Source organism: Sphaerisporangium sp. NPDC088356, from assembly GCF_040685555.1.
Lineage (GTDB): Bacteria > Actinomycetota > Actinomycetes > Streptosporangiales > Streptosporangiaceae > Sphaerisporangium.
Genome location: NZ_JBFBIK010000067.1, coordinates 1 through 40,784, shown reverse-complemented (window position 1 = coordinate 40,784; position 40,784 = coordinate 1). Strand labels below are relative to the sequence as shown.

Genomic DNA, 40,784 nt, shown 5'->3' with positions numbered 1-40,784 from the left:
CTTCCAGGTGGTGGTGGTCTGCCAGCTCACCCCACCCTTGCGCAGGATCCGCCGCAGGTGCTCACGGCTGATCGCGGCCACGACGCCACGGGCGATCAGGTGCTCGGCCAGCGTTTTCAGACTCCACGTCGACATCCCGGTGATGCCCCACTCGGCGGGGACCGTCTTGGCGATCAGGCAGATGTGTTCACGCACCTGGTTACTGATCGCTCGTGGACGGCCCCCGCTCCATTTTGGGTCCAGCGCGTCAAACCCCCGCTGGTTGAAGGCATGGATGACATCACGTACGTAGTCGTCGCTGACCTGCATCAACGAGGTGATGTCCGGGACGCTTTGGCCCTGGCCGGACATCATCACCACGATCGCCCGCCGCAACTTGATCGGATCCTTCGCAGTCCGCGTGATCCGCTGTAGCTTGCGGCCTTCCTCCATCGTCAACGCACGGACGAACACTTCCGGTCGGCGAGCCACGACCACCTCCCACCATCGAAGAAGCAGCCAGCCTGACCGGTTCACCGCCGGAGATCAATTACCTGGCCGAGGTTCAGTGACGGGCCACTAGTCCGTGGCGGTACGAGCGTTCCGTGACCACCTGCGAAGTGAACTCGCCGCGTGAGGCCGTACCTTCCGCGCGTCCGGGATCTGCACGCAACTCGGTGTCGCCAGAGATGTTGATGCCGACGGTGGAGTCTGCTACTCCCACACGAATACTTCCAACGCCGTCGAGCACGGCGGGCACGCTGGTGGAGCGCAAGAGCCGATTAGCCCCTGATTGTTCCGCTAGATTAGCGGGCAGTACCTCCGAGGTCGTGGAGTAGTTGGACGGCTTGTGAATACCGTTCTCCGTGCTTCGCCGGAGAGTGCCTCATGAGGGCAGAGTAAATATCTACTGCCTCGTCGATTACCTGCCGTGCGTCGCCTGATCGTCCAGCGTCCCTCAGGGACGCGGCGAGGCATTCCAGACTGAAAGCCAAGGCAGGCCCGTGGGCTTCTGAGTCGTGTCTCGCGAGGATGCGGAAATGTGCGACGGATTCATCGTGTGCGAGCACGGCATCTTGGAGGCGGCCGATCGAACTAAGGCTGATTCCGTACGTACGCAGGGTGAAGGCCAAGTCGCCCAGATGCTTCTCCGGATCAGTGAGGCAGAGCTCCCGGAGGTGTGTCGCCGCCTCGTGGGCAGCCGTCACCGCTTCGAATCCGCGGTTACAGGAGTTCAGCGTGCTCGCCAGGCTGGAGAGTGCATCTGCCAGACCAGACAACCACTGTGTGTCTCCCTGTGCTAGTGCACGGTAGTGTGCGACCGCCTCTTGCACGAAGGGAGCGGCCTCGTAAAAGCGATCGACAAAATTCAAGATCCGGGACAGGTTTGTTAGGGCTTCGGCTAGACTTGAGCGATACTTCGGACTCTGCCGGAACAGGTCGCGGTAGAGCTCGACTACTTCCTGGCAGACAGGAATGCTTTCATCGGGACGGCCACTCAACTGGAGGTCTCTTCCAAGACTGGTGAGGGTTTCTGCCAGGGAAGGAAGATGGGCCACGAGCTGGGACTTCCCTAGCGCCCGGTAATGGTCGATGCTTTCCTGCCGAGTAAGGATCGCCTCATGATGGTGATTGTTTAGTCGCAGGAGATGCGCGTAATAGTCGAGCGCTTCGGCCAGCAGCTCGGAGTCGTCGCTTGGACCTTCAGCCGCGAATGAGCGGTGTAGGGACACCGATTCCGCAATCGCGTCGAGGGCATCGCGTGTCAACCCCTGACGCGCGAGGATGACGGCCAGAATGTACAGTTTCGCGGCGAGGCCGACACCATACTGATCGTGGTCGGAGCTAGCCAAAGTCCTATAGTAGGCGACCGCCTCGCGCTGGAAGGTTAGAGCATCTGCGCTTCGACCGGTGTCGGAGAGATGGTTCGCGAGACACGTCAGGAGGTCGGCAAGGGCGGAATCATACGTCGTCCCCGTTTCGGCGACGAGGCCCCGATGGAGGTCGATGGCCTCGATGAGCGTGGGTATCGCGTCCTCATCGGCTGCGGTGAGCCGGTGGTAGAGCCGAGCAAGCTTCTTCGCCAGGAGCGACACATAGGTGTTCGGGTCCGATCCCAGGAGAATCCGGTAGTGGGCAACCGCTTCCTGCTGACACTCGACGGCGCGATCGAATTGTTCGATTCTCTGGAGGTGTACTGCGAGGTCGTCGAGAACATCAGCAAGCGCTGGCCGAAAGGCCTCGATGTCAGCTCGCGCGAGTTCTCTGTATAGGGTGACCGCTTCCTCGGCTGAGCGCACCGCATCCGCGTTGCGCCCAACGTCCCCGAGATGCACGGCCAGATGCTTGAGAGAGATCGCAAGCGACTCAAGCCACCCGTCAGGGTCATGCTTCACCTGTTCGCGCAGTGCCTGGGTCAGATCGGTCTGCACGATGACCGCAAGCTCGTCAAGGTACGGCACGCTGTAGGGGATGGACTGCGACAAGGTAGTAAGCAAGTTGAGCGATAGGTTCCATGAGTTCAACAACTTGGTAAGCCCGGCGGCCAACGCTTCCGGTTCTGCACAGTGGAGTGCGGCGGTCACAGCCACTGGTGCCAATTCGGGATGCTCATCGAGGATGTCGGCGATGTGATCGTGCGCTTCGCGCCAGGTTGCCGAAGAGGCGGCAAGATCGATAAAAGCATGGAAGGCCGCGATGTCTTGGTCGTCTTCCAGGTGGGGTGGCGTCTCGACGGTCGCGTGACATCGAGGAGCCGGGATCTCGCGCACCGCGGTGGACAGCCGGCTCCACACATCGTCGCTCATCCGTCCACGTTTTCTCGGCCCGACGCCTGCGCATGCTGATACGCCTCGATGATGTTCCCGGAGAGGCGTCCACGCTCACCGACGGCGTAGCCTTGGTCACGCGCCCAGGCGCGGACCTGTGTCACCTCGGCTCCGTCTGCAGGCGAACGCGTGACCCGAGGCGCGGCCACTGACTTAACAGGCCATTCCTCCATGTCAGAGCCATTGCTGCCTTCGAGCCCGTCCCAGCCCTCGGCGGTCGACAGGGTCAGGGCACTCCACGACGACGCCGTGCTGTTCTCTTCTTCGGACTCGACCTCGCCGGGAGAGATGCCCCTGCGGGCGAGGGCGTCCCAGAGGGATTCCAGTGCGGAGGACGGGTCGAAGTAGAACTCGCTCTCGCGGACCCGCCAGAATCGCCAGCCGGCCCGCTTCAGCTCACGTTCGCGATCGAGGTCGGCCTCGCGCTGTTCAGGTGTGCCGTGCCAGAAGTCGCCGTCGCACTCGACGGCCAGGCGGCCCTTGGCGCCGCTCACCACCAGGTCGATGCGGCGGCCGTTGACCTCGACCTGCGGGACCACGTGGTAGCCCCGCTCGCGGATCCGGAGGAAGACCCGCTGCTCGAAAAGCGAGTCGAAGCCCGGATGCGGGTCATCCGGCGTGACGTCGGTCAGCGTGCCCGACAGCAGCGGCGGAGGCGGGTTCGTCATGTACGTGACCAGTGAGCGGCGTAGGCAGAGCGGCGACAGCAGGTCCGGGCTGACCGAATGGAATAGCCACATCTGGTCCTTCGCCCGGGAGGCCGCCACGTTGAACCTGCGCTGCCACTCCAGGCTGGTCAGAGCGGAACGCTTCTCGGCGACCACCATCGAGAGGAAGACGACGTCGCGCTCGTCGCCCTGGAAGTCAGGGGGCGTGCCCACGCGGAGCCGTCGCCTGCTCCACTCCTTGGTGTCCATGCGTTCGAGCAGCATCGTGTGAATGAGTTGCACCTGCCCCGTGCCCTGCAGCACGACGACGCCGAAGGTCTTGCCGTCGTAGGCGGGATCCTCCACGCATTCGAGGATCTTCGCCACGATGGCCTCGGCCTCGACGCGGTTGCGCAGCCGGGTGTCCGAGCCCTCGCTGTACGCCTCGGTGACCCGGACCACTTCGAGAGGTGGCAGCCGGTCGGCGCCGAACTGGCGCAGCGGCACCAGCGGCTCGCCCGCGTAGAACTGGCGAGACGAGAAGTCGATGATCTCCGGCATGCACCTGAAGTGCTCTTTCAGTCGGAGACTCGACGGAAATCTCGTCATCAAGAGGTCGAACAGGCTCGACTTCGGGGTGAACGCGCCCCGCAGGTAGGCGGGCATGTCGGGGAGGTACGTCGACAGCTTGGCGAAGATGGGTTCCAGCTCGCCGTGGCTGACGACGGAGGGCGCGCACTGCTTGTCGTCGCCCACTACGATGACCCGGGGCGCGAGCCAGAGAAGGAACAGCGCGTCGATGCTCGCCTGGCTGGCCTCGTCCACGATTATCACATCGAAGGAGTCACGATTCGGCGGGATCGTCTCCAGCACCTGCTGTAACGGCATGATCCAGGCGGGTACCGCGTCCCGCGCTTCGGCCATGGCCTCGCGGGCGAAGGCCAGGTACTTTCCGGCGTACTTCCCGGTGCCCTTGCCGAGCTTGGTGATGTGGTCCTGGTACGCCTTCAGCGCCGTCGTCTGCCGCGAGTTCATCCTGCTCAGCGCCGCCTCCCAGGCCTGCTCGGCCGCGAGCTCGGCGGTGGTGCGCATGACCTGGGTGGTGGAGACCTCCAGCTCGGACTCCAGCCGTTGCTCCAGCCCGGGCCTCCGGTGCTCGGTGAAGAACGTCTGTGCTTTGGCCCACGCCCACGCGCGGCCCCAGGTGGAGAACTCCGACCGCCACTTCCCCTCCGCCAGCACGCCGGGCAGCGCGGGGTGCGCGGCCCGGAGGCGGTCGGCCAGCTCGTCGCAGCGCCGCTGCTCGGCCAGTTCCCGGTGGGCGCTTGCGAGCGCGTTGAGGCACAGCTGGTAGGTGATCCCGTCGCGGACCGCCACGGCACCGGCCGCCTCGGTCAGCTCCGGCGCGGGGCTGCCGAGCGCGGCCTGGTGCGCCAGCGCTGTGTGCAGGTCGTTCAACTCGGCGGTGGCTTCCTCGGCCTCAACGCGAAGCCGTACGGCACGCAGCGCCCCGGCGTAGACCGTCCACTGGTCGGGTGTACGGAATGTGAGATGCACGCCCGCGCGGGTGAGCTGCCTGGCCGTCTCGGAAACCGCCGCGGTGATCTGGCGTACCCGGCCGAGCCGGTCGTAGGCGTCGCCGAGCTGGGCCACCGTACGCTGGAGCGGGAGGCCGGAGGGGAAGTCCACTCCGACCAGCGCCCAGCCGCGTAGCAGTTCCTCGGCGGCGGCCCGGCCCTCCAGGTCGGCGACGACCAGCGATAGCTGGTCGGCGTTGGACGGGCTGATCCCGTCGACCAGCGTGCCGGCCAGCCACGGCTCGGCCTGCCTCTGCACAGCGGGCTTGAACATGCCACGCTTGAGCTGGTTACCCGCGGCGAAGTGGTCGCGAAGGGCGCGGGCGGAGCGCAGGATGGCCGGGGGCCCGCCGGGCACGCCGCCCGAGGGGTACTCGATCGTGCGGAAGCCGACCAACTCCACCGCGCGCTGGGCATCCGCGAGCCGGGTCGCGTGTGCGGCGAGCTGTTCCCAGACAGCCACCTCTCGCCCGGCCATCGCGTCGGTCAGCGCGCGGACTACCCAGTCGTCCCCGCTCCGCTCCGCGACGTTGTCCGGCAGGCCGAGTTCTCGTAGCAGGCGGTTCGCGTCGGCCGCCACGCGCTCGAGATGGGCGAGCAACGGGACGTCGAGATGCTCGATCCGCTCCGAGACCTCGGTCTGGGCCTGCCTGGCGAGGTCCTGCGCCGCCGCCTCCGCGGCGATCAGGCCCTTGACGCGCTCCGGCGTGGGCAGGCTTGTGACGTCGGGAATGCGCTGCGCCGGACGCGCCCGGCGCAGCGGCGTCTCGGCGGCGAACAGCTCGACCAGCTCGGCGGCCTCGCCGACCGTGATGGGAGGTACGGTCGGCGCTCCCGCGGGCATCGGTACCGGCATCCACGAACACGCCGGCGCCTCCTGCCCGAGACGTCGCACGATCGCGGCCAGGGTGCCCGCGTAGCCGGGGGCGATCTCTGGGTGAGTGTAGGTCTCCGACTCTCGCAACGAGCGCACCCGCTCGGTCAGCTCGGCGGTCTTGCGGCGCGCGGAGTCCAGCTGGTGCCGCTTCTCGGCTATGACCTTCGCCTGCCGTTCAGGATCGAAGGTCGAGAAACGGGTGGACAGTGCCTTGATGCCGCTTTCGAGCTCGGCCGAGCCTCCGCGGCCGAGGTCGGTCATCGAGACGCACAGCTTGGCGATCTCGTCGGGGAGCTTGTCGCGGAGCACCCGCAGTGCCTGCGCCTTTTGGCTGGTGACCAGCACTCGCTGCCCTTGGGCGAGGAGTGCGGACAGGAGGTTGGCGATGCTGTGGGTCTTGCCCGTACCAGGCGGGCCTTGGACGACGACGCCGTTGTCGCCGCGCAGCCGCGTCATAATTGTGCGCTGCTCGGGGTTGGCGGGGAGCGGGAACAGCGGGTCCTCACCGATGGAGCCTCTGGTCGCGACTCCGCGCTCCCGCAGAAAGGCCATGCGCTCCGCGGGTTCCAGCGCGCTGACGAGCTGCGCGAATCCGAGGGGCGCCTGCGGGTCCGGGCCGGTCAACGTGTCGATCATCGCGTCGTAGTACGAGATCAGCGACCCGCGGTCACGTTTGCGCAGTACCAGCGCCGGGGCCTGCCGTACCTCCGCCTGCCTGGTGACGGCATCGGTAGCCACCCAGCCGGGCACGTACTGGGCGGCTATGCCCAGTCCACGATCGCACCACGACTTCAGCAGATCGGTGATCGAGCCCTGCAGCCCGACGCCCTCGCCCTCTCGGGCGCGCTGCCGGAGGCGGTCGGTGCGCTGGGGAGTCACCCCGGGGAGGTCGGCCAGTAACTCGCGGTCCTGAAGGGCGGGCGCCGTCTCACCCAGCGCGACGTCGATGCGCTCGGTGTCCTGGTCCACCTGAAGATGGACACGGGTGCTGACCAGGTGGTTGCGGACCCGGGTGCCGTCTGGAGCGACCCAGGACAGCAGGCCGGTGGCCAGCACCAGCTCCCACTCGTCGTCCAGTTGGGAAAGCCGGGTGGAAATGGAGTAAAGCTCCCGATGCCAGCGTTGCCGCAGCCGCCGCGGACGCTCCTCATCGGCCCACGTTCGCCACCGTGGCAGCCACGTGTCGTACGCCTCGACGACGTCTGGCCGGTCCTCCTGGGCCTCCTGCCGAAGCCTCGGCTCCCCGTCCTCGCCAACCCCCTCGACCTTTCCTGGACCGTTCCCGGCGAGCTCCGGCGCCTCTAGGTCCGGGTCTACGACCTGGCTTTGCCGCAGCCAGCCGGCGAGCACCGCGGGGGACGTGGGAGGCGGCTCGCTACGTACGTGCTCGACGCTGAGGATCACCTCGCCGAGTTCGGCGCTCTGGCGCGGCTCCATGGTGTCCGGCAGGTCGGCCAGCCAGAGGACCTGGCCGTGGTTCCGCAGGTCGCGTACCGGAGGCCGACGTGCCGTGGCCAGGTCGCGCAGGAATTCCACCAGCCGGGTCGTGGCATCGACCAAAAGGGGATCACGGGCGCGAGACGTGGGCGTGCTCATGCGGTTTCTCCTTCAGGTCGGTACTGCGCATGCCTTCGAGCTGAGATCACCAAGGCCGGAGCCCGGCTCCCGTAGGGACGGGGGCATCGGTCGGGGGAGGGGGTGCGGCGGACGGCGATGGCATCCGGCACGCGGCGCCTGACGGCGAGGTGTGGAACCCACCTGGTCATCTCGCTAACTCTCGGCAATCATGAAGTCGCAGCGAGGAAGATCGTAGCCATTGCGTGGTCGTAAAAAAATGGAACGGTGTAACAGTTGAATCTCGTACTAATGGCTGCCTGCACCGACCTCGCCGGCGCGGTGCTTCAGCGGCGCACTAGCGTCCGTCCTGTCAAGGGCAGATGGACGGCTGGTTACCGTCATCACGAGGCTCCTGGTAGGGACCGCGTCCTTGGGATGCGTGGCAGTTGGCTGGCTTCCTCGAAGGCCGAACGCCTAGGCGGCGACGCCAAGAGTCGAGCACATGTGAACTCGATGCACAAGCTGGAGATCTCCTCGCATTGTCTCAAAGTTTGGCGGCGTGCTTGTAATGGACCAGGTCGGTGGAGGCGATGACCTGCTGGTACCCCTTGGCGTCTTCGGGATGGGCTCCGAGCACGTAGAACGACACCTTCGAATTCGGCAAGTACCAGATCTTGGTCGTGTAGACCAGATTGACCTCGCAGGCCACCTGCCAATTCCGGTAGTACGCCTTCCTGCCGTCCGCCATCTTCGCCAGGCCGGAGTAGACAAGCCGGGAGGCGTAAGGATCGATCCCGTAGTAGAGGCCTGCCCTACCTGAAGTGCTTGAGTATGAGCCACTGGGATTCCGAGTGACGGTGCCCCCTGCCAGGCAGGGCATGTTCTGACCCCACATGAAGCCGAATCGGTTGTCCTCGATCCCATAGCCGGGCCAGTCGCGCTTCGTCGACTTGAGCTGCAAGACCATCGCATCGGGACGGTAGACGAAATCCCACGCCCCTTCGACTCCGAAGGAGTGCGGCGACTGGATGCAGGCGGAGTCGTCATCGACCTTGTTCATCCGCCACCCCCTGGGCATTGTCACGGTGATGCCCTTTGAACGACACGACCTTGCCTTTGAACAGAGGCTTCCGTACCGCTGTCTTCGTCGGAGCAGGGCTGGACGCCGTCGCCGTGCTCGCCGGTATGGAAGGAAGGGCCGCCGCCGACGGGGCCGACGTGGGGATGGTCGGTAAGGAGGCGGCGGCCATGGTTGAACGTCCCGAAGAGGAGTTCGCGATGATCGCGGTCACGGCTATAAGGGTCACCGCCACGGCGGTGACCACGTACGCGTGCAGCCAGGACGGGCCATGCTTCACCGCCTGGCCAATGCTCGGCAGCTGCGGCATTCCCGAGGCTAGGAGCGTTCCCGCGCCCTGCGGTACCGCCGGGTCGACGCCAGAGGCCGGCTTCGTCGGATCGGCCACAGGTCTACCGGATCTGAGGGCAGCCGGGCCGGTCGCCGGGACCGCGGATGCGAGCAACGTAGGCGGTACCGCCGGCGGGAGTGTGGACAAGGCAGGGGTGGGCGGCTCCGGCCAGTCAGACATCTCGTGCTTCGGCATCACCCAGGTGCGCTGGATCAGTGAGGTGATGTCCGGCGCCACCTGCTCCTTCTCCTTCGCGCGCCATGTGCGGGTCACCGCCGCGAGCACGTCATCAGCCGCAGGCCGGCTGTCCGGGTCCTTGTCCAGAGCGCGGCCCACAAGCGCGCTCAGCCCCTCGGGGACGCCCGTCAGGTCCGGGGTTTCCTCCCGTACTCGGTAGGCCAGCACTTCCGGTCGGCCGGCGCCATAGGGAGGCTCGCCGGTCGCCGCGAAGAGTACGAGCAGGGCCCAGCCGTACACGTCGACCGGGGTGCCCACCGGGTCGTCGCCGTACTCCTCGGGGCTGATCCAGCCGGGAGAGCCGATCAGCATCCCGGTGTGGGTCATCGCGGTGTCGTCCAGCACCTTGGCGATGCCGAAGTCGATCAGACGCGGTCCCCGCGGGGAAAGGATCACGTTGGACGGCTTCAGGTCCCGGTGGACGACGTCTACGGCATGCATGGCCACCAGCGCCTCCGCCAGCCCGGCGGCAAGTCCGTACAGCGCGTCGCCGGTCAGCGGCCCCTCGGCCCGCACGTGCTGTTCCAGCGTGGGGCCGGCGATGAACTCGGTGGCCAGCCACGGGCGCTCCGTGCCGGAGTCAGAGCCGAGTACGCGCGCGACGCAGGCCCCGTCGACTTCGGTCAGCACCGAGATCTCCCTGCTGAACCGGCGCCGGAACTCCAGGTCGGTCGACAGTGCCTCGTGTACGAGCTTGATCGCCACCCGCCGCCCCGCGCGGTCCACACCGGCGTAGACCATACCCATGCCGCCTGCTCCAAGGCGGCCGACGACCCGATAGGGACCTATTTCATGCGGATCGGCCGCTGACAGCGACTGCACGCGCCCTCCGGGAGATTTCATACGACTTGAGCGAAATCCAGCCCGAGGCGCAGATCATAGGACTAAACCATCTGCCACAGGTTGGAAGTTTGTGCATGCCATTCACGCAGTGTCAGTGGCCATGCTGAACTGCCCTCTGGTGCGGGGTATGCAAGCGAAGCCCCAAAAGGCAGGGGGTTGGCGTGCATTCTGGCGATAACGCGATCAGGGGAGTTGGAGGTCAGGACATTCGATGTAAACCTCCCCTCTCTGGTGGACGTCATCAGAAGGTCGGCGAGTCTCCTGGAGGACTGCTGTGGGCTGCTCCGGCGTTCGCCGAACGGGCCACAGACGACCAGGAGGTACGAGTTGCGCTGCATGCCCGGACCGGTCATTAGAGCGTATGTGAATGCTAAACACAAGTGTTTACTAGTATCTAGACAAAACAGCGAAGACTGCCTATCGTCGCGTTTACATCCCGTGGCGGGCTCTGGGGGCCTAGCGGCGGTTCGTTCGATGTCCATAGAGACCGAGCGGCGGCTGTCTCGTTCGTGACGGATGCGCACCGGCCTGCTGTGACCGGTGCTGACCCGTTGGCGAGGAGCGGAGCGGCATGGGCATAGGTCTGGAGAGGAAACTCGTCAAGGTCGTCGAGAACGCGTTGTCCAGCGGGCCGATGCCGCAAGAGGCCTTGCTCGCAACCGTCCAGCAGGCCGGCCTGCGCGTTGATGCGGGCGTCCTGTGGGAGACGTGTAAGACGCATGGGATCGCCGACCTTCGGGGTGAGTCGTGGGTTCTTCGCTCATCCGCCGTGCCGGACCGCGGAGCGATCGTGCCGGACGGTGTGTCGAGGGAACGCTCCAATCCCGATCCCATAGCCGTTCCTCATCAGCGCAGCCAGGAGGAGCAGGATGCCGCCGCCGAGGTGGGACGTCTCGGCAGCTCGCTGGGAATTCCCGCGGTCGAACCGGTCCCGCCGCCAGGCCCCGTGCCTGGAGCATGGGCTGACGCGGCAGAAGGCGCTTCCCGGGCTTTCGGCGATGAACTGCAGGCGGTCTCCAAGCGTCGCACCCAGACAGATGTGCCGCTCACCATGGGGACTGAAGCCGGGCGGGCGGGAAGCCGGAGGATGATGCGTTTCGAGGCGCAGGGCGAGGTGGGTGTGGCCGAAGGCACGCCGGCGACCCTCATCGTCACAGACGCTCAGTTCGAGGTCGAAGTGGTCTCGGTGTTCGGCAACGTCGTCACCCTGTCGACGCCCCCGGACACTCCGGCGGCGAGCGAGGCGACGCTACGCCTTGACCTGTCATGGCTGCTGATAGCTCAGAGTCGGCGACTGCACGAACTGGCCCACGGCGGGCCAGGATTCGACGGCAGCGCGGCGCTGGCCGTCGTGACCCATCAGCATCAATGGGGTTCGGCGGCTCCGGTCGAGCTGCCGGAGGGCACACTGGAAGGCCTCAACAACGGACAGCGCAGCGCCGTCGAGCGAGCGCTGGCTCCTGGGCTCACTTGGCTCTGGGGTCCGCCCGGCACCGGCAAGACGACGACGATCTCCGCACTGGTGGCGGAACTGTGTGCCCGCGGGCAGCGGGTCCTGCTCGCCGCTCCGACGAACGCTGCACTCGACGTGGCGATCCAGGCGCTGCTGAAGCGTCTCCCGGACGTCGATGAAGGCCTGCTTGTGCGCCTCGGCCAACCGGCGGATTCTTCGCTGGTCGACCGGAACGCCGGTCGGATCCTGGTCGATGAGATCGCCGCCGCCCGTGGCGAGCCGATCGCGAAACGCCGCGTGGAGGTCGGCCGGGACATTCGACAGCGTCGCCAGGAACTCAGCTCGCTCAAGCGCCGCCTGGGGCAGCTGACGTCCGAGGAGGAGACCAGGCGACTTCGGGTGGAGACACAGATCGCGCACCTACAAGCCCTCCAACGTGAGCTGGACAGAAAACTGCTCGCCGTCCGGCGTCAGGTCTGCAGGGAGGCCACCGTGGTGGCCGCCACCGCGCATCAGGTGGTCCTCGAAACGCTCAAACAGTTGACATTCGACGTGGTCATACTCGACGAGGCCAGCATGACCTCAGCGGCGTTGGCCATGCTGGTGGCCGGTGCCGGACACGGGCATACCGTCATCGCGGGCGACTTCCGCCAGCTGCCACCGATCGCCGTCGCCGCTACTCCGCCGGCCCAGGAGTGGTTGAAGCGCAGCCCGTTCGAGAAGGCAGGCATCTCTACCGCCGTGGCCAAGGGATGTGCGCCCGCTAACCTGGCCGCACTGACCGAGCAGTATCGTATGCGCCGGCCCATCGGGGACGTCGTCAGCACCGCCTTCTACCCCGAGAGCCCGCTCGTCACCGCACGCGGTGTCGCGAGCAGAACAGTGAGAAGCAGGGCGCCGTGGGCGAGCAGCGAACTGGTCTTCATCGACACATCCAGCATGAGAGCCCGCACGGCCCGTAGGCAGGGCATGCTCTCCCGGTACAACCTCATGCATGCCCAGCTGGCCGCCGCGTTGGTCGGCAGTGCGACCAGCGAGCTCCACGATCTCGCCCTCATCACGCCCTTCGCACCTCAGGCACGTCTCCTGGAGTCGCTCCTGCCGGGAACACGCTTTGAAGATTGGGCCGCTTCCACAGTTCACCGATTCCAAGGTGGCGAGCGTGACATCGTCATCTACGACACCGTCGACACCGGGCATGGAGTCTCGCCGTTACACCCGTGGTTCACCGACGGAAGCGCCGGGAGCGAGGGCGCGCGCCTGCTCAACGTCGCGGCGAGCCGCGCCCGCGACAACCTGGTGGTCATCGGCGCCCTCAACAGCCTCCACCGGCCCGGTTCGGCGCGCGACGCGGTGTGGACGTTCTTCGCCCATCTGCTCGACAGGGCGGAATGTCTCCCTTGGGAGAAAGTTCTCACCCTCTCCGCCGGCGTTACTGAGTACGTTCAGAATGCGGTCACCCAGCGACTTAGGAACGACATCGCCCGAGCTGCCACTGTCGAGATGTGGCTGCCTCGGGCACCACTGCACAGTCTTCCAGCGCTTCTCAAGGAACTACGGTGGATGCGCAACGAGGACCCGGACACCGAGGCGGTGACGATCTGGGTCGAGCCGGAACCGGACGGCTACCTGTCCGCCGAGGCCTTGCGGGCACGGCAGGAGGGCATCAACGTACGGCCGCTCATGCCCATCCTGGAGTCCGGCGCCGTGATCGGTGACGTCGTCTGGTCCTCGTCCGCCCCACTGCTCGGACCCGCCCCCGGAGTCGTGCTACGCACCGAGCACCGGGCCTTCGCCGACGCGATCCGCCGCGCTCAGCGACGTCGTCCGGGCGTAGCACCCGGCAGCGGGCAGCTCGGCGATGACTGCGGCCGCTGCCAGCGCATGCTGATTCGCTATGAGACAGGCCGGCGAGGCCAACCGGACCTCAGGTACGAGTGTCATGCCTGTGACCGTCTTGGCAGGACAACCAAGGGCAAGGCATCAGTCCGGCTCAACGGCCGAACTGCCGGCTGAGACGCCGGGCGTACCGGTTCCGGGCATCGGATGGCGCTGAGTCCACTGGCGAAGTCGCTCCAGGCCAGGGCCTAGGTCGGGGAGTGAGAGGAACGTCAAGCGGGTGCCCGACGCAGTCGGAAGAGCGAAGGCGACGGCCTTGCCGGGGGCTTCAGTGGTGATCGTGGTCGTCCGGTAGGCCTGGCAGTGGCCCTGGGACAGCTCGTAGGTCAGCAGCAGGCCGCGTCCGTTCTCGGCGAGCAGCGACAGATCCGGCTCAGGCAGTGTGGAGAGCCGATGCAAGGCGTCGCGGATCTTGTTGGGCTCCGGGTCGCCGTCGACCACCTCGCACCAGGTGGGGATGCCATCGACGTGGTAGACGCGCAGCTCGTACGGCGGGTGGGCATGCTTCTCGGCGTTGGCTGCGAGTTCCGAGCCGATGATCTCGGCGTCGGTGATGGCGTCGTCGTCCAAGCCGGCTTGCCGGAGCACCTCACGGATCACGGTGCGAGCGCGCCGCGCGGCCGAGCCGTGCGGAAGGAGCTTGACCAGCACGCGTATATCGCGGTTCTGCACTGTGGCGGCAGGCTCCTGGCCGGGGTGTGTGAGCCGGCTGGGGACTTCAAGGGAGCGGTCGTCGGACTCCTGGGGGGTGCTGTCGGCGGGCAGCATGATGACGCTCCGTTCGCTGTCGATGACGTTTGACAGCAGGAAAGGTCAAGGGGCGGGAGAAGTGAACGGCGCCGCCTGTTCGTTGGCCCGTGGCCGGGGAGTGGCGGGGGCGGGACTGGTCGATCTCTGGTCGTTTGCCGTGAAGGGCTGGCCCCCGGGTGCCCGGAGGTGTAATCGTCATCACATTAAGTGGTCAGGTGATTACTAAGGGGGAGTCGTCATGGGCGTACCGCAGCGCCACACGGGCCGTCCCGAGCTGGTCAGGGCGCGCAGGCGGCAGGGGATGAGTCAGGAGGCGGCGGCGGAGGCGATCGGGGTGTCGTCGACGACCTGGGCGCGGTGGGAACGAGGTGAGCAGGGGATCCGTGCTCGTCACCGGGCGCGGATGGCCGTCGTGTTCCAGGTGGAGGCGGGGGAGGTGGAGCGGTGGATAGAAGGGTGGGCCTTCGGGGAGACATCATCATTGCCGGTCGCGGACTTCGGAGGCGCCTCGCTGGCGGCTACGGTGAAGTCGGCCGAGCATTTGTGGAGGTTCGAGATGGATCCGTCCCGTCGCCATCTGCTGGCCACCTTGCCGTTCGTCCCCACGGCGCTGGGGGAGTGGCTGGTCTCCTGGAACTACGGTCTTCCGGTCGAGTCGGCCGCGCAGCACGGGTCCGGGCCCGTGGTGGGTATGGCCGATGTCAACCGGATCAACGAAGCCCGCAAGGCCTTCAGCCAGATGGACCACCAGTTCGGAGCGGGGTTGGTCCGACCCGTGGTCTTGAGGTACTTGAACGGCAACGTCGCGCCGCTGCTGCGTGGCCGCTACGACGACAAGGTCGGGGCCGAGCTGATGAGCGCGGCGGCGGGCATGAGCCGGATGGCGGGCTGGACCGCCTTTGACCTGCATCGTCATGGCCAGGCCCAGCACCACTTCGGTCAGGCATTGAAATTCGCCAAGGTAGCCGACGACCCACTCACAGGCGCGTGGGTGTTGTCGACATTGACACAGCAGGCGATACACATCGGCCAGCCCACCTGGGCGGTATGGCTGGCCCGTGCTGCGGCGGACGCCGCGCGCAGGGCCCAAGCACCTCCGCGGGTCATGTCCTTGATGTTGGTCAGGGAGGCTTGGGCGACGGCCTCGCAGGCGAAGCCGTCGGAGACCGGCGACCAGCACAGCGTCAAGCAGGTCGAGCGGCTACTTGTCGAGGCGGAGCGAACCCATTCACAGGGAGCCGCTGACCGTGATCCAGCGTGGGTCGCCGTGCTGGAGCCAGTGGAGTTGAACGCTGAGGCAGGCAATTGCTGGCGCCTGATCGGCAAGCACCAGCGGGCCGTCGACTGTGCGGAAGCTGCCGTGACCGCGTTCAGGCAACACAGTCCTCGATCTGCTCAGTTCAATCGGGTGCACGCCGCCGAGGCGTACCTCGGGATGGGCGAGCTGGAGCAGGCACTGGACTCAGCGCGAGCCGCGATCCCCATGACGAAGGCGGTGAGTTCTGTTCGCTCGGTCGAATGCCTTCGGAACTTCGCGGGTCGGCTTGAGCCGTACGGCAGCAGCATGATGGTCCGCGAATTCCGCGACCACCTGAACCGCGAACTCGCCGCCTGACCACGTTGTCCGCTAGTCGACGGGCCGGAAGCCGAGCACACCTGGAGTCGTCCAAAGTGGATGTTGTGCGTTGATGCCGCGGCCGAAGTCGGTCAGGTGCAACGACCGCCAATCCTAGGCAATCGGTGCCTGATAGTAGGACAGCCGTACTTCGACTCCTGAGGCATGCCCGGCTTCGGAGAGGGCCGTTCCCGTGCTGCTGGGCGTCCATACCCATGGTCGTACGTGGTTGATGGCGGTGTCCCCGTTGGTGGCTCGGTGGACGAGTTCCTCGCGGAGTGCGGAGCGGAAGTCCTCTGCGTCTGTCTTGGTGGCGAATTCATACGGCAGGGCGCGTTGTTTGTGATCGGCCTGTACGAGCTCGGCGTACTCCAAGGCTTCTGCCAGCTCATCGGCCTGGCTCTGGGCTTTCGCGGGTGGCGTGGCCCTCGACGGCGCTTCTGTCTTCCAGGGGTGGCCCGTCAAGAGTTCGGCGCGGAGCCAGGTGGCGAACTGTAACGCGTGCAGGCGATCGTCGCCGTCGGCGCCGGTCCACGCGGAATCGATCGCCTCCGCGACGTGCTCCCAGGTCGTGGTGCTGTAGTGGGCCCGGTCGGGAAGCCCAGAGGGTTCCGATGGAACCCGATCACGGGTTATGTACAGGAAGTCGACCGGGATGTCTGGGTAGTGATGTAGACCTAGCTCGATGTATTCGTCTACTTGGCGTTCGCGGACGCTTCCCGCCTCGGTCTTGAGTTCCACGAGCAGAAGCCGATCCGGCCAGTGTAACGCCAGGTCAGGCCAGCGATTCTCCTGTCCAGGGTGGAGAGCCTCCAACTTGAATTCCCAGTAAACGGCCGGCCGGGGGGCACCACCGCGTGCTTGCGGGTCGAGGAGATAGAGCAGAAGCCGCCCCTGGGGGCAGAGTTCGTAAGCAGTGTTGATTCTCTTCGGCCGGTCGCCGATCAGGAGGCTGGTCAACATGAGCTGGGCGAACCACTCACGGCCGGCACGGGCAAGATTGATCCGCTCGACAGCGGGATCAGGGATGGCCATGGGATTCCTCTCCGCTGATCGAGGTGAAGCTGCTTTCCGCCGGGTGACCTCGTGAAATGCGGTTGCTTCTGTGCGGAGTGGCATGGCCTGCCTCGTAGGGCAGTCGAGGTCTGCCTGCGGGGCGGGTACGAAGACGTGGCGCTGCACCATTTATTACCACGTCATCACGGTATTTGTGAAGTGAGCGCACAAGTGGTTTCGCTCTAGACAGGCCTCTTTGGAACGTCATAAGGTTCAGTTCACGTCTACAAGAAGAACTTTGTGCACTAAAAGTGATATTTGTCCGGAATGCCCGTCGAGACTGATTCGGGGCTGTCTCGCTCGTGCCGGAAGGTAGCTGGCCACATTACGGCCGGTACTCAGCCGTTGACGAGGAGAAATAGTGACCATTGCGACGTCGGAGCCGCCGGACACCGGTGCCCTGGTCGCGGTTCGTGGACAACGTTGGGTGGTCAGCGAATCCCAGGCCGGTGAGTCCAGCACTCTGGTGAGGTTGCAGAGCGTCGAGGACGGTCGCTACGGCGACACGCTCGACGTGGTCTGGGAGATCGAACCCGGCCGTCGCATCCTGCCGAGCGGCTCGTTGCCCGACGTCACTCCCGACGGTTTCGATTCGCCTGAGCGTCTGGCCGCGTTCCTGGACGCCATCCGGTGGTCGGCGGTCGCCAGCGCCGACGTGAAGACCTTGCAAGCACCCTTCCGATCCGGCGTGGCAGTCGAGGACTACCAGTTGGAGCCGGTGGCCAGGGCGCTCGACGCGCCGCGCGTCAACCTGCTGCTCGCCGATGACGTCGGTCTGGGTAAGACGATCGAGGCCGGTCTGGTCGCCCAGGAGCTTCTCCTCCGCCACAGAGCCCGCAGGATCATGGTCGTGTGCCCGGCCGGCCTCACGCTCAAGTGGCAGGACGAGATGGCCGAGAAGTTCGGCCTCGACTTCACGATCATTGACACCGAGCGCTGCGCGATCGTGCGACGCACGCACGGCAGCGCCGCCAACCCCTTCGCGGTCTACCCGCTGAGCATCGTCAGCCTGCCCTGGCTGCGTGGCCAGAAGGCACAGCGGCTGCTCGACGAGGTGCTCGACCCGTCAGCCATGGAACGGCGGTTCGACCTGCTGATCCTGGACGAGGCGCACCACGTCGCGCCAGCCGCGCCCAAGCAGGTCTACGCGGTCGACTCCCAGCAGACCAAGCTGATCCGCCGGCTCGCCCCGCACTTCACCCACCGGCTGTTCCTGTCCGCGACCCCGCACAACGGCTACCAGGCGTCCTTCACGGCCCTGCTGGAGATCCTCGACAACCAGCGCTTCGCCAGGGGGGTCGACCCGGACCCTGCCGCCGTCAAGGAGACAGTCGTACGGCGGCTCAAGCGGCACATCGTCAACCCGGACGGGACCAAGCGGTTCCTGGAACGGGAAGCTCGGGCGATCCCGGTGATCTACCCGGCGGACGAGCGGGAGATCCACGGCCTGCTCAAGGAGTTCGCGCGGTTGCGCCGGGCCAGGCTCAACAAGAGCAACAAGGGACGCAAGGCGGCCGACCTGGTCACCCTGTTGCTGAAGAAGCGGCTGTTCTCCAGCCCCAAGGCGTTCGAGCACACCCTCGGGGTCTACCTGGACACGGTCGGCGGTGCCAAGGTCGCCGTTGAGACCGGTGATGACGACGATTCCTGGTTCGACGACTACCTGGAGAGCACGGCCTCGCTCGACGACGAGGCGCTGGCCGACGCCGAGGACGACGCGGTCGGCATCGCGGCTCCCCTCCAGGGAGTGGCCACCGAGGAAGAGATCGCGTTGCTCGACCGGATGCGCGGCTGGGCACTGGACTACGTGTCCGCTCCGGATACCAAGGCGCGTGAGCTGATCACCTACCTGACGGGCGTCTGCCGGCCTGACGGGCGGTGGAACAACGAGCGGGTCGTGGTCTTCACCGAGTACCGGGACACGCAGAAGTGGCTGGCGGAGCTGCTCCGGCAGGAGGACCTCGGTGGTGACGCGCTCGCGCTGCTGCACGGCGGGATGGCGGCGGAGGAGCGGGAGCAGCTCCGGGTCGCCTTCCAGAAGCACCCGAGCGAACACCCGGTGCGCATCCTGCTGGCGACCGACGCCGCGAGCGAGGGCATCGACCTGCAGAACCACTGCCACCGCCTGGTCAACTACGACATCCCGTTCAACCCGAACAAGCTTGAGCAGCGCATCGGCCGTATCGACCGGTGGGGGCAGAAGCAGACGCCTGAGATCCGCCACTTCATGGGTACCGGCTGGGACAGGGCCGTCGACTCCTACGAAGCGGACCTGGAGTTCCTGTCCCGGGTGGCCACCAAGGTCGCGCGGATGGAGGAGGACCTGGGCTCGGTCAACGCCGTCCTGGCGGCGGCCGTCCAGAAGCGGATGCTGAACGACATCTCCGACTACGACGTGGAACGTGCCGGAGGCAAGGGCACCATTCCCGCCGAGACCAATGTCGGCGAGCAGGTGCGCAAGCTACGCACCAACCTGGACGAGACGGTGCGCGAGCTCGGCATCACCCCCGCCCACGTGAAGCGGGTCGTCGACACCGCGCTGGGCCTCGCCCGGCAGCAGCCGCTGAAGCACCACCTGGACGAGAAGCACCTCACCGAGGGCTTGTACGACGTACCCCCGCTCACCGGCTCGTGGGAACGTGCCGGCGCGGGCCTGGTGGAGAAGCTCAAGAAGAAGGACGAGCTGCCGCGCCAGCGTCCCGTGACGTTCGACGCGAACGCGACGCTCGATCCCCAGGGACGGGTCCGGGACGACGTGGTGCTCGGCCACCTGGGCCACCCGCTCGTCGCCATGTCGACCCGGTTGCTCCGGGCCGCGGTCTCCAACAGCGAGATCGGCCTGCACCGGGTCACCGCCGTCATCAGCGACGACCCGGCGCTGGAGACCACGCTGGTCGGCGCGTTCTCCCGCTTCGTGCTGGTCGGCGGGGACGGGATCCGGCTGCACGAGGAGGTTCTGCACGCCGGAGGCTGGGTGCCAGAGACGGGACGGTTCCGGCGGCTGGAGAACCTGACCGTGCTCGGCGACATCCTCGGCCGCGCGCTCACCGAAGGCAAGCCCGCCGCGGCGCCGATACGGAACCGGCTCACCGGCGTATGGCCGAGGATCAGCGGCGCCGTCATGCAGTCGATCGACTGGCGGACCGAGCAGAAGCGCGAGCAGCTCGACCGCAAGCTCGCCCAGCGCATGGAGGCCGAGCAGGCCCGCGTCGTCGCGAACCTGGCCCAGTTCGAGGCCACGCTGCGCGCCCAGCTCGCCGAAGGCGAGAGCGAGGACGCGCTGTTCAGCCGCTTGGACGTGGCGAAGAGCAAGGAAGAGCGGGAGCAGTACCGCAAGGACCGCAGATCCTGGGAAGACCGATTGTCCAGTCTCGCTGAGGAACGGGACCGCGAGTTGAAGGTGATCGCGTCCCGCTACCGCGATCCGCAGCCGCACCGGTTCCCCGTTGCCGTGGTCTTCGTCGTACCGAGGCGAGAGGCGACCCGATGAGATACGCGAGTGACTTCAGCCACCAGAACTGGCTCAGCCTGGTCGAGGTGTCCGGCCCCTTCCTCAGCCTTCCCGTTCTGCGGAGGACCTGGCCGGACCTCGACTCGCTGAACAAGAAGGAGCGCGAACAGCTCCGCATGGCGCACACCGCCTGGCAGCAGAGCGGTGCGCGCCGGGAGTGGATCTCGTACGTGCTGCGCGGCCTCCTCCGCTACGGGGATGCCGTGCAGATCGGCGGGCTCGACCACCTGGCGATGGAGGTGCCCGAGCACGACACGTCGGTCACCCCGGCCTTCGCGCTCGCGGTCCCCGGCGAGGAAGTCAAGGTGGACAACGTCCGCCTGTTCGGGATGATCACTACTGGTCATCCGACCGCGCGTATGAAGCCCTCGGCGTGGGCCGCCACCCCGGTCGACCGGGTCGCGCAGCTCTGCCGTCACCACGGTGTCGAGCTCGGACTCGTTACCAACGGCCGCTGGTGGGCGCTGGTATGGGCGCCGCGCGGCGGGGTCACCACCACGGCTGTGTTCGACGCGATCCCCTGGCCGGAGTCGGCCGAGCGCGAGGTCCTGCGGGCCTTTGTCTCCCTGCTGAACATCGAGCGATTCTTCGACGTGCCGGAGGCGGAGCGGCTGCCCGCGCTGCTGGCCGCGAGCCTGGACAGCCAGGAGGACATCACCGAGGCCCTCGGCGTGCAGGTGCGCCAGGCGGTGGAGCTCCTCGTCACCGCGGTCGGCCGTGCGGGTGTGCCGGACGAGGTGGGCGCGCACGAGGTCTACCGGGGTTCGGTGGCCGTGATGATGCGCATCATCCTGCTGCTCTTCGCCGAAGAGCGCGGCCTGCTGCCGGCGGACAACGAAATCTACGCCGCCTCCTACTCCGCGGGTCGGTTGTGCGCGCAGTTGGAGCAGAGCGCCATCGAGGGCAGTGAGGAAGAGCTGGAGAACAGCCACGCCGCCTGGCATCGGTTGCTCGCCCTGTTCCAGGCGGTGTACTACGGCGTCGATCACCCGCAGCTGCATATGGCCCCGCACGACGGATCGCTGTTCGATCCGGACGTGAACTCCTGGATGCCGCTGACGATCGACGACCGGACCGTGCTCAACATGCTCCGGGCCGTGCAGTACATCGAGGTCGGCACCGGCAGGAACCGCGAACGCCGCAAGCTCAGCTTCCGCACCTTGGATGTCGAGCAGATCGGCTACGTCTACGAGGGACTCCTCTCGTACGAGGGATTCCGCGCCGCTGACACGGTCGTGGGCCTAGTCGGCAAGCCGGGCCGGGAGGAAGAGATCGATCTCGCCGACCTGGAGAAGGTGGCACGGGAGGTAGCCGCCGAGGTCGCCCAGCGGATCTACGCGGCACCCGTTCCTGGGCATGACTCCATCGTTGAGACACTGGCCGAGAAGCTCGCGGAGCGGTTCAAGGACTCCGGCATCGGTTCGCCTGCCGCTCTCCGCAAGCGGCTCGCCCCACTGGACGAGGCCGGTTCGCTGGAGGCGACCCGCAAGCTGCTCGCGGCGACAGATGGTGACGCGGACCTGGCACAGCGGTTGCTGCCGTTCGCCGGGATCATCCGCGAGGACCTGCGCGGCCTGCCCCTGGTCATCCTCCCCGGGACGCTGTATGTCACCGAGTCGGCACTTCGCAAGAACACCGGCACCCACTACACGCCCCGGTTCCTGGCGGAACAGGTCGCCGAGGGCGCTCTGGAGCCGCTGGTCTACTCGCCCGGTCCGCTTCAGACAGCGGATCGGTCGAAGTGGAATCTGCGCAGCTCGTCCGAGATCTTGGGGCTGAAGATCGCCGACATCGCGGTGGGCTCGGCCGCCTTCCTCGTCGCGGCTGCTCGCTACCTGGGGGACAAGCTCGTCGAAGCCTGGTCGCTGGAGGGCCGACAGGAGGCGTCGCTCTATCTTGAGGGCGCCGAGGAGCGCAGGGCCGACGCCGACGCCGACCCGCTGGTCATCGAGGCCCGCCGCCAGATCATCGAGCACTGCTTGTACGGCGTGGACATCAACCCCATGGCCGTGGAAATGGCCAAGCTATCGCTCTGGCTCGTCTCCATGGACACGACACGACCATTTACGTTCGTCGACGACCGCCTGGTCGCCGGGGACGCGCTGCTCGGGATCACCTCGATCGAGCAGCTCGAATACATGCACCTCAAGCCGGAGCGCGGTCGGAAGATCCACACAGACCTACTGAACCTGGCCGGCGACGTGCGACGAGTTGTGGCCGACGCAGCCAAGAAGCGACGCAGCCTCGTCGAGATCCCCCTCGGCAAGGATCCGCTGGCCACGCTGACTATAAAACGGAGCGTCCTCTTCGAGGTTGAGAACGACACCCGCCTGCACCACTTGTTCGCGGACCTTCTGGTTGGGGCATTCCTCACGTATGCGGCCGAGCAGGGCAGGTTGGGGAATGTCGATGTCCCGGAGGTGCAGGAGAAGACGCGCGGTTTCGACCGTGCCTCACTCCAAGCCGCTAACATCGCCGGCGCCGTGGTCAAGGGCGAGCCCGGAAGCATGCCGGAATCGGAAGAGAGGCGCAAGGTGTGGCTGGCCGCGGACCACGTACCAGGCAACTTCGACCGCCAACCCCTGCATTGGCCACTCGTCTTCCCTGAAGTTTTCGAAAAGGGCGGCTTCGACGCCATAATCGGTAACCCGCCCTTTCTCGGCGGTAAGAAGATCAGTGGGGCAATGGGGTCGAATTACCGAGAGTATTTGGTCGAATCCAGCGGCCGTGGCGCGAAGGGCGTGGCCGACCTAGTCGCCTACTTCGCGCTACGGGCACATGACCTGCTGAGCGTCGATGGCCAGAGCGGCCTCATCGCTACTAATACGTTGGCGCAAGGTGATACCAGAGAAGTTGGTCTTGATCAGATCGTTGGAAATGGCACTACGATCAGGCAGTGTATTAAGAGCCGACCATGGCCTTCCAAAAGCGCTGTTCTTGAGTATTGTGCTCTGTGGACGAGCAAGGCGCAGTTGGGTGACAGTGCAGAGCGGCTAGCTGATAACCTCGTTGTTTCTGAGATTTCACCCGCGCTTGAGCGTGCTTCGCGTGCCCTTGGCGGACCATATCGCCTTATAGGGAGTCGTAGAATAGCACATATCGGCTCCTATGTGAATGGCATGGGTTTCACGATGACACCGGAAAATGCGCGGATATTAATCGATGGAGATGAACGCAACCGCGAGGTGCTATTCCCCTACATCAACGGCCAAAATGTGAGCTCGAGGCCGGATTGCTCTGCCAGTCGATGGATCATTGACTTCCGTGATTGGCCGGTGGAGCGGGCAAAAGAATATTCCGAGTGCTACGACCAGGTCCTTCGGCTTGTTAAGCCGGAACGCGATGGAATAAGTCGTAAGGTTTATCGAGAGCGCTGGTGGCAGTACGCCGAGAGTCAAATGACTATGCGAAACGCAATCGCAGGGCTAGAGCGAGTCATTGTTATCACCCTGGTTAGCAAGGCTGTCATGCCGATGATGGTGCGGACCGGGCAGGTGTTCTCGCACGCGCTTGGCGTGTTCGCGACGGATGACACGGCGATGCTGGCGCTGCTCTCCAGCGCTCCGCACTATTGGTGGACGCTTACTCGGGCATCGACACTGGAAACACGTGTCCGGTACACGCCGTCGGACGTGTTCGAGACTTTGCCGCTTCCCGAGCTCAGTCCAGAAATGCGGGAACTGGGCGGTGAGCTGGACACCTACCGGCGGGACCTTATGCTCGCGCGGCAGGCAGGTCTCACCGCGACGTACAACCTGGTCCATGACCCGAAGTGTGAGGACGAGGACATCGTCGAGCTCCGCCGGATCCACAAGGCGATCGACGAGGCGGTCTGCCGGGCCTACGGCTGGGACGACCTGATCGATCAACTTGATCATGGGCACCATGACCTCGGTCGCGAGACCCGCTACACGGTCGGCCCCTTCGCGCGGCGTGAGCTGGTGGACCGCCTCCTGGAACTCAACCACGCGCGCTATGCGGAAGAGGTCAAGCAAGGCCTCCACGACAAGACCAAGAAGAAGGGGTCCAAGCCCAAGGCTTCGCAAGGTCCACAGCAGCTTATAACAGGTATGGAAGAGGGCCAGATCTGATGGGGCGCGGGCAGCGATCCCCGCTCTGTCACTGGGCGGTGACGAAAAGTGATGCATGGGCCGGTGGCAGCCGGGTAAGGTTGGTGATGCCGCCCCCTGCTAGGGGGAGAGGAAGTGAGCCCGGGTTTACTGCCGGAACTGACAGGACCCCGGGCTTCGCGCTGTCCAGGTCAATCGCAGCGCAGGCGATCGATGATCAGCCCGCTTCCGAGGATCTCCAGCAGCTCCGTGTCACCCGTTGCCGCTGCCGCGACGACGCCCGCGACGATGTCAGGAAGCCAGACAAGCTCGTCGCTCAGCGGATCGGCCCACTCAACACGCATCTCATCGGGCAACGCCCGCTGTGCGCGCAGGGCGTTCACCATGTCGAGATCTTCCTTGTTGCCCGCGTGGCCGCGACCCTCCATGATCACGTGTTGCGCACGTCGCTGGGTGAGTCGCCAGTAGAGCCGTTCCATGCACTTGCGGCGGGCACGCTTCTGTTTCGACGACGACATGTCCGTCCCCACAATCGTGATCACTTCGGGCGACAGTTCCGCGAGCGCGTACACGATCTCAAGCCGTCGCTTCGGTCTCTCGTCCCGCCAGTGCAGGCGTGGCTGCTTGGGCAGCAGCAGCGCGCGAAGGGCCGATCGATATGCATCGGTCTCGCGGTCCGGCACGATCACAGCGGCCAGCACGTAGACACCGGCACCGATCCGCATGGACTCGTCGATGTATGCGCATGACTCGCTGTTCACGATCTGTCACCGTAAGGGATCGGTGCAGCGTCCGCCCGCAGTTCGCCGATAGTGAGCAGACCGTTCCTCGGAGCGGCATGGGAACGGCAGAGAGGACACCTCCGTGTTCGACCGGCAGGGAAAGCTGTTCGCGGCGGGAGCCGAGCAGGACGATCTGTTCGGCTCCGAGGGCGGTGACGGGAGCTCGGCCGTGCCCGGTCAGAAGCAGGACGAGCAGGGGCCGCCGATCCACGCGCTCGACGTGCCACAGGACTTCGAGGCGACCACGCCGTTCGAGGTACGGGACGAGTTCCAGGAGCTGGTCAGCCGTGACCTGCTCGGGCCGTGGGACGGCGACAACGAGGTGTTCCCGCCGAGGGCGATGGGGCCTCGCGAGCGGTACCTGGTGGGCATGCTCGGCCCGAAGCCGTCGCCGAAGTCCGTCGAGGCCGACGCCGACGAGGTGCCGGAGACCGAGATCGGCATCGAGGGCGACGGTACGGACGGGGAGCTTGCGGAGAAGCCGACGCCGCAGAACCTCGGCCGGCTCTGGGCCTCGTCCATGGGGCTCATGTTCGCGGTGCCCGGTGACGTCGACGTGCTCGCGGTCACCGCCTCCTGGGGACGGTACGTCAGGTCCGAGAGCCTGGTGGAGGACGCCAAGGGTAAGGAGCGGGCGGTGTCGGCGTGGTCCCGCGAGCAGGTGGACCATGACAAGGAGGTCCGGCTCGATGCGGAGGTCACGCAGCGTATCCCGCTGACGATGGACCGCCCCGACGATCCCGGGGTCCTGCTGGCGGTGGCCGTACGCCCGCAGAAGGACGGCCGGCGCGTCGTCGAGTTGACGCTGATCAACCAGCAGGCCGAGCCGGAGCGGCACGCCGACACCGCGTGGCTGTTCCAGGCCCAGCTCATCGTGACGGCGTTCGACCCCACTCTAGAAAGCTCCCCGAGCGTTTTCCTGCCTATCGACGACCCGCTGGACGGTGCCGAGGGAGCCGAGGAGGATCTGGAGGACAAGCATCTGCGGCTCCTCTACCGGGGCGAGCGCCGGTACGCGGCCGGACGGAACGTCGCCGTGCATGCCGAGGTGCCGCCGGGCGAGCGATACGCCGAGTTGCTGCGGACCACGTGGCTCCCCGAATATGACGTGCCCGCCACGGTCGCGCCGGTCGGCGAGGGCACGGCTCTCGCCGGGGTGGAGCTGTCCATGGACACCCTCGCCGACGCATCCCCTGAGATGCTGGCCGCCGGTCTGACGCCGCTCGCCGACGGGTACTCCGCCTGGCTGGACGTCCAGGAGCAGTCGATCCCCACCCTGCCGAAGCCGTTGCGGGAGGCGGCCACGGCGGCCGTGTACAAGGCGCGGCGGGCGGCGAGCCGCATCCAGGCCGGGATCAGGCTGCTGTCGGGGCGGCCGTCGAGCGTGGGGGACGAGCCGGAGTTCACCGCCGCCAGGCATGCCCAGGCTCGCGAGGCCTTCCGGTTCGCCAACCAGGCGATGGCGTTGCAGCGCCGCCGTACCGCCGTCGCCAAGCTACGTGACGAGCTGGGGCTGACCTATGCGCAGGCCATGGCGGAGATCGACGGGCAGGGCCCGGCAGCCGCGTCGTGGCGACCGTTCCAGCTCGCGTTCGTGCTGCTCAACCTGCCCTCGCTGACGGATCCTGCCCATCCCGAGCGGGCGGCCGACCACACGGCCACCGTCGACCTGCTGTTCTTCCCGACCGGTGGCGGTAAGACCGAGGCGTACCTCGGGTTGACCGCCTACACCTTCGCGATCCGCCGGCTGCAGGGGGTCGTCGGGAAGGCGGCCGACGCCCGTGACGGTGGATCCGGCGTGTCCGTGCTCATGCGCTACACCCTGCGCTTGCTGACCGCCCAGCAGTTCCAGCGCGCCGCCGCGCTCGTCTGTGCCGCGGAGGTGCTCCGCCGCGAGGACCCGGCGACCTGGGGAGAGGAACCGTTCCGCATCGGCCTCTGGGTCGGTAGCGCGGTGTCGCCCAACTGGTTCGGAGAGGCGGCCGACCAGGTCACCGAGGCCAAGGAGGCCCCGGACAGCCGCAGGACCAATGTCCTGCAGACGCTGACCTGCCCCTGGTGCGGGGAGAAGCTGGTCGGCGGCCGGAACCTCGACACCGATGAGGACCGTCGCCGCATACTCCTCTACTGCGGACGTGGCCGGGAGGGGGACTCCGACCCCTGCCCGTTCTCCAAACTGGGCGAGGACCGCATGCTGACCTCCCGGTTCGACGACCCCGGCGAGATCGCCAGCCGCAAGGAGGGCCTGCCGATCCTCACCGTGGACGAGGAGATCTACCGGCTGGTGCCGAGCCTCGTCATCGCCACCGTGGACAAGCTGGCGCAACTGCCCTGGCGCGGGTTCGCCGGGCACCTGTTCGGGCGGGTCAGCCAGCGCTGCCCGCGCCATGGCTACCGGCACGCCGACCTGGACGATCAGATCGGGTGCGGTGGCAAGCACCACGCCAAGGGGAAGCTGCCCAAGGTGGTCAGCCGTCCGGTCGCACGGCTCCGCCCCCCGGACCTGATCATCCAGGACGAGCTGCACCTGATCTCGGGTGCCCTCGGCACCACGGTCGGCCTGTTCGAAGGCGCCGTGGACGAGCTGTGCACCTGGCAGATCGACGGCAGGCCGACGGGCCCGAAGATCATCGCATCCACCGCCACCACCAAGCGGGCCGAGAGGCAGGTGCGCGCTATCTTCGGCCGCGAGCTGGCAGTCTTCCCGCCGCAGGTCATCGACGTCTCCGACACCTTCTTCTCGCGGCAGGTGCCGGTCACCCCGGAGACCCCCGGCCGGCGTTACCTCGGCGTGTGCGCGCACGGCGTGCGCCTGAAGTCGGCCGAGATCAGGCTGGCCGAGATCCTGTTCATCGCCGGGCAGACCACGTTCGACAAGTATGGTGAGCCCGCCGACCCGTACATGACCGTCGTCGGCTACTTCAACGCGACCCGGGAACTGGCGGGCATGCGACGCTACCTCGACGACGACGTGACCACCAGGATCAGGACCCACGGCAGACGTAAGAAGCTGTCCGATCGGCTGCTCAGCAAGGCGGACCTGCTGAACATCGTCGAGCTGACCTCGCGAATCTCATCCGGCGACATCAGCGACGTGCTCAAGCAGCTGGAGATCGGGTTCGATCCGGACATAGACACCTCCTTGCGGCTGCCCGTGGTCCGTGCCGAGATCGCCGACGTCATGCAGGAGAAGGACCGAGCGAAGCGCCGACCGGCACACCCGATCGCCGACCGATACCAGGTACGGCGAAACGGGCGGCAGCCCGTGGACGTGGTGCTGGCCACCTCGATGTTGCAGGTCGGCGTCGACGTCTCCCGGTTCGGTCTCATGGTGATGACCGGCCAGCCGAAGAACACCGCCGAGTACATCCAGGCGTCCTCCCGCGTCGGCCGTGACCCGGCCAGGCCCGGACTGGTCATCACGCTCTACAACTGGTCAAGGCCCCGGGATCTGGCCCACTTCGAGGACTTCGAGCACTACCACGCGACGTTCTACCGGCAGGTCGAGGCGCTGTCCGTCACGCCGTACACGCGGCGGGCCCTGGACCGCGGCACCACCGCGATGTTCGTTGCGGCGGTGCGCAACGCCGAGGAGTCGTACTCCAGGAACCGGGACGCCGAGGAGGTGCCCCTGGACGGCGAGACCGTCAAGCGGATCACCGAACGGTTGCTGCGCAGAGCCGAGAGCGTCGACGGGACGCGCGGCCGTGCGTATCTCGACGCCAAGATCAAAGCCGTGGCCGACCAGTGGGCGCTCCGCAAGGAGAGCCCCGCGCGGCTCGGCTACGAGAAGAAGAAGAGCACCGCTCAAGAGATCATCGACGGGCTGCTCGAGCGGGCAGGCAACGGCCGATGGGGTGTGCTGACCGTCGGCAACTCGATGCGGGAGACGGAGAACGAGGTCAACCTGCTGCTTCCGGCAGGTGGAGCCATCTTCGAGTCACCGGTGGGAGTTCCGGCGTGGACCTTCTTCACATCGGACGGCGAGGATTCCGGCGCCGACAGTCCACCAGGTGATGAGCTCGGTGAGTCCGCTCTTGACGGGAAGGGCAACTGATGGCCGAGATATCGCGCTACCGGCTCAGGGTCGGGGCCGTGCGCCCGAGCCACCTGATGTTCACCTCCGGTGTGGGGTCGATCGTCGACCTGCCGAACTTCTCCGTGCTGGTCAAGGGACTCGATGACTGGCGGTACGACAAGCTGGGCGAAAACGCGGTCGTCATCACCGAACCACGGCTGCTCGCGGCCGTGCAGACGCTGCTGAGCAAGACGGTGCGCGAGCTGCGCCCCGCCCCTTGGATTCCCGGGACCGACACCAACCCCAACGGTGACGCCGCTCGCACCGGCGTGCCGGTCATGCCCTTTCCGAGCTGGATGCGGTGTACGGCCTGCAACCTGCTCGCCCGCGTCGACTCGCAGGCGTTCGGCTTCGAGAACGACAAGCCCCGCAAGCCCCATGAGGCCAAGTTCTTTCACGAGTGCGGGCGCGGTAACAAGAAGAGGCTCGTGGTCGGTGCCCGCTTCCTCCTGGGCTGCACGGCTGGGCACCTGGACGACTTCCCGTACCTCGAATTCGTCCATCACGGCGGCAGCTGTCCGGTCGCCCCCAAGCCGAACCTCCTGATGGAGGACCGGGGTGGCAACATCGGGGCCAACGTGCGGATCGTCTGCCAGCGCTGCCACGCGGACCGCAACATCCGTGAGGCGATGGGTCAACGCAACAGGGACAAGCTGCCGCGATGCCGGGGGCGGCACCCTCATCTCGGCACCTTCTCACCGGCCGGCTGCGACAAGCAACCGCACATCCTGGTCGTCGGCGCCTCCAACCAGTGGTTCGCCCAGACCTTGTCGGCTCTGGCCGTGCCGCAGGGCGGTGCGAGTGAGCTCGAAGCCAAGGTCGAACGGTTCTGGGCCAACCTGCAGCATGTTCCGGGGCCGCAGATGCTGCCTTACGCGCGGTCGATGCCACCGGTGTCCTTCGAGTTCGAGAAGTGGGACGACGAGCAACTGTGGGCTGCGATCGAACGTCATCGCGGCAGCCTGGAGGCGGCACCGGAGAAGGAAGCGGAGGGCTACCCTGACCTGCTGACCCCCGAATGGCAGGTGTTCTCCGGGGCGACCTTGCCCAAACCGGACGACGATTTCACCGCCCGCCGCGATCCCGACGGTGTGCCGAGCCTGCTCAAGGGTTTCTATTCCGACGTCGTCCAGGCCGAACGGCTGCGCGAGGTCAGGGCGATGATCGGCTTCACTCGGCTGGACGCCCCCGACCCGGAGGACCCCAACCTCGTGACGCGCGCTCCGCTGTCCCGTTCGAAGCCCACCTGGGTGCCCGCGAGCGAGGTACGTGGAGAGGGCATCTTCCTGCGGCTGCCCGAGGACCTGCTCATGGACTGGGAAGCGCGCGTCGCCGACTCGACCGCCATCCGTCGACACCGGGAGGCGTACGGCCGGTTCCGCGAATACCGCTACTCGGCGCGAACCGGGCAGGCTTTTGACGAGGACAGCAGATACCGGGGCTGGCCCGGGCCGCGCTACTACGCTCTGCACACGCTGTCGCACCTGCTCATCCGTACGATCGCTCTGGAGTGCGGGTACAACTCGGCGAGCCTCGCGGAACGCATCTACGCCGGGACCGAGGATGATCCTCGCGGCGGCATCCTCATCTACACGGCTGTGCCGGACGCGGAGGGCACGCTGGGCGGCCTGGTGTCGCTAGCCGAGCCGGACGAGCTGGTACGGCTGACCCGCCGCGCGCTCACCGAGGCACGGTACTGCTCCTCCGACCCGCTCTGCGCGGAGCGGCTGCCGCGGAAACCCGAGGACTTCCTGCACGGCGCCGCCTGTCACGTGTGCCTGTTCGTCTCCGAGACCACCTGCGAGCGAGGCAACCGGTTCCTGGACCGGCGCTTCGTCGTCCCGATCGACGACACGGATCTGGCGATCTTCCCGGAGGTGCCGTGAATGACTTCGAGTCATCCGTCGCCGAAGCCATAGCCAGGCTCGGCTCGGTGAACACGGCCACGCTGGGTCTCCGTATCGGTGCAGGGTCGCCCAGGGACACCGTACTGAGCGCCGTCCCGTCGCCTTCGCATACGGAGGTGGCGCGGAGGGTGCTCGACACCAAGGCATCAGCCGGCGTCTCCGACGCGGAGGCCGGCGCCTACATCCGGGGAGTCGCCGCGGGATGGACGCTGAGGGACACCTCGTTCGAGGTCGAGTCGGTGTGGAGCGGGCCGAGCAGCCATGAGGTCCCCATCCGCGCCACCGCCCGGGTGCTGGTGGAGCTCGTCGGCGAAGCCAGGCACGAACTGGTGCTCATGACGTATTCGGCGAAGCCGTACGCGCCGCTGACCGAAGCACTGGCGGCGGCCGTGGAGCGGGGCGTCTCGGTGATGGCCGTCGTCGAGACACTGCAGGGAGCCGGGAGCGCGCTGGCCGGGTCGGAACCGGCTGTGGCGTTCGCGTCCATCGACGGCGTGGAGGTGTGGCACTGGCCGCCGACCGGGCGTGGCCGGCACGGCGCGAAGATGCATGCCAAGCTCGCGGTCGCGGACCGGCGCGTGCTGCTGGTGTCGAGTGCCAACCTCACCCAGTCTGGAGTCGAGAAGAACATCGAGGCGGGGGTGCTGGTCCGAGGCGGTACGGCCCCGCTGCGCGCGGCCGAGCACATCGCGGAACTCCGCGCCGAAGGTGTCTTGGAGCGGCTGCGATAAGCATGGACAGGGAAACGAGGCCGGTGACGCAGGACGGCGCCACTGTGGCGGCGGGCGACATCGCGCGGCTGGCCGGTGTGGGGCGGGCGGCGGTCAGCAACTGGCGCCGCAGGTTTCACGACTTTCCCGAACCTGTGGGCGGTACGTCATCCAGCCCGCTGTTCTCTCTGACCGAGGTGGAAACCTGGCTACGTGGCCAGGGCAAGCTGCAGGAGCTCCCCGCCGACGAGCACACCTGGCAGCAGATCCGTAACGCGGCGGACGACCTGCGGCTCGCCAGTCTGGTCAGCTCGGTCGCCGCGTTTCTCGTCTACATCGAGCGCCATCCGCAAGGATGGCGGAGCCTGTCGAAGAAGGCAGACGCGGGCATCGTCGCCGGCCTGCCGGACGAGGTCGGTGTCCTGGCCGAAAGCCACGTACCGCTCCTGCGAGCCGCCGCCGAGCTGGCGGCCGACCGGGGGCACGCGGACGTCATCGAGTTCCTGTACCGCCGATACGTGGATGCGCACTCCCGCCGGGTCCAGGTTCTGTCCTCCGACGTCGCCTCACTGATGGCCGCCCTGCTGGACGAGTCGTGCCGGACGGTGCTCGATCCCTGCTGCGGGTTCGGTCCGCTGCTGCTCGCGGCGCTGCCGGCGGCGACCCGGTTGCTCGGTCAGGAACGTGACGAGTCCGCGCTACGCCTGGCATCCGCTCGTCTCCGGATCCGAGGCGCCGACGCGGAGGTGGCGGCTGGAGACGCGCTGACGCGGGATGCCTTCCCGGAACTCCAGGCTGACGGCGTGCTGTGCGCCCCGCCGTTCAACGAACGTGGCTGGGGGTACGAGAAGCTGGCCAACGACCCTCGCTGGCAGTTCGGCCTGCCGCCTCGCGGTGAGTCCGAACTGGCCTGGGTCCAGCACTGCCTCGCGCACCTCAGGCCGGGTGGCGAGGCGATCGTGCTCATGCCCCCCGCCGCGGCCGGCCGGCGCTCCGGCCGTCGTATCCGTTCGCGGCTCCTCCGCGCCGGTGCGCTCCATGGTGTGATCTCCCTGCGGGCCGGAGCCGCACCGCAGTCCGCCATGCCGCCGCATGTATGGCTGCTCCGGCGCCCTGGCCCAGACGACGGCATCCCGTCCGAAGTACTCATGGCCGATTCCGCCGAAGAGCCTTCGGGTAAGGCCGTGCTGGAAGCCTGGCAGGCGTTCCGGCGAGGCGAGACACTCGACACCTGCTCGATCCGTACCGTGCCGATCATCGAGCTTCTCGACGACGAGGTTGATCTCACGCCGGGTAAGTACCTGCCGAAGACGGCGGCCGACCAACCGGCGACCCTCGACAGGACGCTGACCGACCTGCTCGAATTCACGGCGGAACTGACAAAGGCGGTTCCCAAAGTCGCCCTCGACCGCCGATCGCTCACGATGACGACCGTGGCGGAGTTGAGCAGGACAGGGACCCTTCAGCTGGTGCAGACTCCGATGCGCATGGACACCGACTCCGGCGACCTGCCACTGCTCACGGCCAAGGACGTCACGCTTGGCCGTTCCGCCACCGGCCGAGGTACCGGAGGCCCTGGACTGGTGGTCGCGCGCCCGGGTGACGTCGTCATCCCCATGATCGCTGGTGAGCTCATCGCCCGAGTGGTCACCGAAGAAGTCGCGCTCGGCCCGCATCTCTTTCTGATACGGCTGAACAAGGAGAGCTTCGACCCGCATTTCGTCGTCGGCTTCCTGCGCGTCACCCCCGCCCGTGCCGCAAGCACCCTTTCGGGGGCCTACCGGGTCGATGTGCGGAGAGCCCGGATCCCGCTGCTGCCGCTGGCCGAGCAGCGGACGTACGGCGACACGTTCCGGCAGCTGGAGCGGTTCGAGGCCATATTGCGGCAGACGAACGAAACGGGGGAGACACTGGGACGACTCGTCTTGGCGGGCCTGACGGAGGGGGATCTGCGTCCCGATTTGTGAGTCCCTCAACCGGTGAACCGCTCTGGCGGCCTTGAGTCTTTGGTCTGCTTTGAGTTCCGTGGGAGTCGGCGTCGGTGTTGGACGTCTGGGGCGGTGCCTGGCGAAAGCGGGCTGGAGCGGCCGGCGCTCAGACGTGGGATCGCCACTACTGCGCGATGGCCACCATGAGCTGCGCGGCCGTGGGCCGGTTGTGCGGTTCCTTGTCCAGGCAGGCGGCTATCGGCCCCACGAGCCCTCGGGGGAGTACAGCGAGGTTGGGCTGGTGGGTGAGGATCGCCGAGAAGATCTGGTAGGGCGTGTGGCCGGGAAACGCCGGCCCGCCGGTCGCGCCGTAGAACATCGTCGAGGCCCAGCTGAAGACATCCGACTCCGGGCCGACGGACCGTCCGGAAACCTGCTCGGGCGACATGTACGCGGGGGTGCCCTTGAGGCCGCCGGAGGTCGTAACGTGGTCCAGCGCCCGCGCCACCCCGAAGTCGATCACCCGGGGGCCGTCGGGGCCGATCAGGACGTTCTCCGGTTTGAAGTCGCGGTGGACGACGCCGGCGGAGTGGATGCCGGCCAGGGCGGCCGAGGTGGCGATGGCGAGCCGGGTCAGGCTGTCACCGTCGAGGGGCCGGCTCTCGTGCACCAGCCGCTCCAGCGAGGGTCCGGGCACGTACTCGCTCACCACGTAGCCGCGATCACCGATCACGCCGACGTCGACGATCCGCGCCGTCGCGTATGGCGGAACCCGCTGCGCGGTGATGACCTCGCGCATGAAGTCGTCGCGCTCGCCGGCGTGCCCCCTGATGCGCTCGTGGAGCACCTTGACCGCCACCTGGCGTCCATCGGGCGCCTGTGCCAGGTAGACCGTTCCCTGGCCTCCCTCACCCAGCCGGGTGACGAAGCGGTACGGCCCGAGGCCGCCGAGATCGCTTCCCGGCTGCTGGTGGTCGGCGCCGGGCACGGTGCCCCACGGATCGCGCATCGGCTCGGACCGGTGGTAGGACGCCGTCCACCCGGCCTGCTGGGCCATCGGCGGAGCCGGTGGCCATCCCGGCGTCTGCCCGTAAGGCGCGGTCGATGTCCTTTGCGGGGAGGCGGCCGAGTAACCCGAAACGGGCATGGACAGTGGAACGGTGGATGTCAAGGGCACGGTCCGAGGCCGGAAAACGGCGCGCCTGATCACAAAGGCGTGCACCGTACCGCCGAACCACACGCCGAGTATCCAGACGTACGCCGCCACCTGGTTGCGCCAGTCGTCGTCCGGCAGCTTCTGAAGATAGCCGACGATTATCAGGTACAGAACGAACAGCGTGCCGTAGCCGGCGGCCGCGAACCCGAGTTTGCGGTTTTTCGTGCGTATCGCGGCGTGGCCGATGATGAAACAGGTGCCAAAACCGCACGTGAACAGCGGTGTAGCTGCCCAAACGACGCTGAGTGGGAACCCGCGCCATGAGCGGCGATCCGAAATCCGGCCGTCGGCATCAGCACGACGGGCGGCGGGACCATGGGCGGGAGGCACAGCGGCATGATACGGATCCGACACCGAAGGACGCGACCACCGGACGATATCTGCGACCTCCCGCATTGATCGTGTAGTTTCTTTCGTTATGGCCTTACAGGAAAGGCGGGCCGGTATGGATCGCCGGACGGTTGTCGGCGGCCGTTACGAGTTGGATCCGTTGTCCCGTCGCTTTGGGGGGATGGGGGAGGTCTGGTTCGGCTACGACAAGCGCCTCGACCGGCCCGTCGCGGTCAAGTTCATCAGGGTCGACAGACTGCCCGACGGCAAGCCCGACAACGAGCTCACACAGCGGTTCGTCCGTGAGTCGCGGATCACCGCGCGGCTGGAGCATCCCGGCGTCCCTACCATCTATGACTGCGGTTCCCACGGCGAGGACCTCTACATGGTCATGCAGCTCGTCGAGGGTTGTTCTCTCTCCGACCTGCTCGACGAGATAAGGGAAGACGGCGAGATCCCGGTCCCCTGGGCGACCGCCATCGCCGCGCAAGTGTGCTCGGTCCTGGCCGCAGCCCATGCGCGGTCACTGGTGCACCGTGACCTCAAGCCGGGCAACCTCATGCTCTGCCGGGACGGCACGGTCAAGGTGCTCGACTTCGGCGTCGCCGCGGCGCTGTCGACCACCGAGACCAAGCTGACCCGCACCGGCGTCGCCGTCGGCACCCCCGAGTACATGGCCCCGGAGCAGGCGGCCGCTGGGACCGTCGGCCCGCAGACCGACCTGTACTCCCTCGGGGTTGTGCTGGATGAGATGCTGGCGAAAGACAACCAGTTCAAGGGTGACACCGCGCTCGCCTCGATGCGAAACCACACCGACCGGTCACCGCAGCCGCTGCGTACTCGCAGGCGCGAAGTCCCGGAAGGGCTGGAGCGGCTCGTCCTGCGGTTGCTCGCCAAGAACCCGGCTGACAGGCCCGCCTCCGCGGAGGAGGTGTACATCCGGCTGCTCGACTTCTGCGGCGAGTTGCCGCCGTTCCCGGGATATGTCGACCTCACCACGCGCTACCCGATACGCATGTACGCGAGCGTCGTCGGGCGAGTCGGATCGCCCTCGACGCCCCATCCGGAGCCGCAGGCCGAGCCGGTGCGGCCCCCGATGCCTCCGCCTGCCGAGACTCCTCAGAGCGACATCTCGCTCGCCCGCGGGCACGCGGAGGCGCTGAAGGCCGAGTCCCGGTTCAGCCAGGCGGCCGAGGTGCTGGCCGGGCTCGTGGAGACCAGCGCGCGTACGCTCGGCGCCCGGCATCCCGATGCGATCCAAATACGCATCGAACTCGCCGACGTGCTCTTCTTGGGCGGTGACTACCGCCAGGCCGCACCCGTGTTCGACGCACTCGCCGCCGACCTGACCGAGCGTGAAGGGCCCGAGAGCGACCTCGTGCTCCGCTGCCGCCTGATGGAGGCCAACTGCCATGCCGCGGTGGGGGAGACCGCCCTCGCGCTGGCCCAGCTGGGACGGCTGCTCGATGACGAGAAGCGCTACGGGGTCGATGAGGACCGCATCCTGGAACTTCGGCGCCAGATCGGCCTGCTCGAACTCGGCTCCGGGAGTCGGTCCCAGGCGCGCCGCACGCTCGGTGATCTCCTCCCCGATCTCGAACGCCGGTACGGCCCGCAACACCCGAACGTGGGCAAGGTACGGGAAGTACTGCACGGCCTTGGCGACGAGCGCTGACAACGATTTCTGGACGTGCGCTAACGACCTCGGTCCAGCCACCGATGGACTCTTTGGCGCGTATGGCAACCGTCTTCAACGAGGAGTGGCGTGGCGAAGCTCGGAATCGACAAGGAGTTCCTCCGGGATTTCGGAAAGCTGGAACGGTCCGTCCAGGTCCGGGTCGAGGAGGTCTTCGCCAAGTTCGAGCAGGCCACCCACGCTGGATTGCATCTGGAGAAGCTGCACAACGCGCGGGACGACCGCTTCCGCACCATCCGTATCGACCTCTTCTGGCGCGGCGTCGTCCTCGCACCGGAAAGCGGGGACACTTTCACGCTCCTGAAGGTGCTTCCGCACGACGAGGCCACCGCCTGGGCCGAACGCCGGCGCGCCTCGGTGAACGCGGCGACCGGGCGTATCGAGATCCGCGACGTGGCGGCGATCGACGCCACGCTGCCCGAACTGGTCCGCCACACCGGCAGCTCCTCGGAGATGCTGTTCGAGCACGTCGGCGATGCGGACCTGACGAGGCTCGGCGTCGACGAGCAGACCCTGGCCTTCGCCAGGGCCCTCACCCATGTGAGCCAGCTGGAGGCCGCGGAGGCGTTCCTCCCGCAGAACCAGTGGCACGTCCTGTACGGCCTTGCGGCCGGTCTCACCCCCGAACAGGTCTGGGCCGAACTCGGCGCCGCGCCCGCGCCGCGGCCGTACGACACCGATGATCTCTCGGCGGCCGTGGAGCGCACTCCCGAGCGGGTGGTCCTGGTGCAAGGTCCACAGGAACTCATGGAGGTGTTCCGGCATCCTTTCGCCTTGTGGCGCGTCTACCTGCACCCCGCGCAGTACCAGGTGGCGAACGCGACCTTCAGCGGCCCAGCCCGTGTGACCGGAGGACCGGGCACCGGCAAGACAGTGGTCGCCCTGCACCGCGCCCATCACCTTGCCCAGGTCGGAGCCGGCCGTGTTCTGCTGACCACGTTCACCTCCACGCTCTCCGCCTCCCTGGAAGCCGGGATACGTCTCCTGGCCGACTCGACGGCGGTCCGCGACCGTGTCGAGGTGCGTCACGTCGACCAGCTCTCCTACCAGATCTTCGCCGAGCGGCACGGGAGGCCCGCGATCCTGCGAGACAAGGAGGAGAAGGACATCTGGCGCCGCATCGTCAAACGCCTCGACGCCCCGTTCACCGAGACCTTCCTGGCAGAGGAGTGGCGGCACGTCGTGCTCGCCCAACGAGTAACCAATGCCGCCGAGTACCTCGCGGCCAAGCGAGAGGGACGGGGGCGCCGGCTCGGCACCCGGCAGCGAGCGCAGCTGTGGCAGGCGATCTGGGAGTTCGAAGAGGAGCTCAAGCACCGGCGGGTGTGGACGCACGAGACCATCTGTGTGGAGGCGACCAGGCTGCTCGACGAGCTGCCGGAGCAGCCATACCGGCACGTCGTCGTCGACGAAGCACAAGATCTTCACCCTGTTCAGTGGCGGTTCCTCCGCGCGGCGGTCGCCGAGGGGCCGGACGACCTGTTCATCGCGGGTGACACCCACCAGCGGATCTACAGCAACCGGGTCTCCCTACGGGATGTCGGCATCAAGGTCGCGGGACGGTCGTCGCGTCTCACCGTCAACTACCGGACGACGGCGGAGATCCTCGGCTGGAGCCTCGGCATGCTCCGTGGTGAGGCGATCGACGACATGGACGGTGGTCTGGACACCGTTGCCGGCTACCGGTCCCAGGTGCATGGCTTTCCCCCTGAACTACGCGCGTTCCGTACGCAGAAGGACGAGTTAGACGCGCTCGTGCGGAAAGTCCGCGAATGGCAGGACATGGGAGTCGGGCCGGAGGAGATCGGCATCGCGGCGAGATCGAACATGCTGGCGGACTCGGCCGTCACCGTCCTCAACGCGGCGGGCATTTCCGCGCATTCGCTCGCGAAGGCGCCGGGGTCCGAGGGAGTCGTGCGCGCCGGCACTATGCACCGGATGAAGGGGCTGGAGTTCAGGTGCGTGGCGGTCATCGGCGTAGGGGAGCACGCGGTCCCTTCGTCCAGCGCCGTCACCCCGTCCGAGGAGGACGAAGTGACCCATGCGCAGGACCTGCAGCGTGAGCGCTGCCTTCTGTTCGTCGCGTGCACCAGGGCCAGGGAACGGCTCCATCTCTCCTGGCACGGCAGTCCCAGTGCCTTCCTGGATGGTTTCACGTCATAACGTTCGGTTACCTTGCGCTTGCAAAGCGTAGGACAACCCCTCATCCGTACATCGTCAACGTGAAGGCGGGTCATGGCCAAGCTCTCGGTACTCCTCCACCAGATCGACAACGGCACGGTGCTGCTCCCGGAGTTCCAGCGCGGGTATGTCTGGAACCGCGACCAGGTCCGCGGGCTGATGCGGTCCCTCTATCGCGGATATCCGGTGGGAGGCCTGCTGCTGTGGGAGACCGAGCCCGACCAGACGGCCGTCAGGGGTGGCGCCACGGACGGCGGAGTGCGATCGCTGCTGCTGGACGGCCAGCAGCGCATCACCTCCCTCTACGGCGTCATCCGCGGTCACGCCCCCGCGTTCTTCGAAGGTGACGCCGCGGCGTTCACCGGGCTGCGGTTCAACGTGGAGGACGAGAGCTTCGAGTTCTACGCGCCGGCGAAGATGCGTGATGACCCCAGATGGGTAGACGTCACGCGCCTGTTCACCGACGGGCTGGAACCCTTTTTCAAGGACTTCGGCGCCATACCGGAGTTCGCGACCTACCTGGGTCGCCTGAACCAGCTACGGCAACTCCTGGATCGGGAGTTCCACGAGGAAAAGATCACTGGGCCGGACAAGGACGTCGAGGTTGTCGTCGACATCTTCAATCGGGTCAATTCTGGCGGGACCGCGCTGTCCAAGGGCGATTTGGCGCTGGCCAAGATCTGCGCGCACTGGCCGCCGGCCCGCCAGGTCATGCGCGACCACGTGAAGGAGTGGCAGAGCAAGGGCTTCGACTTCTCGCTGGACTGGCTGCTGCGCAACACCACCGCCGTGGCCACCGGACGAGCGGTGTTCACCGCGCTCGACACCGTCTCCGCCGCCGAGTTCGAGGTCACTCTCACCAAGTCGGTGGGATACATCGGGAACTTCCTGGAGGCGGCGTCCGGCCGGCTCGGACTCGACCACGACCAGGTGCTGATGGGCCGCTACGCGGTGCCCGTCATCTCACGCCTGCTGCACCTCAGCGCCGGTGGCCGCTTCGCGAATGCGGCTCATCGCGACAAGGTGTTGTTCTGGTACGTCCACTCGGCCCTGTGGGGGCGTTTCGCCGGCTCGACCGAGACGGTGCTCGCCAAGGACTACGAGGTCGCCAAGGAGTCCGGTATCGACGGGCTCATCGCCTCCCTGGAACGCTGGCGCGGCGGCAACCTGGAGATCCAGGCCCATGACTTCGAGGGATCCACCAAGGGCTCGCGCTTCTACCCGCTTCTCTACCTGCTCACCAGGGCCAAGGGAGCGCGGGACTTCGGCAGCGGCCTGCCGCTGCGGGCCGAGATGCTGGGCAAACTCACCTCGCTCCAGGTGCACCACATCTTCCCCAAGGCCGTGCTGCACAAGGCCGGTTATGACCGGGGTCAGGTCAACGCCATCGCCAACTTCTGCTTCCTGACCCAGGACACCAACCTCGTCATCGGGAAGCGCACACCGGAGGAGTACTTCGCCGAAGCCGAGGAGAAGCATCCCGGCGTGCTCGCGTCACAGTGGATTCCCGCCGACCGCGACCTGTGGCGAGTCGAGCGGTACCCCGACTTCCTCGACGCCAGGCGGGAACTGCTGGCCCAGGCCGTCCAGTCCTTCCTTGCCGAACTCCGCAACGGCGCCACGGCGGCGGCCGAGAAACTGGCGCCGG

The 40,784-nt window shown here is 66.9% G+C and carries 20 protein-coding genes; 11 read left to right on the top strand and 9 right to left on the bottom strand.

Going from position 1 to position 40,784, the window contains the following annotated elements:
* The 5 genes from AB0O34_RS23370 to AB0O34_RS23350 all read right to left on the bottom strand — a co-directional run.
* Positions 1-471 (bottom strand): helix-turn-helix domain-containing protein (locus AB0O34_RS23370; RefSeq protein WP_363918573.1); only part of this gene is annotated, 471 nt, incomplete at its 3' end.
* Positions 472-785: 314 nt separating this feature from the next.
* Positions 786-2,786 (bottom strand): tetratricopeptide repeat protein, encoded by a 2,001-nt coding sequence (locus AB0O34_RS23365; RefSeq protein ID WP_363918571.1) that lies wholly within the window; start codon positions 2,784-2,786, stop codon positions 786-788.
* Positions 2,783-7,504, bottom strand: a complete 4,722-nt coding sequence (locus tag AB0O34_RS23360; RefSeq protein ID WP_363918569.1) for a histone-like nucleoid-structuring protein Lsr2 — start codon at positions 7,502-7,504, stop codon at positions 2,783-2,785. Before AB0O34_RS23360 ends, AB0O34_RS23365 begins: the two co-directional genes overlap by 4 nt.
* Positions 7,505-8,009: 505 nt before the next feature.
* Entirely contained in the window at positions 8,010-8,525 is a 516-nt protein-coding gene (locus AB0O34_RS23355) for a hypothetical protein (protein ID WP_363918567.1), read from the bottom strand.
* Entirely contained in the window at positions 8,509-9,954 is a 1,446-nt protein-coding gene (locus AB0O34_RS23350; RefSeq protein WP_363918565.1) for a protein kinase, read from the bottom strand. The genes AB0O34_RS23355 and AB0O34_RS23350 overlap by 17 nt, the downstream gene beginning before the upstream one ends.
* A gap of 571 nt (positions 9,955-10,525) precedes the next feature.
* On the opposite strand from AB0O34_RS23350, the gene AB0O34_RS23345 reads away from it, so the two are divergent.
* Positions 10,526-13,423 (top strand): AAA domain-containing protein, encoded by a 2,898-nt coding sequence (locus tag AB0O34_RS23345; protein WP_363918563.1) that lies wholly within the window; start codon positions 10,526-10,528, stop codon positions 13,421-13,423.
* Here AB0O34_RS23345 and AB0O34_RS23340 read toward each other — a convergent pair.
* Entirely contained in the window at positions 13,391-14,074 is a 684-nt protein-coding gene (locus AB0O34_RS23340; RefSeq protein WP_363918561.1) for an ATP-binding protein, read from the bottom strand. The two genes, AB0O34_RS23345 and AB0O34_RS23340, sit on opposite strands and share 33 nt — an antisense overlap.
* 220 nt (positions 14,075-14,294) lie before the next feature.
* Here AB0O34_RS23340 and AB0O34_RS23335 point away from each other — a divergent pair, with 220 nt between their 5' ends.
* Positions 14,295-15,671: a helix-turn-helix transcriptional regulator gene (locus AB0O34_RS23335; RefSeq protein ID WP_363918559.1), complete on the top strand. Its 1,377-nt coding sequence runs from the start codon at positions 14,295-14,297 to the stop codon at positions 15,669-15,671.
* Positions 15,672-15,785: 114 nt separating this feature from the next.
* Here the strand turns inward: AB0O34_RS23335 and AB0O34_RS23330 are convergent, their stop codons facing one another.
* Entirely contained in the window at positions 15,786-16,706 is a 921-nt protein-coding gene (locus AB0O34_RS23330) for a hypothetical protein (protein ID WP_363918557.1), read from the bottom strand.
* 382 nt (positions 16,707-17,088) lie between these two features.
* On the opposite strand from AB0O34_RS23330, the gene drmD reads away from it, so the two are divergent.
* A complete protein-coding gene (gene drmD / locus AB0O34_RS23325) occupies positions 17,089-20,217 on the top strand; it encodes a DISARM system SNF2-like helicase DrmD (RefSeq protein ID WP_363918555.1) in 3,129 nt (1,042 codons plus the stop codon).
* Complete coding sequence (locus AB0O34_RS23320) at positions 20,214-24,329, top strand: DNA methyltransferase (RefSeq protein ID WP_363918553.1); 4,116 nt, start codon at positions 20,214-20,216, stop codon at positions 24,327-24,329. The genes drmD and AB0O34_RS23320 overlap by 4 nt, the downstream gene beginning before the upstream one ends.
* A gap of 170 nt (positions 24,330-24,499) precedes the next feature.
* Here the strand turns inward: AB0O34_RS23320 and AB0O34_RS23315 are convergent, their stop codons facing one another.
* The gene (locus AB0O34_RS23315; protein WP_363918551.1) at positions 24,500-25,069 is read right to left on the bottom strand and encodes a hypothetical protein; all 570 of its coding nucleotides are present in this window, start codon (positions 25,067-25,069) and stop codon (positions 24,500-24,502) included.
* Between the two features lie 103 nt (positions 25,070-25,172).
* On the opposite strand from AB0O34_RS23315, the gene drmA reads away from it, so the two are divergent.
* Genes drmA through AB0O34_RS23295 form a run of 4 tightly spaced genes read left to right on the top strand, consistent with a single transcriptional unit; the run spans position 25,173 to position 33,752 of the window.
* Positions 25,173-29,147: a DISARM system helicase DrmA gene (gene drmA, locus AB0O34_RS23310; RefSeq protein WP_363918549.1), complete on the top strand. Its 3,975-nt coding sequence runs from the start codon at positions 25,173-25,175 to the stop codon at positions 29,145-29,147.
* On the top strand, positions 29,147-31,054 hold the full coding sequence (locus AB0O34_RS23305; protein WP_363918547.1) for a DUF1998 domain-containing protein: 1,908 nt from the start codon (positions 29,147-29,149) through the stop codon (positions 31,052-31,054). Before drmA ends, AB0O34_RS23305 begins: the two co-directional genes overlap by 1 nt.
* Entirely contained in the window at positions 30,943-31,806 is an 864-nt protein-coding gene (gene drmC, locus AB0O34_RS23300) for a DISARM system phospholipase D-like protein DrmC (protein WP_363918545.1), read from the top strand. The genes AB0O34_RS23305 and drmC overlap by 112 nt, the downstream gene beginning before the upstream one ends.
* A 23-nt stretch (positions 31,807-31,829) precedes the next feature.
* Entirely contained in the window at positions 31,830-33,752 is a 1,923-nt protein-coding gene (locus AB0O34_RS23295) for an N-6 DNA methylase (protein WP_363918543.1), read from the top strand.
* Positions 33,753-33,897: 145 nt separating this feature from the next.
* Here the strand turns inward: AB0O34_RS23295 and AB0O34_RS23290 are convergent, their stop codons facing one another.
* A complete protein-coding gene (locus AB0O34_RS23290) occupies positions 33,898-34,770 on the bottom strand; it encodes a serine/threonine-protein kinase (protein ID WP_363918541.1) in 873 nt (290 codons plus the stop codon).
* 670 nt (positions 34,771-35,440) lie between these two features.
* Here AB0O34_RS23290 and AB0O34_RS23285 point away from each other — a divergent pair.
* From AB0O34_RS23285 to AB0O34_RS23275, 3 genes are all read left to right on the top strand, one after another.
* Positions 35,441-36,934 (top strand): serine/threonine-protein kinase, encoded by a 1,494-nt coding sequence (locus tag AB0O34_RS23285; protein ID WP_363918539.1) that lies wholly within the window; start codon positions 35,441-35,443, stop codon positions 36,932-36,934.
* A 90-nt stretch (positions 36,935-37,024) separates the two neighbouring features.
* Complete coding sequence (locus AB0O34_RS23280; protein ID WP_363918537.1) at positions 37,025-39,118, top strand: UvrD-helicase domain-containing protein; 2,094 nt, start codon at positions 37,025-37,027, stop codon at positions 39,116-39,118.
* Between the two features lie 72 nt (positions 39,119-39,190).
* Positions 39,191-40,784: DUF262 domain-containing protein (locus AB0O34_RS23275; protein ID WP_363918535.1), on the top strand; the 1,594-nt coding region annotated here is incomplete at its 3' end.

Bases quoted from the DNA above. Each gene is read 5' to 3' on its own strand.
- AB0O34_RS23365 (WP_363918571.1), bottom strand. From the start codon at position 2,786: ATGAGCGACGATGTGTGGAGCCGGCTGTCCACCGCGGTGCGCGAGATC.
- AB0O34_RS23360 (WP_363918569.1), bottom strand. From the start codon at position 7,504: ATGAGCACGCCCACGTCTCGCGCCCGTGATCCCCTTTTGGTCGATGCC.
- AB0O34_RS23355 (WP_363918567.1), bottom strand. From the start codon at position 8,525: ATGAACAAGGTCGATGACGACTCCGCCTGCATCCAGTCGCCGCACTCC.
- AB0O34_RS23350 (WP_363918565.1), bottom strand. From the start codon at position 9,954: ATGAAATCTCCCGGAGGGCGCGTGCAGTCGCTGTCAGCGGCCGATCCG.
- AB0O34_RS23345 (WP_363918563.1), top strand. From the start codon at position 10,526: ATGGGCATAGGTCTGGAGAGGAAACTCGTCAAGGTCGTCGAGAACGCG.
- AB0O34_RS23340 (WP_363918561.1), bottom strand. From the start codon at position 14,074: ATGCTGCCCGCCGACAGCACCCCCCAGGAGTCCGACGACCGCTCCCTT.
- AB0O34_RS23335 (WP_363918559.1), top strand. From the start codon at position 14,295: ATGGGCGTACCGCAGCGCCACACGGGCCGTCCCGAGCTGGTCAGGGCG.
- AB0O34_RS23330 (WP_363918557.1), bottom strand. From the start codon at position 16,706: ATGGCCATCCCTGATCCCGCTGTCGAGCGGATCAATCTTGCCCGTGCC.
- AB0O34_RS23320 (WP_363918553.1), top strand. From the start codon at position 20,214: ATGAGATACGCGAGTGACTTCAGCCACCAGAACTGGCTCAGCCTGGTC.
- AB0O34_RS23305 (WP_363918547.1), top strand. From the start codon at position 29,147: ATGGCCGAGATATCGCGCTACCGGCTCAGGGTCGGGGCCGTGCGCCCG.
- AB0O34_RS23290 (WP_363918541.1), bottom strand. From the start codon at position 34,770: ATGGCCCAGCAGGCCGGGTGGACGGCGTCCTACCACCGGTCCGAGCCG.
- AB0O34_RS23285 (WP_363918539.1), top strand. From the start codon at position 35,441: ATGGGGGAGGTCTGGTTCGGCTACGACAAGCGCCTCGACCGGCCCGTC.